This window comes from Bartonella sp. AA9NXGY (assembly GCF_042196845.1).
GTDB lineage: Bacteria > Pseudomonadota > Alphaproteobacteria > Rhizobiales > Rhizobiaceae > Bartonella.
In genome coordinates this window covers 115344-173014 of record NZ_JBHIRB010000003.1, presented here as the reverse complement: position 1 = coordinate 173014, position 57671 = coordinate 115344, and the positions used below count along the sequence as shown (strand labels likewise).

General features: G+C 36.5%; 49 protein-coding genes and 4 tRNA genes (1 of these 53 only partly in view). 27 read left to right on the top strand and 26 right to left on the bottom strand.

The annotated features are described in order from the left end of the window. The 5 genes from ACFIM6_RS02930 to ACFIM6_RS02910 all read right to left on the bottom strand — a co-directional run. Positions 1-274, bottom strand: the 5' portion of a protein-coding gene (locus ACFIM6_RS02930; protein ID WP_375607116.1) for a MerR family transcriptional regulator. 230 nt of this gene lie to the left of the window's left edge; the window shows 274 of its 504 coding nt (coding positions 1-274); it begins with the start codon at positions 272-274; the stop codon falls past the left edge of the window. 196 nt (positions 275-470) lie between these two features. Next, complete coding sequence (locus ACFIM6_RS02925) at positions 471-785, bottom strand: integration host factor subunit alpha (protein ID WP_375611576.1); 315 nt, start codon at positions 783-785, stop codon at positions 471-473. A 77-nt stretch (positions 786-862) separates the two neighbouring features. Then, on the bottom strand, positions 863-1837 hold the full coding sequence (locus ACFIM6_RS02920; protein ID WP_375611575.1) for a beta-ketoacyl-ACP synthase III: 975 nt from the start codon (positions 1835-1837) through the stop codon (positions 863-865). 49 nt (positions 1838-1886) lie between these two features. Then, positions 1887-2957 carry a phosphate acyltransferase PlsX gene (plsX, locus tag ACFIM6_RS02915; protein ID WP_375611574.1) on the bottom strand — a complete coding sequence of 357 codons (1071 nt, stop codon included), beginning with the start codon at positions 2955-2957 and terminating at the stop codon, positions 1887-1889. Between the two features lie 149 nt (positions 2958-3106). Continuing rightward, on the bottom strand, positions 3107-3664 hold the full coding sequence (locus ACFIM6_RS02910) for a DUF177 domain-containing protein (RefSeq protein WP_375611573.1): 558 nt from the start codon (positions 3662-3664) through the stop codon (positions 3107-3109). A 221-nt stretch (positions 3665-3885) separates the two neighbouring features. On the opposite strand from ACFIM6_RS02910, the gene ACFIM6_RS02905 reads away from it, so the two are divergent. After that, positions 3886-4365 carry an outer membrane protein assembly factor BamE gene (locus tag ACFIM6_RS02905; protein WP_375611591.1) on the top strand — a complete coding sequence of 160 codons (480 nt, stop codon included), beginning with the start codon at positions 3886-3888 and terminating at the stop codon, positions 4363-4365. Positions 4366-4438: 73 nt separating this feature from the next. Here ACFIM6_RS02905 and nusB read toward each other — a convergent pair whose 3' ends face one another. The 6 genes from nusB to glyA form a co-directional block, all read right to left on the bottom strand. Continuing rightward, the gene (gene nusB / locus ACFIM6_RS02900; protein WP_015856452.1) at positions 4439-4909 is read right to left on the bottom strand and encodes a transcription antitermination factor NusB; all 471 of its coding nucleotides are present in this window, start codon (positions 4907-4909) and stop codon (positions 4439-4441) included. A gap of 2 nt (positions 4910-4911) precedes the next feature. Then, on the bottom strand, positions 4912-5367 hold the full coding sequence (locus tag ACFIM6_RS02895) for a 6,7-dimethyl-8-ribityllumazine synthase (protein ID WP_375611572.1): 456 nt from the start codon (positions 5365-5367) through the stop codon (positions 4912-4914). An 81-nt stretch (positions 5368-5448) separates the two neighbouring features. Then, the gene (locus ACFIM6_RS02890; protein ID WP_375611571.1) at positions 5449-6066 is read right to left on the bottom strand and encodes a riboflavin synthase; all 618 of its coding nucleotides are present in this window, start codon (positions 6064-6066) and stop codon (positions 5449-5451) included. Next, entirely contained in the window at positions 6048-7178 is a 1131-nt protein-coding gene (gene ribD, locus ACFIM6_RS02885) for a bifunctional diaminohydroxyphosphoribosylaminopyrimidine deaminase/5-amino-6-(5-phosphoribosylamino)uracil reductase RibD (protein ID WP_375611590.1), read from the bottom strand. Before ribD ends, ACFIM6_RS02890 begins: the two co-directional genes overlap by 19 nt. After that, on the bottom strand, positions 7171-7653 hold the full coding sequence (gene nrdR / locus ACFIM6_RS02880) for a transcriptional regulator NrdR (protein ID WP_375611570.1): 483 nt from the start codon (positions 7651-7653) through the stop codon (positions 7171-7173). Before nrdR ends, ribD begins: the two co-directional genes overlap by 8 nt. Before the next feature lie 11 nt (positions 7654-7664). Continuing rightward, on the bottom strand, positions 7665-8978 hold the full coding sequence (gene glyA, locus ACFIM6_RS02875) for a serine hydroxymethyltransferase (protein ID WP_375611569.1): 1314 nt from the start codon (positions 8976-8978) through the stop codon (positions 7665-7667). Between the two features lie 322 nt (positions 8979-9300). Here glyA and argC point away from each other — a divergent pair, with 322 nt between their 5' ends. Next, positions 9301-10233, top strand: coding sequence for an N-acetyl-gamma-glutamyl-phosphate reductase (gene argC / locus ACFIM6_RS02870; protein WP_375611568.1), 933 nt, complete (start codon positions 9301-9303; stop codon positions 10231-10233). Between the two features lie 20 nt (positions 10234-10253). On the opposite strand, the gene ACFIM6_RS02865 is transcribed toward argC, so the two are convergent. The 4 genes from ACFIM6_RS02865 to hfq form a co-directional block, all read right to left on the bottom strand. Next, positions 10254-11345: a COX15/CtaA family protein gene (locus ACFIM6_RS02865; RefSeq protein ID WP_375611567.1), complete on the bottom strand. Its 1092-nt coding sequence runs from the start codon at positions 11343-11345 to the stop codon at positions 10254-10256. A gap of 132 nt (positions 11346-11477) precedes the next feature. Further along, a complete protein-coding gene (locus tag ACFIM6_RS02860) occupies positions 11478-13304 on the bottom strand; it encodes a hypothetical protein (RefSeq protein WP_375611566.1) in 1827 nt (608 codons plus the stop codon). Between the two features lie 144 nt (positions 13305-13448). Beyond that, the gene (gene hflX / locus ACFIM6_RS02855) at positions 13449-14792 is read right to left on the bottom strand and encodes a GTPase HflX (protein WP_375611565.1); all 1344 of its coding nucleotides are present in this window, start codon (positions 14790-14792) and stop codon (positions 13449-13451) included. 53 nt (positions 14793-14845) lie between these two features. After that, positions 14846-15085 carry an RNA chaperone Hfq gene (gene hfq / locus ACFIM6_RS02850; protein WP_005773461.1) on the bottom strand — a complete coding sequence of 80 codons (240 nt, stop codon included), beginning with the start codon at positions 15083-15085 and terminating at the stop codon, positions 14846-14848. Positions 15086-15740: 655 nt separating this feature from the next. Between hfq and ACFIM6_RS02845 the strand changes: the two genes are divergently transcribed. The 8 genes from ACFIM6_RS02845 to mazG all read left to right on the top strand — a co-directional run bounded on the left by ACFIM6_RS02845 (position 15741) and on the right by mazG (position 29444). Beyond that, entirely contained in the window at positions 15741-20300 is a 4560-nt protein-coding gene (locus ACFIM6_RS02845; protein ID WP_375611564.1) for a hypothetical protein, read from the top strand. Between the two features lie 1004 nt (positions 20301-21304). Next, the gene (locus tag ACFIM6_RS02840) at positions 21305-23623 is read left to right on the top strand and encodes an NADP-dependent malic enzyme (RefSeq protein ID WP_375611563.1); all 2319 of its coding nucleotides are present in this window, start codon (positions 21305-21307) and stop codon (positions 23621-23623) included. Between the two features lie 189 nt (positions 23624-23812). Further along, on the top strand, positions 23813-24097 hold the full coding sequence (locus tag ACFIM6_RS02835) for an acyl carrier protein (protein ID WP_005773457.1): 285 nt from the start codon (positions 23813-23815) through the stop codon (positions 24095-24097). A gap of 10 nt (positions 24098-24107) precedes the next feature. Continuing rightward, the gene (locus tag ACFIM6_RS02830) at positions 24108-25283 is read left to right on the top strand and encodes a beta-ketoacyl-ACP synthase (RefSeq protein WP_375611562.1); all 1176 of its coding nucleotides are present in this window, start codon (positions 24108-24110) and stop codon (positions 25281-25283) included. 15 nt (positions 25284-25298) lie between these two features. Then, positions 25299-26573, top strand: a complete 1275-nt coding sequence (locus ACFIM6_RS02825) for a beta-ketoacyl-ACP synthase (RefSeq protein ID WP_375611561.1) — start codon at positions 25299-25301, stop codon at positions 26571-26573. Between the two features lie 57 nt (positions 26574-26630). Continuing rightward, the gene (locus ACFIM6_RS02820; RefSeq protein ID WP_375611560.1) at positions 26631-27659 is read left to right on the top strand and encodes a zinc-binding dehydrogenase; all 1029 of its coding nucleotides are present in this window, start codon (positions 26631-26633) and stop codon (positions 27657-27659) included. A gap of 6 nt (positions 27660-27665) precedes the next feature. Further along, complete coding sequence (locus tag ACFIM6_RS02815; RefSeq protein WP_375611589.1) at positions 27666-28595, top strand: lipid A biosynthesis lauroyl acyltransferase; 930 nt, start codon at positions 27666-27668, stop codon at positions 28593-28595. 33 nt (positions 28596-28628) lie between these two features. Further along, positions 28629-29444, top strand: a complete 816-nt coding sequence (gene mazG / locus ACFIM6_RS02810) for a nucleoside triphosphate pyrophosphohydrolase (protein WP_375611559.1) — start codon at positions 28629-28631, stop codon at positions 29442-29444. 70 nt (positions 29445-29514) lie between these two features. Here mazG and ACFIM6_RS02805 read toward each other — a convergent pair whose 3' ends face one another. Beyond that, positions 29515-29880 (bottom strand): iron-sulfur cluster assembly accessory protein, encoded by a 366-nt coding sequence (locus tag ACFIM6_RS02805; RefSeq protein WP_273791397.1) that lies wholly within the window; start codon positions 29878-29880, stop codon positions 29515-29517. Between the two features lie 606 nt (positions 29881-30486). On the opposite strand from ACFIM6_RS02805, the gene ACFIM6_RS02800 reads away from it, so the two are divergent. After that, a tRNA-Pro gene (locus ACFIM6_RS02800) sits at positions 30487-30563 on the top strand. Positions 30564-30814: 251 nt separating this feature from the next. Here the strand turns inward: ACFIM6_RS02800 and ACFIM6_RS02795 are convergent. Further along, the gene (locus ACFIM6_RS02795; RefSeq protein ID WP_375611558.1) at positions 30815-31282 is read right to left on the bottom strand and encodes an Hsp20 family protein; all 468 of its coding nucleotides are present in this window, start codon (positions 31280-31282) and stop codon (positions 30815-30817) included. Positions 31283-31540: 258 nt separating this feature from the next. Between ACFIM6_RS02795 and ACFIM6_RS02790 the strand changes: the two genes are divergently transcribed. The 3 genes from ACFIM6_RS02790 to ACFIM6_RS02780 all read left to right on the top strand — a co-directional run bounded on the left by ACFIM6_RS02790 (position 31541) and on the right by ACFIM6_RS02780 (position 33834). Further along, the gene (locus tag ACFIM6_RS02790) at positions 31541-32458 is read left to right on the top strand and encodes a serine aminopeptidase domain-containing protein (protein WP_375611557.1); all 918 of its coding nucleotides are present in this window, start codon (positions 31541-31543) and stop codon (positions 32456-32458) included. An 841-nt stretch (positions 32459-33299) separates the two neighbouring features. After that, the gene (cpdR, locus tag ACFIM6_RS02785; RefSeq protein WP_005773448.1) at positions 33300-33662 is read left to right on the top strand and encodes a cell cycle two-component system response regulator CpdR; all 363 of its coding nucleotides are present in this window, start codon (positions 33300-33302) and stop codon (positions 33660-33662) included. Positions 33663-33759: 97 nt separating this feature from the next. Next, a tRNA-Val gene (locus ACFIM6_RS02780) sits at positions 33760-33834 on the top strand. Positions 33835-35713: 1879 nt separating this feature from the next. Here ACFIM6_RS02780 and ACFIM6_RS02775 read toward each other — a convergent pair. The 5 genes from ACFIM6_RS02775 to ACFIM6_RS02755 all read right to left on the bottom strand — a co-directional run bounded on the left by ACFIM6_RS02775 (position 35714) and on the right by ACFIM6_RS02755 (position 38910). Further along, positions 35714-35790: transfer RNA gene (locus ACFIM6_RS02775), tRNA-Arg, on the bottom strand. 39 nt (positions 35791-35829) lie between these two features. Next, entirely contained in the window at positions 35830-36135 is a 306-nt protein-coding gene (locus tag ACFIM6_RS02770) for an ETC complex I subunit (protein ID WP_375611556.1), read from the bottom strand. A gap of 89 nt (positions 36136-36224) precedes the next feature. Then, a tRNA-Pro gene (locus ACFIM6_RS02765) sits at positions 36225-36301 on the bottom strand. Positions 36302-37012: 711 nt separating this feature from the next. Beyond that, positions 37013-37702 carry a DnaA regulatory inactivator HdaA gene (gene hdaA / locus ACFIM6_RS02760; RefSeq protein ID WP_375611555.1) on the bottom strand — a complete coding sequence of 230 codons (690 nt, stop codon included), beginning with the start codon at positions 37700-37702 and terminating at the stop codon, positions 37013-37015. Continuing rightward, on the bottom strand, positions 37699-38910 hold the full coding sequence (locus ACFIM6_RS02755; RefSeq protein ID WP_375611554.1) for an AI-2E family transporter: 1212 nt from the start codon (positions 38908-38910) through the stop codon (positions 37699-37701). Before ACFIM6_RS02755 ends, hdaA begins: the two co-directional genes overlap by 4 nt. A gap of 158 nt (positions 38911-39068) precedes the next feature. Here ACFIM6_RS02755 and purM point away from each other — a divergent pair, with 158 nt between their 5' ends. Together purM and purN are read left to right on the top strand one after the other, a co-directional pair. Then, positions 39069-40160: a phosphoribosylformylglycinamidine cyclo-ligase gene (purM, locus tag ACFIM6_RS02750; protein ID WP_375611553.1), complete on the top strand. Its 1092-nt coding sequence runs from the start codon at positions 39069-39071 to the stop codon at positions 40158-40160. Beyond that, positions 40157-40768 carry a phosphoribosylglycinamide formyltransferase gene (purN, locus tag ACFIM6_RS02745; protein ID WP_375611552.1) on the top strand — a complete coding sequence of 204 codons (612 nt, stop codon included), beginning with the start codon at positions 40157-40159 and terminating at the stop codon, positions 40766-40768. Before purM ends, purN begins: the two co-directional genes overlap by 4 nt. Before the next feature lie 276 nt (positions 40769-41044). On the opposite strand, the gene ACFIM6_RS02740 is transcribed toward purN, so the two are convergent. Continuing rightward, positions 41045-43579 carry a response regulator gene (locus ACFIM6_RS02740; RefSeq protein WP_375611551.1) on the bottom strand — a complete coding sequence of 845 codons (2535 nt, stop codon included), beginning with the start codon at positions 43577-43579 and terminating at the stop codon, positions 41045-41047. 218 nt (positions 43580-43797) lie between these two features. On the opposite strand from ACFIM6_RS02740, the gene ACFIM6_RS02735 reads away from it, so the two are divergent. Then, on the top strand, positions 43798-44274 hold the full coding sequence (locus ACFIM6_RS02735) for a hypothetical protein (protein ID WP_375611550.1): 477 nt from the start codon (positions 43798-43800) through the stop codon (positions 44272-44274). Positions 44275-44326: 52 nt separating this feature from the next. On the opposite strand, the gene dksA is transcribed toward ACFIM6_RS02735, so the two are convergent. Further along, positions 44327-44743, bottom strand: coding sequence for an RNA polymerase-binding protein DksA (gene dksA / locus ACFIM6_RS02730; RefSeq protein WP_015856486.1), 417 nt, complete (start codon positions 44741-44743; stop codon positions 44327-44329). A 315-nt stretch (positions 44744-45058) separates the two neighbouring features. After that, positions 45059-45598: a flavin reductase gene (locus tag ACFIM6_RS02725; protein WP_375611549.1), complete on the bottom strand. Its 540-nt coding sequence runs from the start codon at positions 45596-45598 to the stop codon at positions 45059-45061. Between the two features lie 146 nt (positions 45599-45744). Here ACFIM6_RS02725 and rpe point away from each other — a divergent pair, with 146 nt between their 5' ends. From rpe to ACFIM6_RS02675, 10 genes are all read left to right on the top strand, one after another. Beyond that, positions 45745-46431, top strand: a complete 687-nt coding sequence (gene rpe / locus ACFIM6_RS02720; RefSeq protein ID WP_375611548.1) for a ribulose-phosphate 3-epimerase — start codon at positions 45745-45747, stop codon at positions 46429-46431. Then, positions 46431-47738: an adenylosuccinate lyase gene (purB, locus tag ACFIM6_RS02715; protein ID WP_375611588.1), complete on the top strand. Its 1308-nt coding sequence runs from the start codon at positions 46431-46433 to the stop codon at positions 47736-47738. The genes rpe and purB overlap by 1 nt, the downstream gene beginning before the upstream one ends. 68 nt (positions 47739-47806) lie before the next feature. After that, on the top strand, positions 47807-48355 hold the full coding sequence (locus ACFIM6_RS02710; RefSeq protein ID WP_375611547.1) for an RBBP9/YdeN family alpha/beta hydrolase: 549 nt from the start codon (positions 47807-47809) through the stop codon (positions 48353-48355). A 173-nt stretch (positions 48356-48528) separates the two neighbouring features. Further along, the gene (gene purC, locus ACFIM6_RS02705; RefSeq protein WP_375611587.1) at positions 48529-49293 is read left to right on the top strand and encodes a phosphoribosylaminoimidazolesuccinocarboxamide synthase; all 765 of its coding nucleotides are present in this window, start codon (positions 48529-48531) and stop codon (positions 49291-49293) included. 78 nt (positions 49294-49371) lie between these two features. Then, a complete protein-coding gene (gene purS, locus ACFIM6_RS02700) occupies positions 49372-49611 on the top strand; it encodes a phosphoribosylformylglycinamidine synthase subunit PurS (RefSeq protein ID WP_375611546.1) in 240 nt (79 codons plus the stop codon). A gap of 11 nt (positions 49612-49622) precedes the next feature. Continuing rightward, positions 49623-50294, top strand: coding sequence for a phosphoribosylformylglycinamidine synthase subunit PurQ (gene purQ, locus ACFIM6_RS02695; RefSeq protein WP_375611545.1), 672 nt, complete (start codon positions 49623-49625; stop codon positions 50292-50294). A gap of 293 nt (positions 50295-50587) precedes the next feature. Then, positions 50588-52798 carry a phosphoribosylformylglycinamidine synthase subunit PurL gene (purL, locus tag ACFIM6_RS02690; RefSeq protein ID WP_375611544.1) on the top strand — a complete coding sequence of 737 codons (2211 nt, stop codon included), beginning with the start codon at positions 50588-50590 and terminating at the stop codon, positions 52796-52798. Between the two features lie 58 nt (positions 52799-52856). Then, positions 52857-53090 carry a BolA/IbaG family iron-sulfur metabolism protein gene (locus tag ACFIM6_RS02685; protein WP_375611543.1) on the top strand — a complete coding sequence of 78 codons (234 nt, stop codon included), beginning with the start codon at positions 52857-52859 and terminating at the stop codon, positions 53088-53090. Between the two features lie 98 nt (positions 53091-53188). Beyond that, positions 53189-53521, top strand: a complete 333-nt coding sequence (gene grxD, locus ACFIM6_RS02680) for a Grx4 family monothiol glutaredoxin (protein WP_375606638.1) — start codon at positions 53189-53191, stop codon at positions 53519-53521. Positions 53522-53592: 71 nt separating this feature from the next. Next, complete coding sequence (locus tag ACFIM6_RS02675; protein WP_375611542.1) at positions 53593-54849, top strand: multidrug effflux MFS transporter; 1257 nt, start codon at positions 53593-53595, stop codon at positions 54847-54849. 466 nt (positions 54850-55315) lie between these two features. Here ACFIM6_RS02675 and parC read toward each other — a convergent pair whose 3' ends face one another. Continuing rightward, complete coding sequence (parC, locus tag ACFIM6_RS02670) at positions 55316-57565, bottom strand: DNA topoisomerase IV subunit A (protein WP_375611541.1); 2250 nt, start codon at positions 57563-57565, stop codon at positions 55316-55318. Positions 57566-57671 lie beyond the last annotated feature (106 nt).

Below are 57671 nucleotides of genomic sequence, written 5' to 3'. Positions count from 1 at the left end.
GATCACCATTACCCAATGCAGTCACAAAAGCAACACCATTTTCTTTCAAAAGGCGTTGCACACCTTTTATCGTATAACCCTGATCATATAGTAACTGCTTAATACCATTGAGCAAATCAACATCGACCGGACGATAATAGCGCCTTCCTCCCCCACGTTTCATTGGTTTAATCTGCCTAAAACGTGTTTCCCAAAATCTTAAGACATGCTGCGGAAGCTCCAATAACTCCGCTACTTCGCTAATTGTGCGAAAAGCATCAGAGCTTTTATCCATTTTGTAACACCTTATTTAAAACAAAATAAATTACTTCACAATGACTCATTCTGTCTCAATTTCTCAACAAGATTAGTCAAAAATAAGACCATCATTGATACCTTACTCACCAGTCTTTTTCTAAAAAATAAAGACCCTTATTTTATACATTTCTTTAACAAATACCAAACATACCATGGCATTTATTTATGAGATATCATTTTTTCTGTTTTGCACGATGCGAATCTAAAATTCTCTGTTTAAGGACATTGGCAGCCTTAAACGTCACAACACGTCGCGGCGGAATCGGTGCTTCAACACCTGTTTTTGGATTGCGTCCAACACGTTCATTTTTACTGCGAACCTGAAAAGTTGCAAAAGAAGATAATTTAACCGCTTCACCTCTTATAAGTGAGTTGCAAATCTCATCCAAAACCAATTCGACTAAAGCTGCTGATTCAGTATGTGACAAGCCCACTCTTTTACAAACTACGCTCGCTAAATCTGCACGCGTTACTGTCTTACTTGTCATTATAACCACCTATTAAAATATTAAAAATTACAAAATGACTTATACGTTTTCTTGAAATATGGTCAAGTAGCCATAATTTACCAACGAATAAGAATTGCTCCCCATGTAAATCCACCTCCCATGGCTTCTAACATGATAAGATCTCCTTCTTTTATTTTTCCATCGCAAACAGCTGTTGTTAAAGCCAACGGAACTGATGCAGCAGACGTATTACCATGTTGATCAACGGTAATCACAACTTTATCTAGTGAAATTCCCAGCTTTTTAGCAGATGCTTCAATAATGCGCTTATTAGCCTGATGAGGTACAAACCAATCTAGTTGTGAAGAATCCATACCTGCAGCTGCAAAACAATCATCAACCACATCCGTTATCATACCAACAGCATATTTAAAAACTTCTCGTCCTTCCATACGCAAATAGCCTGTCGTTTGTGTTGTTGAAGGTCCACCATCAACATATAGCTTATCTATATAAGCACCATTAGAACGCAATTTCGCAGACAATATACCACGCTCAAAAGCAATACCCCCCTCAGTTTCTAGTGCTTCCAAAATAACAGCACCAGCACCATCACCAAACAATACACATGTCGTACGATCTTCCCAATCTAAAATTCGAGAAAATGTATCGGATCCAATAACTAAAATTCTTTTAGCTCCCCCACACCGTAAATAAGAATCTCCTGTTGTTAAAGCAAAAATAAAACCAGAGCAAACAGCTTGAATATCAAAAGCAAATCCATGGCTCATTCCCAAAGCATGCTGAATTTCAACAGCAGAAGCAGGAAAAGTACGATTCGGGGTGGACGTTGCTAAAATAATACAATCGATGTCTTTTATTGTTAAACCAGCATTTGTAAGTGCTGCTTGCGCAGCCTCAACTCCTAAAGAAACAGTTGTTTCATTTTCACTGGCAATATAACGTTGGCGTATTCCTGTACGCTGAACAATCCATGAATCTGACGTTTCAACAAACTTTGCAATCTCTTCATTTGATAAACTTCTTTTCGGCAAAGCACTTCCTACACCACGTATAATTGACCGAATCATTCAGCTCTTACCTTTTCTTCAAATTTTTCATTTCTATTATAAGAGCTTATCATAAGGACTCTCCATTCATCACCACTTCATCTTCTTGGTCAAAAAGTGTTTCTTTATTTTCATGAAATCGCCGTAAATCAGCCGTTATTTTTTGTAAAAGTCCGTTATTAACCATTTTATAACCAACGCGGATAGCAGAAGCAAAGCCATTAGCGTTAGCACTGCCATGACTTTTTATAACAACACCATTCAAACCTAAAAGCACTCCTCCATTCACCCTATCAGGATCCATTTTATGTTTCAGTATACGAAAAGCACCCCGTGATAAAAAATAACCAAGAGATGTTAAAAAAGAACTGCGCATTGCAGAGTTTAAAATCTCTCCTATCTGTCGCGCGGTTCCTTCTGCGGTTTTTAAAGCAATATTACCAGAAAACCCCTCTGTCACAACAACATCGACTGTTCCTTTTCCAATGTCATTGCCTTCAACAAATCCTTTATATTCCAATCCTTCTAATTGCACTTCACGCAATATCATTCCTGCTTTTTTTATTTCATAAAGTCCTTTAACCTCTTCCACCCCCACATTTAAAAGCCCAACACTTGGTCTTTCAGTGTGATATAAAGCGCGAAACATACCTGCTCCCATAACCGCCAAATCAACCAACTGACTAGCAGAGGCACCAATTGTTGCTCCAATATCTAAAACAATACTCTCACTGCGCAGTGTTGGCCAGATACCCGCAATACCAGGACGTTCAGCCTCTGCAAGCATTTTCAAACAAAAATAAGACATGGCCATGAGTGCACCCGTATTACCAGCAGAAATGCAAGCATCAGCTTCACCATTTTTTACCGCTTCAATGGCGTACCACATTGATGATTTACCACGTCCATTACGAAGTGCTTGGCTTGGCTTTTCATCCATGCGTGTATAACTTTCTGTAGGGCAAAAGCGCGATACAGAATCCAAACAGGGATATTTTTTTAAAACCGGACGAACAGCCTCCTCTACTCCATAAAATAGAAAATAAATATTTGATAAATATTTTTGTACAATTGCTGCTCCTGCAATAGCTGCTTCTGGACCGTAATCACCGCCCATGACATCCACAGAAATTCTAATCACGCTTGCATATCCCACATCTTTTCATTTACATCTTTAAATACATATTATGATTTTTAGCTCCTGAATACTCACACAGCACATCTTGCGAAAATCGCTCCGCAGAAAATACCGTTTAGCATACAATAGATATTTTTTGTATGTTTCTGCAATCACTTCCAATTTTTCAAAACAGAAAATGGAGAGAATTTTCGCTCTGCTTCTTCTAAATTTTCAACCATATTCATCTTTATCCCTTCTTTACGTGGATAATGATTAATAGACAACTCAAAAAACTCTTCCATGATTGCGCCAATATCAATTTTATCATCATAAAACACTTCAGGAGTATCAAGCCCCTCCACATCTAAAAACAATTCCCCTGTATCCTCTGATATTTGGGGCTTCATCAAATTTGAATCTTCAGGAACAAAAACAACCTCAATATTTTCACAAAGGATATTTTCTAATGGTTCTAATGTAACAACACATAACTGTAGTATACGCGCTTGCAACAGACCTTTTATACGCACTCCGCGTTTTTTCCACGGGAAAATATGGAATTTTCCCTCACAAGATTTTACTTCAATTAAATCATGGTTCTGGGCTAAATGTGTACATTCTTTTTTGTTTGCACAAAAATGAACCCTTATACCTTTAGCAGGGAGAGAACGTACAGATATTGGATAAGCCAAAGCAAATGTCATTTGAGGAACATTTTGAACATTCATTGACAACTCCCAAACATAAAAACGCGTAAAGCAATATGTTTTTATTTATCTCAAGTATTTATGCATTTTTTTCTTTTCTAAAGAAATTCTATATGGCATAATTTGCTTTATAACAGGGAAACTCAGTGTAAGCTACGGTAGATTAAGTTAAAATTAGAAAAAACTTGAGGTTGCCTTCTTGTCCTACATCTCAGTATAAAAAGGAGATACCATTGTTTCAAATGCCTCACATAATAGCCTTAATCAAACGTAAATTATTGATTGGTCTATCAATAGCAAGCATAGGAATGCTTGCTGGGTGTAGCCTTCTTGATTCTTCAGGTTCGAGCCAAATTTATAGAGAAGGCTATGTTCTTGATAAAAATGCTCTAAGTTCTATCTCTATTGGCTCAAGTCAAGAGCAAGTTCTTTTAACTTTAGGGACCCCTTCATTAAAAACAAAATATGATAATGAAGTTTTTTATTACATCTCACAGACACGTTATCGTGGGATGCAGTTTATGAAAACAAAGATTATTGATCGCAAAGTTTTAGCCATTTACTTCAATAAAAATAATCAGGTTGCAAAAGTTGCAAATTACGGATTACAAGACGGTCAAGTGTTTGATTTTATTACACAAACAACGCCAACTGTAACGAAAGAACATCCTTTCTTAATTCAAATTATAAAAGGCCCTGTGAATTTGCCACCCCATAACTAAATTATATAGTCTGCATACCGTTTCAATATTATAGGTCTGATAATATCAGATCTATAATAGGGATTTGTACCTCTTAGAGGCGGACTTTTTTTGCCATACTGTCGAGAACTGCATTAACAAGTTTTGGCTCATCACCTTCAAAAAACGCCTTTGCTATGTCAACATATTCATTCATGACAACTGCAACGGGAACATCTTTACGGTTGATCAACTCCCATAAACCTGCTCGTAAAATTGCTCGCAATATAGAATCAAGACGTGAAAGAGACCACTCTGCAGAAAGCTGTTGATGAAGCAGCGGATCAAGCTGCTTTTGATCTTTTACAACACCCGTTATAATAGCCAAAAACCATTGAAAATCAGCTTCAAGATATTGGTCTCCATCAATATCTTTTCCCAAACGATAAGCCTCATACTCAGCTGCCGTTTCCATCACCCCCGAACCCACGATATCCATTTGATAGAGTGCTTGAACTGCAGCGAGTCTTGCTGCTCCACGTTTATTGGCTGAACGCGGAAAATGTCTGCTTTTTATATCAGCCATATTTAACGATTATCTCCAAATCTCTTTTTTAGAGCGATCATACATAAAGCAGCTTCAGCCGCAAAACCACCTTTATTTTTGTCATCTAGTTTTGCACGCACCCATGCTTGTTCTTCGTTTTCAACAGTCAAAATACCATTTCCAATAGCCAAGTGCTGATGAACAGTTAAATCCATCAATGCACGACAAGAATCATTAGCAACAATTTCAAAGTGATATGTTTCACCCCGAATAACACAACCAAGAGCAACATAACCATCATACGATATCTTGTTTTGTTCAGCAAAAGCTATTGCACTTGGTATTTCTAATGCTCCAGGAACCGTTACAACATCATAACTTGCTTCAGCTTTTTGCAAAGTATTCACTGCACCTCTCAAAAGTGCATCAGAAATCCCCTCATAAAAACGTGCCTCAACAATCAATACGTGAGGCTTTTTACCTATCTCTTTCATCATAATGGAATTCCACAAAAAACGAATCAAAAAAATCAAAGTTATAAAGCATAAAATTCTGAAAACGATCAATAGAGTGTTGGCTTATTCATCTTCTCTTTTTAAAGTAAAAAGTTTTGCAGCATAACGAGCAAGTTGATCAATTTCCAAATTGACCCGATCTCCAATTTTAGCTTGTCCCCACGTTGTCATTTCAAGTGTATGGCGAATAATAAGAACATCAAAAACACAATCCTCAACACCATTAACAGTCAAAGATGTCCCATTAAGTGCAATAGATCCCTTATTAACAATGAAAGGCATAAATTGTCTTGAAACTTTTAAATAAAAGCGAATTGCATCCCCTTCATTTTTTTGATCAATGATTTCAGCCAAACCATCAATATGACCAGAAACTAAATGTCCTCCCATTTCATCACCCAATCGAAGCGAACGTTCCAAATTAACAAAAGTTCCTTTTATCCATTGTGCAAGATTCGTTAAACGTAATGTTTCTTCCCACGCCTCGACAACAAACCAATTGGAATCTTCTTGCTTTAATCCTCGCTCTACAATTGTCAGACAAATTCCTGAACAAGCAATTGACGCCCCAATTGCTAAGCTTTCTATAGCATAGCGGGTAGAAATCTTTAAACGCATCCCCTGCTTTAAAGGTTGAACATCTTCAACACAACCAATATCCGTTATAATTCCTGTGAACATAATGTCTTACGTCTCCACTTATAAAAACGGTCATTTCCAAACATTCTTGTCTCAATCTCATGAAACTGCGAGAGATAATTTCCAAAATGAGGGGCTTCAATACGATTTTTGCCTAAAACAATGGGGGTATGAAAACATATCAAATGATCAACACAACCAGCATTCAAAAATTTTTCCCCTGTCTTGACACCCCCTTCCAATAAAACACTATTAATCCCATGTTTATAAAGCATCTGTAAAAGAGCAAAGGGTTCTACACAACCATTGTTCATCTCGACCGAATAAACAGACACACCATATTGCTCCAATGCATTTTTTTTGCTTTTCTTTGAAATATCCACATCACAAATAACCCATGTAGGAATTTTTATGGCTGTTTGGACAACTTTTGCATCAAGGGGGATAGATAAATCTGCATCCAAAATAATACGAATTGGTGAGCGCATCTCCATCCCTGGCAAGCGGCAATTGAGTTGTGGATCATCTGCTAATATAGTACCAATACCAACGAGGATAGCATTATTTTGAGCACGTAGAATATGCGTATGGGCATGAGAAAGTGTTCCACTAATTTTTACGCTGCCCTTCTCTCTTTTTCCAACACCATTATCGGCAGAAATTGCCATTTTAAAAGTGACCGCACAGCGTTGTATCTTCCTTATGCACCAATGCGTCCATAAGGATTCAAAAGCCTCTTCAGCTAAAATGCCCTCAACCACTTCAATACCCGCCGCTCGCAAAAGAGCAATACCATGACCATCAACACGCTTGTCACAATCAGTCAGCGCAATAACAACTCGAGAAACACCTGAATCAATAAGCGCATTCACACACGGCGAAGTTTTTCCATAATGCGCACAAGGTTCTAAAGTAACATAAGCAGTCGCTCCTTGAGCCAAAGAACCTGCCATGTGTAAAGCTTGCACTTCCGCATGAGGACTCCCATGAATAGCTGTTACGCCATAGCCAACAATAAAAGCCCCCACAGCACCATTATCGTTTCGCACAATTAACGTACCAACGGAAGGATTCTCACCTGTAAGACCGACATGACGTTCTGCTAAACGAATAGCTGCAGCCATAAACCGTTCATCTTGCACTTTTTTATTCATCAAAACGAGATTCTGTATCCGCGATACCCTTTGACAATTCATCTATAACATCGTGAAAATCGCTTGCATTACGAAAATCTCGATACACAGAAGCAAAACGAATATAAGCAATATCATCAATTCTTTTCAATGCTTCCATCACAAGATGCCCAATTTTTTCTGAAGAAATCTCTGGTTCTCCCAAACTTTCAAGCTGGCGTACAATGCCAGAAATTGCTCGTTCAATATGATCAGGATCAATATTGCGCTTACGTACAGCCACATCAACTGATCGCATTAACTTATCACGATCGAAGGGTTCACATCGTCCACTTTTTTTAGCAACCAAGAGCTCACGCAACTGAACACGTTCAAAAGTTGTAAAACGACCACCACAAACGGAACACACACGGCGGCGGCGAATCACTGCCCCCTCTTCTGCTGGACGAGAGTCTTTGACCTGTGTATCCTCATATTGGCAGTAAGGACAGCGCATCCTTTGTATCCTTAACGAGTGGTAAGATAAGAGTAAAGAGGAAATTGATTCGTTATATCTTTTACCTTTTTCTCAACAGCCATTTCAACGGCATGATTATCTTCATCACTTTTTGCACTCCGAAGACCATCAAGAACTTCTGAAATCAGATGACCAACTTGAATAAACTCTTTTTCTAAAAAACCACGCGTCGTGGCAGCAGGTGATCCCAAACGAATTCCCGATGTTATAGATGGCGTTTCAGAATCAAAAGGAATGCCATTTTTATTGCAGGTAATATGAGCGCGTCCCAAAGCCAATTCAGCACGTTTACCTGTTAGATTTTTAGAACGTAAATCAACCAACAACAAATGATTATCTGTACCACCAGAAACAATATTAAAACCATTACCCTGTAATGTTTTTGCTAAAGTTTTCGCATTAGCGACAACATTGGCACTGTAACTCTTGAAAGAGGGACGCAAAGCCTCCTCAAACGCAACAGCCTTTGCGGCAATCACATGCATTAAAGGACCACCTTGAAGACCAGGAAAAATTGCAGAATTAATTTTTCTGGATAAAGCCTCATCATTTGTCAATATTAAACCACCCCGGGGACCTCGAAGCGATTTATGTGTTGTTGTTGTTACAATATGCGCATGTGGAACAGGTGAAGGATGCACGCCACCAGCAACAAGACCAGCAATATGAGACATATCAACGAGTAAATGAGCACCGATTTCATCTGCAATTTCACGGAATCTTTCCCAATCCCATAGCCGTGGATAAGATGAGCCCCCTGCTATAATAAGTTTTGGCTTACGTTCTTTTGCAAGCTGCTCAACCTCATCCATATCAATAATCTGATCTTCTTGACGCACACCATAGGAAACAACATCAAACCATTTTCCTGACATATTAACAGGTGAACCATGCGTAAGGTGACCTCCAGCATTTAAATCCAACCCCATAAATGTGTCACCAGGCTGAAGTAAAGCTAAAAAGACAGCTTGATTCATTTGGCTACCAGAATTAGGCTGTACATTCGCAAACGCAGCACCGAAAAGCTGTTTTGCCCTTTCAATAGCTAAATCTTCAACGACATCAACAAATTGACACCCACCATAGTAGCGCTTTCTTGGATAACCTTCTGCATACTTATTGGTTAAAACAGACCCTTGCGCTTCAAGGACCGCTCTTGAAACAATATTCTCTGAAGCAATCAGCTCAATTTCATGTTGTTGACGCTCAAACTCCCCTCTAATTGCGTCAAAAATTGCACCATCAACAGTTTGTAAATTATCATTAAAAAAGCGCTTTTGTGCGTCATTTTCTTGCTGAGTCATAAAACACATTCCTAACATAAAAAAATAAAGTCAAAGAACGATAACACAGCAAACCATGCAAACCAAACATTTTAAACTACTTACACTCAAAAATAATGAGGCAAATATTTATCTTATTCTTTGTTATAAAAACAGCGAAAAACTTTCCTCTCGAGAATAGTAAAAAATGAGATTACATTTCTTTTTTTACACTCTTATTTGTTTACACCTTTTACAAAAAATATCTATAATCTAAAGAAATTCAATAATTTAATGATTAAAAATAATTTATAATGTGAAAAGCTGAATATAATAGGCAAAGTTAATACGAAGGCAAATAAGAATGCTAACCAAAGTTTTTATTGATGGTGAACATGGCACAACCGGACTACAAATACAAAAACGCTTAGAAAGACGTACAGATTTAAAACTACTCTCTCTTGCTCATAAAGATCGCCATAATGTTCATCTGCGACAAGACTATCTTAATCAAGCCGATATTGCTATTTTGTGTCTTCCAGATGATGCTGCACGCGAAACGGTTCATTGGCTTCAAAAAAATAAAAACATTAGGATTATTGATAGCTCGACAGCCCACCGTGTTGCACCAGACTGGGTTTACGGTTTTCCTGAAATGACAGCAGGACAAAGAAAGCGCATCCAAGCAGCACATTATATAACCAATCCCGGATGCTATCCTACCGGTGCCATTAGTTTGATTCGCCCACTCCGTGAAGCAGGACTGCTAGACGCCGATTATCCTATCTCGATTAATGCAATCTCCGGCTATACCGGTGGTGGAAAACAGTTGATTTTACAAATGGAAAATCAATCTCAACAAAATATTCAGGGCAATTATTTTATCTATGGTCTTAATCTTGAACACAAACATGTGCCAGAAATTAAAATCTATGGACAAATCAATCAAACCCCAGTTTTTATACCAAGTGTGGGTCGTTTTCCCCAAGGAATGATTGTGAATCTTCCTCTGCATCGCCATTTATTCACAAAATCAGCAAACTGTTCTGATTTGCGCGAAATTCTCGCAAACCATTACGATGGACAAAATACCATTTTAGTTGCATCACAAGAAGAAACTGCTTCACTTCAAAGACTTAATCCAGAATGTTTAGCCAATAAAGATGGTATGAAACTGTTCGTATTTGGAAATGATCATGAAGGTATTTTTAATCTCAGCGCCATATTCGATAATTTAGGAAAAGGCGCATCAGCTGCAGCTATCCAGAACCTCGATTTAATACTTGCAAGCGACTAAACCTCCCTACCCACAAGCTTTTATTCAACAGCACAATATGCCCCTTTTGTTGCTCGCCAATGCGCAACAACAAAACACAACACGACTAATGCCATACTTTGATGAATGAGCCCCAAACTTATCGGAACCTCATGTAATAGTGTCAAAATACCTAAAAGTGCTTGGATAATAATCATAACACAGATAAGAAATGCACGACGAGAGTGGGTTGAACGGGGAACATTTTTTTGTACATAGAAAGCATGAATAGCCGAGGCAATCAATAAAAAATAAGCAAAAAATCTATGAATAAACTGAACCGTTAAGGGATTTTCGAATAAATTGAGCCAAACAGGACGATGCTGTAACAATCCATCAGGAATAATCTGACCATCCATAAGGGGCCATGTATTATAGACTTTTCCAGCATGAAGCCCTGCAACCAAAGCACCCCAATAAATCTCTATCAAGACGAGAATAACGAGCCATGCCGCAAAATATTGCACCTTTTTATTTGCTGGTTTTTCTGAATATTCTGCAAGCCCTCGAGATAAATAAGTAACAAAAATAATCACAAAACATGCCGTTATAAGATGAAATGCCAAACGATATTGGCTCACACTTGTTAAATTACTTTGTCCAATCCCTGAAGCAACCATCCACCAACCAATAAAGCCTTGAAAGGCGATAAGAATAGGCACAACAATAATCGGGAGTAAGATATTTTTTTCAACACGTTTAGTTGCCCAAAACCAAATGAGCCCTAATAAAGCGACAAGACCAACAAGACGCCCAAGAACACGATGCGCCCACTCCCACCAAAAAATGACCTTAAAAGCACTTAAAGTCATATCAGGATTAAGCAGCTTATACTGTGCTATCTGTTGATATTTTAAAAATTCCTCTTGCCATTGATCCACACCAATCGGTGGAATAACGCCATGTATTGGCTTCCATTCCGTTATCGATAATCCTGATCCCGTCAAACGAGTAGCGCCTCCCACTAAGACAATTGCTAAACAAAGCAATAAAATAGAGTAAAGCCACATCTGTATTTGTTTTCTATTTTTCTTTTGCACAGGCGTTAAAATGCTATTGTTTAATTCCTTTACTGCCATCTCTGATTGCCCCACGCTTCTCTCCAACTAAAATGCATTTTAAAATTTAAACATTAACTCTGTTATCTATTTTAGTATGTACTACAACTTTAGCAAAAAACAAGCGTACCACTATAACATGCGATACATATTTCTTTTTTACGAAGCTTATGATGCTACAACGCGATAAACAGTCTTTGGAAAGCTGTCTACCATACGCATCATCCATTCTTGTTCATTAAGAACAGTATTACAAATATAATAGTCTGTTAGCTCTGCAAATTGCTCAACCCCATATTTTGGTTCGCTTGCCATCTCTAGGATGATAAAATCATATTCTTTTTTAAATTCTTGTAATATATGAAAAATATCATTTGAAAAATCTTGTGCTGAAATAGCACTTGTTAACCCCTGAGGAAGAATATCAACCCCCGTATCATAATCACGGTAAATAACATCATGCAACTTGGCATTGCCCGTTAAAATATCACTCAGTCCGCGATGTGGGCCAATGACTTTCTCTATTTGTTGACCAGAAATATCGACCAACAAAATTGTTTTGTTCTCTTTTGTGAGATGAAGTGAAAGCTTTGCCGCTGTCCGTGCAGCTTCTGGTCCAATGATTGAAATAATGGTTGAAGCACGCCATTTCAAAACATCAGATAATCCCTCTATCGTAATAAAAGCTTCAAAATTTTTCATTTCTTGAGAGACTAAAATACTCTCATTCTTCTTAAGACCATTTTCTTTTGATCTCAAATCCTCTTCTGAGATTTGGTCTTTTTTCCTTTTAAAGCACGGATAGAATAACAATATTCCTAGCAAAAGAGTAAGGAAACTGGCCAATGCACTCACAAGAATATTTTTTCCATAAAGAGCCATAAAAGAAATTGGTGCTAACGTTGTTGGCACGACCACGTGGATATTTGTATTTTGTAAGAGAAAAGGATCATCACTCAATCTCCGATATGAATCAATAATTTTTTCTCTTCGTTGAGCAGACTTGCTCATCGCTTCATTTTGGGCATCGACTGCTGCTTTTATTTTATTTTCAAACTCGTTAAATATTTCATTCAAAGATTGGGATTGATCTTTTACAAAAAAACTCACCCTTTTTTGAAGCTGTTTTTCTAATTCCGTTGCAATAACCTCATCTGAATGAACTTGATAAACGATTTGTAAAATTTTATTTTTTAATTGATGAGAAACTGTCTCTAATTCTGCAGTCATCGCTTTAATTTGAGGATGTGTCCACCCTAATTGTGCAGCCATATGTGCTCTTTGTGTTTCCAAGAGATCACGTTTAGATTCCAGAGCAGCAATTGCTGAATTGCCTGCAATAAACGATAAAGACAGTAAAGACTGCCCATTTTCACGCATCATGTTAATCGTTGAATTCAAACTTGTTAAATGAATACGTTTTAAAGTTGCTTGCGTTAATTGCATCGAAAGATCATAAAGCTCTGTTTGTTTTACACCACGCTGAATAAAAGAATCAATAGATTTACGAAATTCCTGCACGATATTAAGGATTGCAATATTATCATATTGTTTGTCTTCTAATTTATCATTTAACAAGAATTGTTTCTGTTTTATGATTGCTTGTGAAAATGCGGAAAACCAAGTTTCCAACCCACGTTGAGCTGCTTCAAGTGTCTCGGCTTCAAAAGTAAGATCGATAAAATCACCATGACGCGATAAACGGATATTTTCATGATTTTTTTTCTTATAAGAAGCACTTAAAGAAAAATTCGAATCATTGAAGAACATAGGCTGTGAAAACAAAAAGGCGATAACATTGTCTTGCTTTTTAATTGGTAATGGCTTTCCTACAGAATCAGATAATGAAAATGTTAAAGTTGCTTGGTAACCACGGGGCTGGACAAAATAATACAACCAAATCAAAGATACACATAGCATTTGTAATAGCAAAACAATCAAAATGCTTCGCCATACGGTACGTACGAATAGTCTTTTATTACATGTAAGACTCATCTTTATTTTAACCAGCAAAATACTTCTTCATATTGTTTTATTAAGAGAAAGTAGTAACTATCCTCTTAACTTGCTGTCATATTATTTTGAGATAATAAAAATATAAAATTTAAGCACAAATGTTCAACAATAGCTTTAAAGAACTTAATTCATATTTTTTTTGAGGCTCTCTAGTTGTTTTTTTGCTTCAGAAGTAACAACCGCTCTAATGGTAATAGACCCATCATCATGCCCTTCTTGCACTATTTCCGCAGAGTTTTCATAAAACCAATCAATAAGCGACATTTCATGAGGTTGTAAAAGATATTCAATGCTTTGCACCTCTCCAAAAATTCGCTTTTCAATGGCTCTTAATAATTGATCGAGTCCATCCCCCTTAAGTGCTGATACCATGAGAGCAGGATTTAATCGCGTCTTTGCGCTTGTTTGTAAAACATTCAATGCTTGCTCATCTAACATATCAATCTTATTCCAAACTTCTATGATATGCTCCATATCATCAATATCGATATCAAGACTTGAAAGCACTTCTAAAACATCTTGGGCATGTGCTCGATGATCAAGATCTGACATATCTCTTACATGAAGAATGAGATCTGCTTCAACCACTTCTTCAAGGGTTGCTCTAAAAGCTGCAATCAAATTCGTTGGCAAGTTAGAAATAAACCCTACAGTATCAGACAAAAGAACAGTTTTTCCATGGGGAAGCACAACTTTGCGCAAAGTCGGATCAAGCGTTGCAAATAACATATTCTTTGCTAAAACATCTGCACCGCTTAAACGGTTAAAAAGAGTTGACTTTCCTGTATTCGTATATCCTACCATTGCTACAACAGGATAAGATGTTTTTTTCCTTTTTGCTCTATGAAGTGCACGTGTTTTAATAACCGTTTGCAATTCGCGGCGAATACGAATAATTTTCTCTTGTAAAAGACGCCTATCTGCTTCAATTTGCGTCTCACCAGGTCCACCTAGGAAGCCACGCCCCCCGCGTTGCCTTTCCAAGTGCGTCCAACTCCGCACAAGCCTCCCTTTTTGATAGGACAAACGCGCTAACTCTACTTGCAAAACTCCTTCTTTTGTTCGTGCACGATCCCCAAAAATTTCAAGAATCAAAGCCGTTCTATCGATAACTTTGCAATTCCATAATTTTTCTAAATTACGCTGCTGTACTGGCGTTAAAAAGTGATCTACAATCGCAAGCTCAATAGAATATTCATCTATATAACAGGTTAACGCATCTACTTTACCTTTTCCAAAGAGAGTCGCAGAGCGAGGCGTTGCAATATTAATCGTTTCATAATTAACAACTTCTAACCTTATAGCACGCGCTAACCCCAATGATTCTTTAACACGAGAAGATATAGAACACTCTCTCAAAGAGCTTTCACTTCTATTTTCTTGAAAAATCGGTATCAGAACAAGTGCGCGCACCTGTTCTGTATTCTGCGAAAATACCCCTCCTAATCTCTCATTTTCATTTATCATAGCAATCTAAGTACTTTTAAATGGGATAAGAGGTCTATCTTAAAATGATATGTTTACTCAGGACTTTCACCCTCAAACATCTGTACAGGCTGTCCAGGCATAATCGTAGAAATAGCATGCTTATAAACCAATTGCGCGTGTCCATCTCGGCGCAAAAGAACACAAAAATTATCAAATGAAGTTACAATACCCGTGAGTTTAACGCCATTGACAAGAAAAATTGTAAGGGAAATTTTTTGCTTACGCACCGTATTTAAAAACACATCTTGCAGGTGTTGTGATCGCTCTGCCATTATTCTTACACCTTTATCTAGATTGCATAAAAATATTCGTGCATGCATATCGACTGAAAAATATCCAATTGTCAACGTAGAAGCTTAAAAATTCAGCAACAAACAACTGAAATTAGAGAAAAAACGGCTCTTTAAGACAATAATAAAGTACAACTTACGAAAAGCTATATTAAATTAAAAATTTTTCCACGTTTACTTTTTTATGAGCTTACAATTCAAAGGCATACTTTTATACATCCTAAGCTATTACGGACTATATGTGATGATGAATCTGCTTCGTTTAGAATCAATAAAAGTAAGCGGACAACAACATTTATTAACGATTATCGATATTAAAGAAAGGCATTCGCACCTTACTGTATATATAACCGCTATTAAATTGTCCTTATTTCAAAGACTACCGGCTTATAAAGCTTTCTATAAACACAAGTTGTAAACAGTATTTTTGTTTTAGTTAGATTTAAATAATAAATTGTTTTTACTATATTTTATAACATTTTTAAACAGGGTACAAGAAACCGCGTTAACTTTATCTTGATAAGTTTTTAAAATTTTTCCCTAAGCATATTCCTTTCTAAATAATTAACAGCTAGTATGTAGAAATTATGTGGAAGAGGACGTATCCCTTTTCCGGCTGTAAGAGTACGAGGCGAGTATGGCACGCAGAACAAAATTGCAAACATTTGAAGTTGAAGTTGAAGAAGCCCTCACAAAAGCTATGAACTTTGATTTCGATGACACAGGATTTGAAACGATATCATCCAATAATTCTGAAAATGTTGTTAATGTCGATGATCTGATTCAAAAAATTGCAATGGCAGAAGAAGAATTTTTTGCTGAAAACGGTACGTCAACTTTTGTTTCTAATATTCATGATGAAGCTGTTATTGATAAATCCGTTGTTGAACAGCTTTTTGCTCCAAAACCTTCACCTGATATTTCAGGTGGAACTGTTCATAATACATTATTGCCTACAAAACTTCTTCCCGCAAATGATGATATAACAACCCCTGTAAATTTTGGACCATTCAAGCAGCGTTCTTCCTCTCGAGTCTACTGGTATACAACAGCGCTTAGTGCTTTATGGGCAACGGGAGGAGCTTTTATTGCGCACAAGCTCGCACCTACCGGACTCAGCTCCTTATCCAATATCAGCACTTTTGTTACCTCCCCAACAGGACTTGCTTTAGCAGCCGGAACAGCAATTCCTATCCTTATATCTTGGGGCGTTGCTCAATTAACAAAACGTTCAAACGACTTGCATAATATTGCGCTTCTTATGACCAATGCTGCACAGCGCCTTAGTGAACCACAACATCTATCTGAAAAACAAGCTATCGCTATAGGGCAAACCATTCGTGAAGAAGTAGCGGCAATGAACGAAGGTATTGAACGTACTCTCGGACGTGCTGTTGAACTTGAAGCAATCATACAAGGTGAAGTTCACAATCTAGAACAAGCCTATGCTGAGAATGAATCACGCATTCACACATTAATCAAAGAATTGAGTAACGAACGCATAGCCATTTTGAATCATGCAGATCGCGTACAATCAACAATTAAAGGAACCCAAGAACAACTGAGTGATGAATTTGGTTTGGTTACCTCTAACATTGTAACCAATGTTGAAAAGCTTGCACAAACCCTTTCTCAAACTTTACAAAAACAAGGCGAAGACCTCGTTGAAAAACTTTCCTATGCCGGTGATGGCGTAACAAATCAGCTTGTTGAAAAATTTAACAAAACAACAACACAAATTCAGCAGAAAAACACGGAATTTTTTCATGAATTAGGAAAAAACTTCGATGGCTTTGCAAAACGATTTGATCATAATGAAAAACAAATAGAAAAAACTTTTAATGAAACAGCTGAAAAAGCAGAAGTACATGTTGCTAAAATTGCAACACATATACAAGCAGTAACAGATCAAACTTTGCACGCTGTTGATGAAAAGTTTAAAGCCTTGGATAAAGCTCTTATTGATCGTAATAATCAATCTCTACAGAATTTTGATGAGAAGATCTTAAAGCTCGACGACCAAGCACATAAACTCTCTTCTAAATTTGATAACGTAACCTCGCAAGCAATTGGAGCCTTTGAACAACGTTTAGCAACTGTTGATCTTTCTCTTAAAGAACATAGTGATTCCATCATTGATTCCTTTATAGAACGCAGTCAGGCTTTAGAGGATAATGCTGAAAAACTTGGTAACTTCTTGGAAGCTCATGTCTTGAAAATAAATGAGAACCTCCAAGAAAAAACAGCAGACATTACCCATGCATTTACAAATGGACGTGAAGCTATTCTTTCTGCAATTGATAAAAGTAAGGAAAGTCTGAGAGAAGAAATTCAATATGTCGACAATGCCATTGTTGATATCATACAAGAACGTTCACAAGATTTTAAAGTACAACTTTCTGATCAACGAGCTCTTATGGCAGACATGCTCGATAACGAGAAAAATAAAATTGCGGATACATTAAGAAATCAAATTGATGTTTTGTCCCAAAATACTTCTCATATTGAAAAAGTTTTGGCTGATAATGTTCAAGTCGTTGATAAACAAGCTGAAAATCATATTACAAACATCATTCAATGCACTGAAAAGTTACAAGATGTCATTGTACAAAGTTGTAATACAACCCAAGATGCTTTAGAAGCACAAGCGAGAAATATTGATATCCGTGCCGATGCTCTGCGCGATTCTTTAGCGATTAATAGTTTTTCTCTCAATGAAGTTCTTGCCGATCAAGCACGCACACTTGAACAACGCATGGAAACAATCCATAATCTCATTGCAAAAAGTGATATACGTGTCGATGTTGCATTGAAACAACAAATAGATTTAGTTGAGAGTGCAATTGTCGCCAATAATAAAAACATTACTGAAACGGTTCAAGATCATATCAAAAACCTTGAAAGCCATGCCGAAATTTTAAAGAATACTCTCTCTCAATCGAGTGGTGTTTTCTTTGAAACCCTTGAAACACGTATGGAATCATTCGATACAGATCTAGAAGATCGTGCACACAAAATTTTTGAACGGACAACAACGCTAGAGGAAACATTATCTGAAAAATTTAGCCAAATCTGTGAAGCCATTGATATGCAAACATCTGTTATTGAGGAACGTTCTGACACATTAAAAACGTCTCTCATGATTAATAATGAGCAAAGTCAGATAATTCAACAAGCGCTGGAAAGCAGTGTTGACAATATGCGTGTAACCTTAGAAGACTCTGTTAATACAGTGACAGATAACCTGCATAATAAGATTATAAAAGCTTCTGATATTCTTTCTTCTACGAGTGAACAAATTCTTTCATCTGTTACAAATATTACTGCACAAGCAGAAAATATTCTCTCAGAATCAGGCAATCGCATTGTATCAAATGTCAAAAAAACTGTTTATGATACCAGTGAAAAAGTTCTGTCAGTTCTGTCTGAACAAACAGCGCATACTGTCGAAGCTTTCGCAACAGCCAGCCATAATGCACAAGCATTATTGAATGAAACTATTCACACATCAACAACAGCAATAGAACAAGTTCTTAATGAACGCTGTGATGTTCTTCATCACTCTATGCAAAATCTTAAAAATAATTTAGGATATCAGCTCTCTGATGTAACGAGCCGTCTGGAAGATGCTGGAAATCAAACAACAACACAAATTTCACAACATGTTGGAAAAATAACAGAGCTTACAAATCACTTAAATCAAGCAGCGCAAAATACGACAGAATCAATTGATTCTTTAACACAGCATATCGGTGAACAACTCTCTCTTTCCACACAAGATGCTGAACAAAGAATTTATGCACATAATGAATCTTTAGTGAATAGCTTAACCAAAGCTAACTCTGAAACACTTCAAACAATAACGATTATGAAGGAAGAGCTTGTTAATAATGTCTCATCCATCTTAACACAGTTGAATCAATCAATTTACAATTTTCACGAAAATAGTAATGTTTTATTATCGGTTGTTCAAAATATTGATGGGCAGTTTAATGAGAGTACGAATAATTTTTTCCGCAACACGGACCAAGTAGCAGAGCGTTTGTCAGCTTCAAATCAAGCGCTCAATACTAATGTTGAAATTCTGCAAGGACTTTCAAAGAGTACCTTTGAACAAATTAATCATATAACGAGCAGTTTTGGTGAACATGCAAAGACACTTTCCCAAACTATTCATGTTCTTGAACAGTCTGAAAATTCACTTAGTGCAACACTTGAAGAAAAACATAATACGCTTTCTGTATTAAGCGATGCTCTTGTTTCAAAGTCTCATGAAATTAATCAAATGATTGGGCATTATGAAAAAATCTTCAACTTAGCACTTGAACGCTCTGATAAGAATGCGCGTAACTCCACAAATTCATTCCAACAATCACTTAATAAGCTTGTTAGTGAAGCATCAACGCGTTTTTCAGAAGCAGCAGAAGATATACGTCGCTCCGCTGATGAAGTTCGTTTAGAGCTTTCAAAGATTAATAATGATATCAATGAAAATGTAAAAAAACTTCCAGAAAAAACAAAAGAAACAACGCAAACAATTCGCACAGCTTTGAATGAACAGATTACAGCGTTACAAGATTTAGTCAGTGTTATACAAAATGATCAAAAGAGCGCACAAAAACAGCTAATGTCAGCATTTCCTACATCATCAATGTTTAATCAAAAAAGTGACAGTTCCACTGAGTCTGTTAAAAAGATTGTGCCACCTAAGCCTATTTTGCAACAAGATCAAAGCAAAAAAAGACCAAATAAATGGGTATCAAATCTCTTAGAAAGAGCTTCACGTGAAGAAACATTTTATGATGCTCCCCCTAGTGATGATGTTTTAACATCAGTGCAAACAAAACCATCTCCTGCAAACTGCTCTCTTAATTCATTAGCTTCTGGTATAGTGCAAGCTATTAATCACAATGCCATTGTTGAGCTATGGGATCATTATCAACGTGGACAAAAAAACATCGTAACAGAACGCCTTTATACCTTAAATGGACAAAAAATATTTGAAATGATTAAGAAAAAATATATGAGCGATTTTGGGTTTAAACGTTCAGTGAATCAATATGTTACAGATTTCGAAAAGCTCTTACGTGATATATCGCGCAGTTCTGGCTCTTCCAACTCAGTTCGCAAGTACTTGATATCAGATACCGGAAAAGTTTATACTATGCTTGCTCATGCAAGTGGTCGAATCCAATAACAAATAAGAAAGTGGAAAAAGATATTTTTTCCACTTTCTCTCTCCAGTTGTTTTAATGGCTCATCATAGAATGCTTTTTTTTCAACTGTAGCTTTGTACTTCAAAGGTTGGGATAATTGGGCATGCGGTTTTCTTTGATATCCTAAGCAATAACCCTAAAGAAGCGTAATGGCTTATCAAACAACGTATCATTCTAAGAATGATAAAGCATGTTTTCTATTTCCTTATCTTTTTCTTAACTCCTTTATTTTTCATAGTTTCATAAAGGTACAAAATCGGTAATAATTATTTTTATTAATTGTGAAAAAAATTCATGCTTTTGTATTAAAATAGCTCATAGAAACACTTCTATTTATTTTTTTTAATGTTTTTTATCCACATATTACTCTCGTTTGAATTATGTAAGTAAATATTTTTTATTATATTAGATGAGTTTGAGCTAAAAGAATCTTATTGTATTCAAATTTCTCATTCAACATACGAGATGATTCATTATAAATTATAAAGTTTGCATTATTAAGAGTTCAATTGAATAATAAACAAAACAACTCCCATTTTTAAAGTTCCAATTTCCTTTTAAATAGCTGCAAAAATAATTTATAAATTGCAAATTGTTATTTAAAATTTCTTCTACCTCCCTATAGAAATTTAAATAAAGAAGATGAAGTTAATAGAAAACACTCTTCTTTTCTTTCCTTAAGTTGTAAGCATTGCAAAAAAAATAATGGCTTGGTAATGTAATTATTAGTAATATTTTATTCGTTTGTAGACTAATCAATTTTTACGCGTTTTATTAAGGAAAGAAAAAACTAATCGTGCTTCTATCAATGAAATTATTCATGCACACAAACAAAAAGAATCATCAAACTGGTTTTACGATCCAGAAGAGTTTTCTCATACTCATGCATTTTGATATTCAGAGAAATGAGGATCTATTAGTGGACAAAACCTTATCGTAGATGGAACATCTCATATACACATACGCTAACTTGGATATCATAAAAATGTCTAGAGAACGAAATAGTGATTTCAGTTCACCAAAAGCTGAACTTGACAGTGCCGCACTTTTTTATCACCAGTACCCTAAACCTGGAAAATTGGAAATACAAGCAACAAAACCTCTTGATAACCAACGTGATTTAGCTCTTGCTTATTCTCCAGGTGTTGCTGCACCATGTCTTGCAATTCATGAAGATCCTAATCTTGCTGCTCAATATACCTCCCGTTCTAATTTAGTCGCTGTTATATCCAATGGAACTGCTGTTCTTGGTTTAGGAAATATTGGCCCTCTTGCTTCAAAGCCAGTTATGGAAGGTAAAGCCGTTTTATTCAAAAAATTTGCGAATATTGATGTCTTTGATATTGAAATTGATGCATCCGATATAGAACAAATGGTACAAACGGTATCGACTTTAGAACCTACATTTGGTGGTATTAATCTTGAAGACATTAAGGCTCCTGAATGTTTTGACATCGAAGAAAAGCTTCGTGCTAAAATGAAAATTCCAGTTTTTCATGATGACCAACATGGAACTGCCATTATTGTTTCTGCAGCTGTATTAAATGCCTTAAATCTTTCAGGAAAAAAAATTGAAAATGCAAAAATAGTTACCTCAGGTGCAGGTGCTGCTGCCCTCGCTTGCCTTAATCTTTTGGTTCGTCTTGGGGCAAAAGTTGAAAATATTTGGCTTAGTGACTTAGAGGGAGTTGTTTATGAAGGTCGCAAGACCCTTATGGATCGTTGGAAAATCAATTACGCACAAAAAACGGACGCACGAACTTTATCTGATATTATTGATGATGCGGATATTTTTCTAGGCCTATCTGCAGGTGGTGTTTTAAAGCCTGAATATCTTAAAAGAATGGCTCAAAATCCACTCATTTTAGCACTGGCTAATCCAGTACCAGAAATTATGCCTGAAGAAGCACGCTCTATACGACCAGATGCAATGATCTGCACAGGACGCTCTGATTATCCCAATCAAGTTAATAATGTCCTTTGTTTTCCCTATATCTTCCGTGGTGCATTAGACGTAGGTGCTAGTGCAATTAATGAAGAAATGAAAATGGCCGCTGTTCATGCGATTGCTGCCCTTGCACGTGAAGAAACTTCAGATGTTGTAGCACGTGCATACTCAAAAGAACCACCCAATTTTGGACCAGACTATCTAATCCCCTCTCCTTTTGATCCGCGTTTAATACTGCGTATTGCCCCCGCTGTTGCTAAAGCAGCAATGACAACTGGTGTTGCCATTCGTCCCATTGAAGATATGGAGGCCTACTATGATATCCTCAATCGATTTGTCTTTCTTTCTGGTTTAACAATGAAACCTGTTTTTGCTGCAGCAAAAACAGCAAAACGTAAACGCGTCATCTATGCCAATGGTGAAGATGAACGCGTCCTTCGTGCGGCACAAGTTGTCATTGAAGAACAAACAGCAACGCCCCTCCTTATCGGCCGTCCACATGTCGTAGAAGCAAGATTAAAACGCTTTGGTTTAAGAATTCGTCCCGGTATAGATTTTGAATTAACAAACCCTGAAGATGATCCACGTTTTCGTGATTATGTTAATTTATTTTTTCATTATACAGGGAGGCGTGGTGTTACGCCTGAAATGGCAAAAACAGTAGTGAGAACATCAACAACGGCTATTGCTGCCCTTGCCGTTATGCGTGAAGAAGCAGATGCAATGATTTGCGGCTTAGAAGGACGCTTTGAACGTCAACTTGAATTGATTGAACAAATTATCGGTCTTGATCCTCATGTTCACCGTTTTTCTGCTATGAGTTTGCTTATCTCTCAACAACGTACTCTTTTCCTCACAGATACTTACGTCAATGAAAATCCTTCTGCAGAAGAAATCGCTGAAATGACTGTGTTGGCAGCTCAAGAAGTTGAAGCATTTGGAATAACACCAAAAGCAGCCTTATTATCACACTCAAACTTTGGTTCTAAAAACACAGAAAGTGCGCGTAAAATGCGACGTGCAACAGAAATTCTTGCCAAATTACACCCTGATTTAGAAGCAGATGGTGAAATGCATGCTGATGCTGCCCTTTCCAAAGTTTTTCGTGATCGTGTTTTTCCTAATTCTCGTCTTAAAAGTGAAGCTAATTTGCTTGTCTTTCCAACACTTGATTCAGCCAATATCACGCTCAACACTGTTAAAAGCCTCACAAATGCACTCCATGTTGGTCCTATTCTAATCGGGGCAGCACGTCCCGCCCATATCTTAACACCTTCAGTAACTTCTCGGGGAGTTGTTAATATAACAGCCCTTGCTGTCCTTGCTGCCAATAGAAAAAATAGTCTCGTAAAATAAATGCGCAATAAAATTTCAAAGTTTTTTAAATATTGAGATATAGTATTTCATGTACTGTAAACCTCTTTTCTCTATAGATAAAGACAGCTATATTCTGGATTAAGTCTTTTTTTTAAAGAGAAAAAAGGCTAGAAGAATAATATTAAATGTATTTTGAATTTACTAACTCTATAATAAGGAATCCGTACATTGCCTTCCACGTTTGATAAAGTTGCTGATATCATTGCAGAAATCAGTGAAATTGATCGCAATACAATTACACCTGAGAGTCATACAATTGACGATTTAGGAATCGACAGTCTTGATTTTCTTGATATTGTTTTCGCTATTGATAAAGCTTTTGGAATAAAAGTCCCTCTAGAACAATGGACACAAGAAGTCAACGAAGGTACCGTTGCAACAGAAGAATACTTTGTTCTTAAAAACCTTTGTGCAAAAATTGATGATCTCGTTGCCTTAAAACAGGCGGAGTAGTTTTTTCGCCATGCATGATCAATCTGTATTCATCACTGGTATAGGTCTCATAAGCTCTCTGGGGGAAGGAACTGATCAACATTGGAATCTCTTAAATGATCCAATCCGTACACCAAACCTAGATTATACAACTTTTTCACCTTACACGGTTCATAAATTGCCCGAAATTGATTGGAGTTTACAAATTCCTAAAAAAAGTGATCAACGGCAAATGGGAACATGGCAGCGTCTTGGTACCTATGCGGCTGGTCTTGCTCTTGATGATGCCGGCATGAAAAATAATGAACAACTCACTTCAACAATGGATATGATCGTAGCGGCAAGTGGGGGAGAACGTGATATTACTGTTGATACACAGATTCTTTCTAAAGCGCGCGCTGTTGCCGATCATGCTTCTATGTTAAATGTTGCTCTTTCAACTGAACTTCGTCCAACATTATTTTTGGCACAACTTTCAAACCTTTTGGCAGGAAACATTTCAATTGTTCATAAAGTCACTGGATCATCTCGTACATTTATGGGAGAAGAAGGCAGTGGTCTTTCTGCACTTCAAATTGCTGTAGCTCGTATTAAATCAGGTCAAAGTACCCATGCTCTTGTAGGAAGTTCCTATAATGCACAAAGTTATGATATGTTGTTGGCGCATGAGCTTGGTGGTCTTTTAACCCATAATGGATGGAGCCCCGTGTGGGATCGTGGAATCTATCCAGGCGGCGGTGTCATAGCAGGTTCTGGTGGGATCTTCCTAGTTATTGAAAGTGGAGAACATGCCAAAAAACGCAACGCACGTGCTTATGCTGAAATTAGCCAAATTATTACAGACCAAACAGATAGAACCAAAATTCCACTTAGAGATTCAATTGCAACAATGTTAAAAACTGCGGGCGCTAAATCTGCCTTAGCCATTTCAGCAGCCTCAGGAGCTCACGAAGCAACAAAAGCAGAACAAAATGCTCTTGATAATGCTGATCTATCTTACCGTGGCATTACAACATTATTTGGTTATATGCGGGAAGCACAATTTCCTCTAGCTCTAGCTCTTGCAGCACTTTCAATTGAAAAAAAACATTGTTTTCCAGCGTTAAGTCCTCATGAAAAACCTTTTTCTAAAGAAGTACGTGAAATATTTGTTACAACTATTGGTATAAAAAGAGCTGAAGGTATTGTGCGTCTTACAGCTGTTTGAAGGGGAATTTCTATAGTGAAATATCATGATCATTTTGGGCGTCCACTTGTAGCAATAACTGGTGCAGGCATTGTCACATCACTGGGACAAGGGAAACATGAAAATTGGCAAAAATTAACAAGTGGTGTAAGTGGTATCCACAAAATAACACGTTTTCCCGTTGAGGGATTAAATACATATATTGCTGGAACAATTGATTTTCTTAAAGAAAGTACACTTGGTGCTTCAGCTCTCTCTGAGAAGCTTGCATATCTTTCTGCTGAAGAAGCTTTAGAACAAGCTGCTATTGATAAAAAAAAATTTAATGGACCACTCTTTCTAGCTGCTCCTCCTGTTGAACTTGAATGGAAAGCACGTTTTAGTCTTGATCAAGAGGAGGAATTCAATAATGAGCCTTCTTATGCACATCTTCTTAAAGTCTGTAAGGATAAACTCCATGAGACGCTTTTTGAAGCCACACAATTTGGTGCAATTGCAGAAAAACTTCAAAAAACATTTGGCACAAAAGGACTTCCTGTTACACTTTCCACTGCCTGTGCATCTGGTGCAACAGCAATTCAATTAGGTGTTGAGTCTATTAGACGGGGAGAAACAAATCGAGCTCTCATAATTGCGACAGATGGATCAGTTTCAGCAGAATCTCTCATCCGTTTTTCGTTACTATCTGCTCTTTCAACTCAGAATGAGCCTCCAGAAAAAGCAGCAAAACCCTTTAGCCGTGATCGAGATGGTTTTGTTATGGCAGAAGGCTCAGGCGCTCTTGTTCTTGAATCTCTTCAAAGCGCATTAAACCGTAATGCTACAGTTTTAGGAATTTTAGCTGGCTGTGGAGAAACCGCCGATGACTTTCACCGTACACGTTCAAAACCCGATGCATCACCAGCAATTGAATCCGTTCGCAAAGCTTTAAACGATGCAAAAATAACCATCAATGAAATTGACTATATTAATGCCCACGGAACTTCAACACCTGAAAATGAGAAAATGGAATATCTTGCATTATCAACAGTATTCGGTGATCTTTTAGAGCATATTCCTGTCTCTTCTAATAAATCAATGATTGGGCATACATTAACTGCTGCTGGTGCAATAGAAGCGGTTTTTTCGCTTTTAACCATTCAATCGGGAATACTCCCACCAACAATAAATTATGATAATCCTGACCCTACTATCCCCTTAGATGTTGTTCCTCATCATAGCCGTAAGTCCTGTGTCAATGCGGTTTTGTCAAACTCATTTGGATTTGGTGGTCAAAATATGAGTCTTGTTATCACTGCATATAAAGGATAATCCTGTAATAATAAAATTTTATAACGCTAACCAATAATATATTTAAGGGGGATGATAATGCGTGCACTGCAACTCTTCGATGATCGTCGGCTTGAAATCACCAATATTTCCCCGCCATCTTCACCTAGTACAGGTGAAGTAACTGTGCGGATAAAAGCCGTTGCTCTTAATCATATTGATGTATGGGGATGGCGCGGCATGGCTTTTGCGAAAAGAAAAATGCCACTCATCATTGGTGCAGAAGCCTCTGGTGAGGTTATACAAATAGGAGATGGCGTTGAACATCTCCAACTTGGACAGATTGTCTCAATTTATGGTGCACAAACCTGCGGAGTATGCCAAGCTTGTCATGAAGGACGGGATAATCTTTGCAGTAATGTAAAGGGAGTCTATGGTTTTCACCTTGATGGATTTGCGTGTGAGCTTGTCAATTTGCCAGCACGTTTATTAGTTCCATCACCTCCCCAATGTGATGAATTGCAAGCAGCAGTTGCTCCAATTACTTTTGGTACCGTAGAACATATGCTTTTCGATAACGCAAAACTACAAGCAGGAGAAACAATCCTAGTACAGGCTGGTGGCTCAGGTATTGGTTCTGCAGCCATTCAACTTGCAAAACACATGGGCTGTACAGTTATCACAACTGTAGGTTCAGATGAAAAAATTGCAAAAGCGCACTCTCTTGGGGCAGATCATGTGATTAATTATCGTAAAGATCGTTTTGAAGGTGTAGTGCGTAAATTAACCCAAAAAAAAGGTGTTGACGTTGTTTTTGAGCATGTTGGTGTCGATACATGGAACGGTTCTCTGTTATGTATGAAAAAAGGAGCACGCTTAGTGATTTGCGGTTCTACCTCTGGTGTTTCAGCACCAATAAATCTCATGCAATTATTCCAGCAACAGCTTAAGATATTCGGTTCATTTGGCTGCCGTATGGAAAATATGAAAAATGCCATGCAAAAAATGGCACAAAAAGCCGTACACCCTGTCATTGATACAATTGTTGGGCTGGATGAAATTGATACAGCTCTAAAACGAATGGAGAGCCGAGATGTTTTTGGTAAAATTATCCTTAAAATCGATTAAATCATGATGAAGCTTTCTCTTAAAAATCTCATATATCGTATTAAAATTATAGCTAAAAAAATATCCTACTTGTTATGGGCATATCTACTCTTTGGTTCTTTATTTATTCTAAAATGTTTTCCAGCCAAAATGGGAATTTCTTTTTTTGCTTGGTTAGCAAAAAAAATTGGTCCCCTTGTACATCGTCATCAAATCACACTCGCAAACCTTAGGAGTGCATATCCAGAAAAAACAGAGCAAGAACTCCGTGCGATTGCAATAGAAATGTGGGAAAATATAGGACGTTTCCTAGCCGAATATATTTTTCTTGATAAAATTTTTGATTTTGATCCTCATGCAGACGAGCCAGGTTTCATTGAGGTTAAAGGCACTGAAATATTTGAGCGATTAAAAAATGAAAAAAAACCACATATTTTTTTCACCGCACATACTGGAAATTTTGAACTTCTGCCTATTTGTGCACAAAGTTTTGATCTTAATGTTACGGTATTATTTAGACCACCCAATAATCCCTATGTTGCCAAACGAATCCTTAAAGCACGACAAACTTCTATGGGACACCTTGTTCCCTCCAAGGCCGGAGCAGCATGGGCATTAGCAGCCAAATTAGAAGAAGGTGAAAATGTTGGTATGCTCGTTGATCAAAAATTTCGCCGCGGTATCATGGGAACATTTTTTAACAGACCTCTTAAAACAAACCCCTTAATTATAAAACTTGCTCGACAATATGACTGTGATATTTATCCAGCACGTTGTATTCGTTTGCCTAGTGGACGTCATCGTTTAGAGTTATATGAACATGTAGAACTTCCACGTGATGAAAAAAATGATATCGATATAGCTGCTTCTACGCAAAAATTAAATGATATTGTTGAATCTTGGGTCCGTGAATATCCTGGACAATGGATGTGGTTACATAGACGTTGGGACATCTAACATAAGCTCTATTGCTTACAAAGGAAGTGCAAAATGTTAGCCTCAAAAGATATCAAAGATCTCACTGCAATTATCACTGCATTACGAAACTCTGATAATGGTTGTATCTGGCATAAAAAACAAACTTTTGAATCCCTCATACCCTATATGCTCGAAGAAGTTTACGAAGTCATCGATGCCATTGAACGAAAGAATCGAAAGGATCTCTGTGAAGAACTTGGGGATCTTCTTTTACAAGTTGTCTATCATGCTACCATAGCACAAGAAGAAGGCAGCTTTACTTTTGAAGATGTTGTTTATGCAATCACAGAAAAAATGATTCGACGCCATCCTCATGTTTTTGGAAATACCGAGCAAAAAAAACGAGGATTTATAAAAGAGGAGTGGGAATATATAAAAAAAAGAGAACAGGTTGAACAAAAAAGAATGTGCGAAGAAAAAAACAACAATTCCTCCACAAGCATACTCGCAAAAGTAAAACAAATCCAGCCAGCAAACCAAGAGGCACTTGCTTTACAAGAAGCAGCAGCTAAAGTAGGTTTTGATTGGCAAAAAAGTGATAAAGTTTTTGAAAAAATAGAAGAAGAACTCGAAGAGCTCAAAGAAGCCATCAAAAATAAACAAAACTCAGAGATAGAAGCAGAGTTTGGAGATCTCTACTTTATACTCCTTAACCTCGCGCGCCACTTAGCGATTGATTCACAAAAAGCATTAAAAAAAACGAATATAAAATTTCGAAATCGTTTCGCCTATATTGAAGAAAAGCTATCCACTCAATCTAAAACACTCACTGACGCATCCTTGAATGAAATGGAAGCACTTTGGAAGCAAGCTAAAAATGAACAATAAAAAATAGTAGATTTCTTCTACCTAAAAGAATAAGCCCCTCTAAAATTACTAAATTATAATTTAGCTCAGCTCAATTTGTTTTATATTGATCCTGCGTAGCAGGACGAAGTTCCACCGATTCTCCACACCCGCATGCTGAAACTTGATTAGGATTTTTAAAGATAAAACCAGACCGCAGCGTTGTCACTTCATAATCCATCTGCGTCCCTAATAAAAATAATACCGCATCATGTGCTACAAAAACACGGGCACCATTCACTTCAACAACATCCGCATCTATCCCCTTTTCTTTGACAAGAGTAATTGTATACTCCATCCCTGCACAACCACCTTTTTTGATACCAACAAGAATACCCTGTGCATCTTTTGCATCCATAATCGCTTTAACACGATCCACTGCTGCTTGCGTCAAATTTATTACCGAAAAACGGCTCATAGTTTACTCTTTTCTTAGTTCAATAGACACTTTGAAAGTTTTTCCTCTATAATATTTTATCTGATATTTTAGAAAAAAAACAACAAAACATAAATTAAAGCATTCTGATCTTGTTTATTTGGATAAAAATACATACCCGTAAAATGAGATTTGTGATTATACAATCCAGAACTTACAATTTTTTATCCATATAAAATGAAAATACCTCGTCTATAAAACTCTAAAAAACGAAAACTTTTCAAAACCATATATTCACTCCTCTTCTTTTGAAAATCTTTATCTTTTTAGAAAAGTAACGATTAGGTAAGAAAAAAATATACCTTCAGCACTCATTTGCTCCAATTCATACCTTCTACACCAATCTTACCCCCCTCCTCACAATCTCAAAAGTAATTAAATGCATACATCTATTAACTATAGAGCTAAAAATTTAATGATCACAAAGAATTTTACAAATTCGTTATTTATCTTGAATTAACAACAAAATATTGATGTCCAAAATTTTTACTTTCAAAAGCTCTAAGTGCAAGAGCATTTTAGATTTTATTCTGTTTATTTTTTCTCTTGCCTTTAAAGAAACAGTCATTTAATCGTTTTACACGAACTCGGAGCGTAGCGCAGCTTGGTAGCGCACTTGACTGGGGGTCAAGGGGTCGTGGGTTCAAATCCCGCCGCTCCGACCATTTTTAAAATGCTATAAATAAGCTTACTTAAAAAGTGAATCATTATGCATTTCAATTGCACACACATGAACTTTTTCTTCAACGTAGAATAATGTGCAATGATATTTTATCATAAATTCGAGATAAGCTTTTTTATTAAAATGCGCTTCGTTCTTAGGAAAACACATACGAAACGCGAGACCTTTTGCCTCGCGTTTTTTATTTTTCAGAAAAATTTATAATTATCCGATCTCATATTTTCTAAATTTTCTTTACACGATAACGTCGCTGTTATCATTTTTTGTAATGGATGGTGACATCTGTACGGTTATCTTTTTGGGTTTTAATTCAGCTGGCATTTCCCTTTTAAGCTGAATATGAAGAAGCCCATCTCCAAGTTCTGCCCCAATAACCTTAACATGATCAGCCAAATGAAACCGCCGTTCAAAAGCACGCGAAGCAATACCTCGATAAAGGAATTCTCGCTCTTCATCATCATTTTTAGACTTTCTGTCTCCCTTAACGATCAGCTGGTTACAATGCGTTTCAATATCAATTTCATCTTGAGAAAAACCAGCAACAGCCATAGAAATTCTATAAGAATCTTCAGTTAAACGCTCGATATTATAAGGGGGATAAGAAGAAACTTCCTCTGGTTGTGTTCTAGAATCAAACCAGTTAAAAAGATGATCAAAACCTACTGTGGAACGATAAAATGGTGAAAAATCTACTTGACGCATAATATTGCCCTCCTCTAGAGCGACTATAATTTATAACTAATTCACAAAGTTCCCATATGGCAAACTTACTTGTGAACCTGCGGCCCCATTATGGCAACCGCACTATATTATCTAGTAATCGTTTTTCTTTATTTCAACTCTTTGGGACCTAAATTGATAAAAACTATCTAAAAAGCAATATACCCCTTTTTTAATCCTCTTTCTTCATTACATAAATGTCAAAGTACTAAGTGGCAAATACACTGTAAAGGATTTCAATTGAAAACACCTCTTTATCCCATAGATTGGGGTTCCACTTCTCTTAATATCCATCATGATACTCTTAAAATAGCAATAGATCACGAAATTCGTTTTGCTATAACATATCCTGAGGTGGAAAAATCTAAGGGAACAATTGTTATTCTCAAAAGCTACGCAAATACTTTAGAAAAATATTTTTTATTAATAAATGAAATTTCTAAACGCGGTTTTCATACAGCAATATTTGACTGCTTTGATCAAGAAAAAACATCCTTCAAGATAAGAAAACAAAGCCGACATCATTGTTTTGATATAAATAATGATATTAATGACTTATATAAATTTCTTAAAAATATTGTTTATCCTAATTGTCCGCCACCTTACTCTATGCTCGCCTATGGCATAGGTGGATTGATAGCACTTAGCGGATTAGATCTCATTAATCATCAGTTTAATAGATTGCTCTGTGTTTCTCCCCTTTTTGCTCCATTCGGCAATAAAACGAATAGTTTTCAACATAAATTAACACAATTTCTTTCTGATATGGGTCTTGGCTTTATACCAGCGAAAGATAGTAAAAAATTAAACAAGACAAAACAAAAAAATATACAATTGGGACACATACATAAAGTGCCGCTCCCTTCCATTAAGCCCCCAACATCCCAATGGATGGCTTCAGTATTTAATGCGATTGATTCTATGAAGAGAAATGTACTTCATGGAGATTTACGAATCCCAACACTCTTTATTCTTGCCAATCAAAACAATATTGCAAACAACATTGAAGTGCGGCAATTATGCCAACACACACGTCTAACAGAAAGTATTACTATTACAGGCGCTGAACTGGATACAATTATGATTAACGAAGATTATAAAAAACAATTTTGGGCTGCATTTGATGCCTTTATTCCCGATAATGTATCTGTAAAATAACATTAAACCTTAATTTTCGCTCCGCCCCATCAAAAAAGAAAGTTTCTACGAGCATTGGATCTACAAACACTTTTAAATATAATAGATTTTTCTTTCCAACCACTCATATGATTTGTTTTCTAGCCTTTACAGGCAAGCCATAACCTAAATATTCACCACGCATTCTACTAAAAAACTAATATACAAAGTATATCATTACATTAAACAATATTATTTTACATCATAAAAAATAAATTAATAAAAAAACTATTTATATAAATAAAAATAATAAATCTATCTTAATATAACATGATACATATTTACAAATAAAGCATCAAAATACTATTTTTGATCTGTTATTAAGTGATAATTTAATATTATTCTAGGAAAATAATAGTTTTCATCTATTTAAGGAAAAAACTGGAAATAAAGCGCATTTATAATATTTATTACAAATCTCTATAAAAACAAATAACTATAAAATTTCTATTTCTTAGGAGAACTTTTTAAAAACAATAAATTAACATAATATTCTTCTAATTTCTCGATATATGAAAACCCTACAATAACGGTTTTCATAAGTTTTTTAATGGAATTCTGATAATAATCAGTAACTTTAAAAGAAAAGATAGTAAAGAATCATCTTAGTAGTTTTAGAGAACCCCTTCTTTTTTCAAAATCACATATATTTCGAATTTAACCAACTCACAACGAATATGCTGTATTTTGAATCAGAATATAAGAATTAACCATTTTGCCATTCATTTCAATTATGAGCATTTTACCATCTTTTTTATAAATACTCTATATTGTATAATTGATGCGGCAAAACTCTGACAAATGGAGCCATTGGAATATAATCATGAAACGAATCCTGCTCGCAGAAGATGATAACGATATGCGTCGCTTTCTCGTAAAAGCCCTAGAACGTGCAGGCTACGAAGTCGCCGACTTCGATAATGGTATTAGCGCATATGAACGTTTACAAGAAGAACCATTTTCCCTTCTCCTGACTGATATTGTGATGCCAGAGATGGACGGAATCGAACTCGCACGACGTGCTACTGAGATTGACCCTGATTTACGAGTAATGTTCATTACAGGTTTTGCAGCGGTAGCACTCAATTCAAATAGTGATGCCCCTCCTGATGCAAAGGTTCTCTCTAAACCATTTCACTTACGTGAACTCGTCAATGAAGTTGAAAAGATCCTTATCGCTGCTTAAAAAGTATTTTTTAAAGTTATTTGCATCTGTTGAAAGAGAAAATTAAATTAGGCATTGACGTTTGGCATTCTATATGGTGTATGCAACATCAATGAATGGGCGTGTAGCTCAGCGGGAGAGCACTACGTTGACATCGTAGGGGTCACAGGTTCAATCCCTGTCACGCCCACCATTCAACTTTATAGTATAAATAAATTATCGAATTATCGTATTCTTCCAAGGTACGGGATGCGTAAATAAAGATTCGGAAATAAGATTTTGCAACATGCCTCTACAAAGGGCATACTTTACGGAGTGTTTCTAATATTTTTTACGTTCTGATAGTGCCTCTTAGGGGAAGCCATCTAAAAGTATCACAAACGTAATAACAGCCTCATTTTGCAACAGATTAGAAGTTTGATTTTAAAATTCTTTCCACAAGCATAGGCTTCCGTTCTAAAAAATATTGTTTGTTTCCTGATCTATCCCCTGTTTTTCTTAATTCTTTCATGTCTATTGGTATACAACTTGTTGTCCAAACAGTTAGATATAACCACAGTCACTTCGATAGATATAAAACACTTAACCTTAGAGCTGTATTTTGAGTTTACCAATTACAGATTATAATAAAATATTAAAAAGAGTAAAAAACACGATAAAAGCAATTTTTTTCATTCTAAAAATACATTTGATTTATAATCATGTTTTATTGTTTGCCATGTTGAATGAGAAATCCGAATATCGTAATGTTTTCTCATTTCAAACCTATTTATATTGAATTAAACAAAACCGTCTCTCTTACACGTCATAAGAGGAATTAATATTAAGTAAAAATTGTATAAAAAAGCACAAAAATGCCGATAAATGCCTCAAGTGCTGAGATCTATTGCAACATCGGAGGCTGACAAATAGGCAAAGTGTATGATAATGTCAGCTTATTTCTTCATAAGTGTAAAGATGATGGAGCTCAATGGATTTATCATTGTACCATTCACGAGCGCCAGCGCGAAGTGAGCTTTAAGAGATATCTCTTAAAACAAAGCCTGTAAAATGGCATTCTCTTCACACTGTATTCCTATTGATATAATGATCACCTTGAACCGTGTGAGTTTAGATCTTCAGAGCTCATCTGCATAACATTTTAATGTGATTGTTATCCAAAATATTAAAATACTTCTCACATGATGTACAAGCTATAAAGAAATAAGAAAAAACATTTGAAAATGTAAATATGAAATCTAAAAATTTAACTCTAAGATACAACCTATCTTCATTCATATAAATATACAGTGTATATTCTTAAACCTATAAGACTAAGAAAACCTAAACATTGATGAAACCTACAACCCTACCTGAGAAACAGTGACAATCATGTTAAATCAAATTGTCCGCAAGTGTCTCTCACTGAAAAAAACAATATCTTATCTGGACGGCAGATATAACATCTTTTTATACGAAAAAACTATAAAGAAGTAATTTGTTATGAATCACAGCTTCCAAGACAAGAAGATATTTTCCACCTCTTGTGCCATCTATAAATTCTCATCATAAACAGATATCGTTTTTATTCTTCAATGTTTCATAAACTGTTCTAAATCGAATCCATCATGCCTTGTATCTAATCAAAATCAATCTTACCAAAGATCATGCTAAAAAACGTAATAATATTATTCATAAAAAATAAAAAAAATCACAATAGATGTTTTTTGGCAATTTCACCAGCATTAGCAGCAATGCTTAAATCTAATCTAAGAAATAAAATATTCATTTTCAGAAAGATGAAAAGAAGCTCTTAAAAAATAATTTTTACAATCTGTTTCCTAAAGCATGTAATGTAGTAGCAACACGCGGCACGAAAATGCAATGTGCTATAAGTTTCAATAATCAAAAACAATTATTACTGAAAAAAGATAAAACAGCATTATTTTATACTAAAACAGTCAACAGAAAACGTGTAGCAACAAAATAAACCAAAAAACATCAAAAAGATTCAGGATTATACAGAAAAATAAGCTAATAGAATAAAAGGAAAACCCTCTAACTTTTTATAGCCTATAAATATCATTTAAACATGGTGATCCCGACAGGATTCGAACCTGTGACCCACGGCTTAGAAGGCCGTTGCTCTATCCAGCTGAGCTACGGGACCCAACTGATTATTTTCTCAATTCAAAATAGCATCTTCAATTCAATGTGTCCAAGAATGCTGCCGATCACTGCGAAAATTATCAGAATAAGAAATAGCACGTCGAATCGATGTATGTTTCTTTTCTACACGGTAAGAGATAGCATTCTTACGTGCAAAAGCAATCGCTTCTTCCTTCCTATTAAATCGAATCTTTACCTGATTATTCATATCAGACGTTGCCGTGTAGCCCATAAGAGGTTCAAGCATTTTTGCTTTCATTGGCTCATACTCTAGAATCCAAAAACCTGTATTCCCCTTACCTGACTGCATAGCTGTCTTAGCAGGACTATAAATACGTGCGATCATGCCTTTTTCCTTCAGATTACACAACGCTTGAATGATAGTTTCTCACCACACGTACCCAATTGGGTCATTCTCACACACTCAATCAAATATGGTCGGAGCGATAGGATTCGAACCTACGACCCCCTGATCCCAAATCAGGTGCGCTACCAGGCTGCGCTACGCTCCGCCATTTACATTTACTTGATGCACATTTCCTAAAATTTTCACAACAGAAGTGCAAGAGAAAAACACACTTTTTTTAAATTTTGTTGCATTTCTTTACAAAAAAGCACATTTTTTAATTTTTTCCCCTACTCAATAACAAATTTATTGACAAATAGTAGAAAATAACCTCCGTAAAAAATCCAATCTATATTAAAAAAGAATGAATTTCTCTATAAGGACTTCATAATTTTTATCCTGTTTTAAGCAAGCTCTCACTGTATCAAAACGCATTTCACAGATACAGTTTTAGAAAAAAACGACTTAAATATCATAGAAAAATTTTCCCAAAGAGAACATAAGCCAAAGAATTCAGCTGTATTAAGCTTTTTTCTCCTCTTTTTCTATCTTCCCAAGGACTCTTTTATTAAAAACTCTAGAATCTGCGACAATTCATATTCATAAACAACAAACATTTTTTCAAAGCACAAGGTTTCATTATAAATAAAATAAAGCGCTCTTTTTAGAAAAATTTTCAAATGCGAAGCTGAAAAGAATTCAACATCATACAATAAAATCTCAAAGTTATTTAAAATAAACACATGACAAAAGTCAAAAAATACTATTTTTCTCTCTTATATAGATATCCAAAAAAGAAAAAATTTAAATGACTTGTCTTTTCACATATTGAAACGATAATAAAAGGACAGAATAAGTAAGCCATGATAAGGAGTATTTACGGATTTCTTCTATTTAAAACTTCAGCAATAACAGCACGTGTTATTTTTCTTTTTCTTTGTAATGCCAACTGATCAACAGAATCAATAACACGCTTCAATGAAAATAAAGAACGTTCACAACGGCTTACAAGATAATAAACCGTATCTGGATGTACAATAAGTTGCCTATCGGAAAAAAGCTTAAAAGCAACAGCTGTTAACAATGCATCATCAGGCTGATTAATTTCAACGAACATCACCGAATTAAGACGACTTTTTAGATCATTTAACGTTAAATTCCAAGCGGAAGGAAGTGTTCGTGCCGTCATCAATAAAGTAGCTTGTCGTGCATCAAGATTTGTTTGCTTAATACTGTTAATTAAATGAAAAAGTTCTGTCTCATTGATTTCACCTGTATCAATATCCTCTATTAAAAATGATCTTCCTAAAGAAGCCATAGTAACAGCCTGACCAAGTTCATTGTACTGAATCCTGAAAGCATCTGCTTTTTGGAGCCATATATTAGAAAAGTGCGTTTTTCCAGATCCTTCTTTACCAACCAAAACTGCAATAGGTAAGCTCCAATTGGGCCAGTGATCAATAAGCTGAAAAGCCATACGATTACTTTCCGTTACCACTAAATCCTCAAATTGAAAAATCGGATCATAAGGAAAATTTAAAGATAATTGCGTTTCACGCCCATTCATTTTAGCGGCTCCGAATTTCCGCTTCGCGAATACATCTGAGAATTCAGATAAGTATGAAGAGCAAAACGAACTAAAACGCCAACAGCCGCTGCCGCAGGAACAGCAACAAGCATACCAGTAAAACCAAAGAGTGAAGAAAAAGCAAAAAGTGAAAACATCAACCATACGGGATGTAATCCCACTGATGAACCTACAAGCTTGGGTTGAAGAATATAACCTTCAATAAATTGACCAATTAAAAAAAGTGCCATCACAACAATGATTCCCCCCCAATTATTGGGATAAAACTGGACCCATGCAATACCAACAGAAAGGACCAAACCACTCATTGTGCCGATATAAGGAACAAAGCTAATAAGACCAATAAACATACCAATCAAAAGACTAAAATTGAGTCCTGCAATCGTTAAACCAATAGCATAATAGCCTCCCAATATGAGACAAACTGTTCCTTGTCCACGAACAAAGCCTGCAATAGCTCTATCCATTTCATGAAAAATACTACGGACGGTTTCAAGATGATCACGCGGTATTAACGAATCGATTGCTGTTACCATACGTGGCCAATCTAATAACATATAAAATGCCACCACAGGTGCCACAACAAATAGGCTAACGATATTAACGATAGATTTTCCTGACTTTAAAAGTGAATTCAAAAGAGACGTAATAAAATCCGAACCTTCGCCCAAAAATCCTTTAATATTATTCCGTAATTCATTTGGATCACTTCCAAAATAGCGCCTTAACCAATCAAAATCATGCTCAACAAAAAAGGTTTGAATACGATTAATATAAACAGGTAAACCATCACTCATAAATTGCTGTATTTGCCAACTAATAACAGGAATCAAAATAACTAAAGCAGCAACAAAGGTAATAACAATAAATAAGGTAATAAGGACAGTCCCAAACACACGACGAATACCAAATTTTTCAAGTAATTGAACAATGGGATTGAGAAAATAAGCCAACACAATCCCTGCCACAAAAGGAAGCAAAATCGATCCAAAAACAAACATAAAAAGAATGAAAAAAATCAGCGTACCAAGCCAAAAAAAGATTTGTCTTTTCATATTATTCGGCAACGGTAATTGAGTATACGCTGGCACATAAGTCTTATAACGATCACGAGATGTATTCTCACTCACTTTCTTTCTCATAAGTTGCCAAGAAGACTGTCCGTGATTATCTGATATCTTGCTCATAAAATATCCTAAAAAAATCTTCACAAAAAATTATAAACAACTTCAAAATAAGCTACAAGAAAAGTTGCTTATTTTCTTATCAATATCTCTTGCAGAGAGAACTCTATCATGGCATTGCATAATATCAAAACCTGATTTTCCATTAAAGGAAGGCTCCAATGAGCAATCAAGATCTTATAAAGAATAAATCCAAAGTCGGCCTTACCTACGCAAAAGCCGGTGTAAACATCGATATGGGTAATGCCATGGTAGAAAAAATCAAACCCTTTATACGCGCTACAAAACGAGCCGGAGCAGATGCAGAAATTGGTGGGTTTGGTGGCCTTTTTGATTTAAAAGCCGCTGGCTTTACAGATCCTATCCTCGTAGCAGCCAATGATGGTGTGGGAACAAAATTAAAAATTGCTATCGAAGTAGGTCACCATAATACTGTAGGTATTGATCTCGTTGCTATGTGTGTCAATGATTTACTTGTACAAGGAGCTGAACCGCTCTTTTTTCTGGATTATTTTGCAACTGGAAAGCTCGACCCTGAACAAGGGGCTGCGATTGTTTCTGGTATTGCAGAAGGATGTAAACAAGCCGGTGCTGCTCTTATTGGAGGAGAAACTGCAGAAATGCCAGGAATGTATGCAGAGGGAGATTATGATCTAGCCGGTTTTGCTGTAGGAGCATGCGAACGTAGCAAGCTACTCCCTTCAAAAGATTTGATAGAAGGTGATGTTATATTAGGTCTAAGCTCCTCTGGAATTCATTCCAATGGCTTTTCGCTTGTTCGACGAATCATCCAGCAAAATTATCTCAAATGGAATGACCCTGCCCCTTTTTCCCCTGAAAACAGCCTTGGTATAGCGCTTCTTACACCAACACGCATTTATGTAAAATCGCTTCTTCCCATCATGCGAAAATATGAAGGGATTAAAGCTCTTGCTCATATTACGGGTGGAGGTTTTCCTGAAAATATTCCACGTGTCCTTCCATCCTCTCTCTGCGCTGAAATTAATCTTTCTAGCATCAATGTTCCAGCAGTATTTTCATGGATTGCCAAACAAGGTAAAATAGAAGAAACAGAAATGTTAAGAACATTTAATTGTGGTATTGGCATGATCATTATCGTAGCACAGCATGCAGCTGAAACAATTACACAAGCTCTTGAAAGAAAAGGAGAGACTGTAACTCCCCTTGGCATTTTAACAAAATGCCAAGATCAAAATAAAGGAATACTTTATAAAGGGGTACTGCATTTATGAAAAAACAAATCGTCGTTTTCATTTCTGGTAATGGATCCAATATGGTCGCCCTTGCTCAAGCTAGCCAACAAACGGCATATCCTGCTGAAATCGTCGCGGTTATTTGCGATAATCCGCGTGCCAACGGTATTGAAAAAGCGCAAAACCATAACTTACCTATTCATATTGTTGATCGTAAAATTTACAAAACAAAAGAAGAGCATGAAGAAAATATTTTTACGATTTTAGATCAATATAAGCCCGATTTTCTTTGCTTTGCAGGGTATATGCGCCTTATCTCATCGCGTTTCGTAAAACTTTACGAAGGACGGATTTTAAACATTCATCCTTCTCTTTTGCCTTCATTTAAAGGCTTAAACACACATGAAAAAGTTTTACAAGCAGGTGTAAAAATCACGGGTTGCACTGTTCACCTTGTTACAGAAGACATGGATGCAGGAAAAATCCTCGCCCAAGCAGCCGTCCCCGTCTGTATCCATGATACCGTTGAGTGTTTAGCACAGAGAGTTCTTAAAGTAGAACATAAACTCTACCCCGAAGCTTTAAAAGCATTTATTGAAGGAAAGAGCAAAATGGTAGATACACAACAACAGCTCTTATCCTTTTGAGTGTATCAACAATCTATTAATCAGCATTTTTCAACGGTGTACACGCTGTTTGTCTTCAACTCTTATAAATGAACTCTATGAAAAGTTGACATGATAAAACTTATCTTTTCATAAATTTGTGTAGAATGTGCGAATTTTTTTGAATTTTAGTGCAATGTCTAAATTGTTCTTCTTTATCCAGTTTTTATTATCATGAACTCTCTTGATCAAAATACTCTCGTATTTCGCCTAAAAAATCTTAAAATACGCACTTTTTCTATTACATAAATTTTTCTATCATGACAAAAGGGTTTCTTTAACTGTTAGAGCTAACTGTTTGAGTGTAAAAGGTTTAGATAAAAAACCAAAAACAGCATCTTGTGGAAGATTTTTAGCAAAAGCATCTTTTGCATATCCAGAAACGAAAAGAAATTTGATATCAGGATAGTTTTTACGGACTTCCTTCAATAAAGTGGGCCCATCCATTTCTGGCATCACCACATCGGAAACAATAATATCAACATCTCCTTTTTGTTCCTCAAGAATAGAGAGTGCTTCCACCCCACTTGCAGCCTCTAAAACCGTATATCCTCTCATTTGAAGAGCTCTTACCCCCCCCATTCTAACCGCATCTTCATCTTCAACCAATAAAACAGTCGCAGATCCTGTTAAGTCTATATTTTTATCTTTCTCTTCATCTTTTTCAATCTTTTGAGAAATTTCTCCTTTTATATTGGGGATATAACGGGGAAGAAAAATATGAAATGTTGCTCCTTCACCTTCTTTACTTTCACAATAAATATACGCACCGCTCTGCTTGATAATTCCATAAACCATTGATAAACCAAGTCCTGTTCCTTTTCCAACTTCTTTTGTTGTAAAAAATGGCTCAAACATTTTTTCTTGTATAGCAGCAGATATACCAGCCCCTGTATCTGAAATAGTCAATTGCACATACTCGCCAATTGCTAATCCAAGATGATTAAATTCAGCACTTTGTTGCTTTGTAATATTATTTGTTGCAATCGTAACAACACCTCCATCTAACATGGCATCACGCGCATTAATAACCAAATTCATAATAACACGCTGAAAAGATGCTTGATCAACTTCAACGCTCCACAAATCTCTTCCATGGATAATTTTTAACTGAATATTATTCCCCAAAAGTGGTAAAATAAGATTGCGGATATCTGATAAAAATTCAGTAAAATCGACTTCTTCAGGTCGAAGTGTTTGCTTTCTAGAAAAAGCTAATAATTGCTGGACAAGAGCAGCTGCACGATTAGCATTGTTTTTAATATTGATCAGATCAGCATGAGCAGGATCAGAACTACGATGCGTATTTAAAAGAAGATCACACGACATTAAAATTGCTGTTAAAACATTATTAAAATCATGAGCAATGCCGCCAGCCAATTGTCCTACAGCTTGCATCTTCTGACTTTGCATCATTTTATCTTCAATAGTTTTTTGTTCGGTTGTTTCAATGACAGAGATAATAAGCAAATTTTGCAATGCATCACCGTGATAGGGCGGTACAGACATAATATGGAGCCGTAAATGGCATTCTTCATTTTTTTCTAAAACAGTTTCTAGAGAAACAAAATAATTTTTATTTGTCGCAATTCTCTGAAAAGAACGCTCTAACTGCACACAATCACGACGAGAAATAACATCATAAAAATTGACAGCTTTGTCCATACATCCCGTGAGTGATGAAAAAGCTTTATTCATATGAACCAATTGCCCTGCATGATCCACCACGGCTATTGCAAAAGGACTCGCATCAAAATATTCTCCTAATATACTGGGTAATTTTAATTGATCATCTTCTTCTTTTTGTATTTGTTGTGGAATGATCACAACACGATAAATGGCTTCCTCTTCTAAGAGAGAAGAAACAGATATAAGACAATGGAATATTTTCTCACAAGTCGTGTGTGAATTTAAACATAACGAAAACCTATAAGGTAAAGAGTAACCTGAACTTTGATATCTGTTGGTTTGTAAACAGATATCACTCCATGAGCTCTTAGCGCCAACGCTATCAAATAACGAATCAAAATTATATTGACCAATTGAGAAATTCGCTAAATCAATTGAAAACCATTCGGCAAAAGTCGCATTGGCATAAAGAATAGTTCCTTGTCTATTAACGGATACAAAACCAATAGAAGCTTGATCCAAGTGATTGATAGCCTCTTGAAGGTTCGAGAAAAAAACTTCTCGCGTTTGTTGTAAGTGCGAAATATCAGTAATACGCCAAAATAAAAGCTTTTTTTTCTGTTTTGTGATAGGTTGAACGGAAATATTATACCAAACAGATTTTTTTGGTGTAGAATCGGTAAAAATTGGTTGTTCTACTCTCAATTCCTCTTGCGCTGCAAGATTATTACAGGCTGCAACCTTTAAGCGGTACGAGAGTGCACCAGCTCCTGGCAGATCTGCAATAACCCTATAACAAGACACTTCAGGCTTATAGGTCAGAATTTTTCGATAGTTTTGATTAGAATAATAAACAAAACCAGAAAGATCAGAGATTACAATTGCATCATCGCTCCTATTAAAGATGCTAAAATCAAAATCTTCATGCGACCACACATGATATCTTAAAATTCCCATTCCACACAAAACGAGTGTTGCAACACCGATCATTGCTAGAATCAAAAAAGATATTGATATCGCCTGTTGCAAATAGTTTTGTGGATAAAAAAAACCTAAAATACCCACAATGAAAAGAAAACCTAATACAAAAACAACACCAAAAATCACAACTCTCCGATGAAACGAAGACGCTGATCTTTCATTATTCTCAAAATCTTTATCCATCTCTCTTTGCCTTAGCTTATAGCTATTTCTTATGTCACAAAACTTCCTTTATATTCGTTGTTATGTTGTTATAAAGTATATACTATGATATTATCTAAGATAAGCTCGCTTAATATTCAAAAGTTTATTTCTTACATTATAAGTGAACCTTTTGAGGGTATGTTTATAAATTTATCTCAATAAAAAATAATATTTCCATCCAAAATGGGAGAAAATCTATGTATATCTGGTTATCAGAGCAGATAGGTGTATCTGCTGCAAACATAACGATAAGCTTTTTGCTTTTTATAATAACAATCGCAGCTATTACCGTAATTATCGTGTTTTTACGTCGCTTAAGTACAGGAAGATACAGCATTAATAGAAAAAAAAGTCTATCACGATTAGCATTATGTGAAGTAATTTCTATAGATCGAGCACGCCGCCTTGTTTTAGTCCGTTGCGATAATAAAGAACATTTGCTCCTTATTGGCGGATTAACAGATGTGGTTGTAGAATCCGATATTACTGGTACATCAAAAATACAAAAAAGAGAAACACACACACATCTAAATTCCGCCCCTCCAGAAAGAAACGATGTATCGGATAAAAGTCCCTCTCCTTTTACGAATCAAGCGGTAAAAGATTCAGCCATCACCGCCGAAATTGAGGGGCGGCAAGAACCATCTTTATTCATTCCTACCCCTCAAAAATAAAAATATACAATTTCATCACCACGAATTTCGTTTGTTTATCATCTCAATAACCTTAATCATCGCGATAAACTCTTTCACGTCGTTCGTGACGTTCTTGCGCTTCCAATGACAAAACGGCTATCGGCCGAGCCTCAAGACGCTTGATACTAATGGGTTCGCCGGTTTCTTCACAAAAACCGTATGTCCCATTATCAATGCGCTCTAAAGCAGCATCTATTTTTGAAATAAGTTTCCTCTGACGATCACGAGCACGTAATTCGATTGTACGATCAGTTTCACAAGAAGCCCGATCAGTCAAATCGGGCTGACCAACATTCTCTTCCTGCAAATTTTCCAAAGTCTCACGAGCTTCTTTTAATATATCATTCTTCCAAGAAACCAATTTAGCACGAAAATACGCCTTTTGCCGCTCATTCATAAAAGGCTCATCTTCACTAGGGCGATATTGACCATCAATCTCTTCGCTCATGCAATAAAAAACCTCCACATATGCTATGTGCGGTCTATATATTGTGCAATACCCATCAACACAAGAGTAAAATGTTTTTTCATAACAATCGACGAATATATCTAAATGCACTGTTTAGGTTTGATCGCTTTTTTATGTAGATTGAATTCTTGATCAAATCTCATCCAGAATCATTTTTTTCGCTTATTGAAAAACTTTAAAAAGAAGGAAATCTAATATCAGATATCAGAGCCATCCCTCCCCTACTCTCTACATTGTTTAAAATCTAAATGAAGCAACAATAAATCATTTCATCAATGCAAAAAAATAAAATCTTTATAAAGGCAAAGTGTGATATTCACGTTTCAAATACATCAAAGCATCTTTTTCTTTATTACAGTTGATTGCAACAACCTCACCAATCAAAACACAATGGGTTGCGTGTTCGTGCCAACAAATCAAACGACAATCAAACGACGCTAGAGCGTCTGAAAGACTAGGCGCCCCCGTTTGCAAAGCTCCCCATTGAGCAACATCAAAACGCTCATTTTGTGTAGAATTGCAACGCCTCGAAAAAACATCCGCTAATGAGCGATGTTTTCCTGCCAAGCTATTAACACAAAAATTTCCATTCTCCATAAACACCTGATTCTTTAAATTATGGCGCATGAGACAAACAAGAAGGGTTGGAGGATCATCAGATAAAGAACAACACGCCGAAACAGTCACCCCACGTCTTCCCTTAATACCATTTGTTGTCACAATATGCACAGCTCCTGCAAAAAGACTCATGGCATCTCGATATTCTTGAGAAGAAACCGCAATAGTATGTTTATGTTGAAGTTCAGGCATCAAATATGTTTTATGATTCGACATATCTTTCACTTATAAAGCTTTAAAATTTCAAGCAATCTTTCCATAAAAAGACCTATAATACATATTTTTTCTTTTCCGTCATAACACAAAAAATATTTGTGTATACACAGCGATATGATAAAAACTGCCAATCTAAGGAGATTTTAATGCCCCATTCTCATCTCATTTCGCCTTCTCTCTTGGCTTCTGATTTTTCTAAACTTGGACAAGAAATGTTAGATGTTGTTGATGCTGGTGCAGATTGGCTTCATCTTGATATTATGGATGGGCACTTTGTTCCTAACATCACCTTTGGTCCTGAAATCGTCAAAGCTCTGCGCCCATTAACAAAAGCAATATTTGATGTCCACCTGATGATCGCACCAGTAGGCCCTTATTTAGAAGCTTTTGCAAAAGCAGGTTCAGATATTATAACTATTCATGCTGAAGCAGGTCCACATCTTCATCGTTCATTACAAACAATCAAAAAAATGGGGAAAAAAGCAGGAATCGCACTCAATCCAAGCACCCCTGAACATGTACTGGAATATTTGCTTGATCAATTAGATCTCATTCTCATCATGACGGTCAATCCCGGTTTTGGTGGACAAAGTTTTATTCCAGAAATAAAAAATAAAATTAAGCGCGTTAAAAACATGATTGCAAACCGCCCTATTGATCTTGAAGTTGATGGTGGTATCACCGTTGATACAATTGGGATAGCTGCAAAAGCTGGTGCAAATGTATTTGTCGCAGGCTCTGCAATTTATAAAGATGGCAATAAAGAGCTTTACAAAACACGTATTAGTGCATTGCGCCAAGCCGCAATCCTCTCACAACAAGGAAAAAAATGATGATCGCACGTTATTCCCGCCCTGCAATGGTAACAATTTGGTCTCCCGAAACAAAATATCGTATTTGGTTTGAAATTGAAGCCCATGCCTGTGATGCCCTTGCTCACTTAGGGATTATTCCGAAAGAAGCCACCAAAGTCATTTGGGAAAAAGGGGCAGCAGCTAAATTTGATGTCAATCGCATTGATGAAATTGAAGCAATTACCAAACATGATGTTATCGCATTTCTAACCCACCTAGCTGAATTCATTGGGCCAGAGGCACGTTTTATCCACCAAGGCATGACATCATCTGATGTTCTCGATACAACGCTGAACATTCAATTGATGCGTGCGAGTGATATTTTGCTAGAGGATATAGATCAACTTCTTGAAGCATTAAAAAGACGTGCTTTTGAGCATAAAGAGACAATCACCATTGGGCGGAGTCATGGCATTCATGCTGAACCGACAACATTTGGAATCAAGTTTGCTCTTGCATACGCTGAATTTTCCCGTTGTCGCAAACGTCTTCTTGCTGCACGAGAAGAAGTTTCTACTTGCGCGATTTCAGGAGCTGTAGGAACTTTTGCTAATATCGATCCACGCGTTGAAGAACATGTAGCAAAAGCCTTGAAGATGCGTACTGAACCGGTTTCCACCCAAGTAATACCAAGAGATCGTCATGCTATGTTTTTTGCAACACTTGGTGTTATTGCTTCCTCTATTGAAAGGCTAGCAATAGAAATACGCCACTTACAACGAACAGAAGTTCTTGAAGCAGAGGAACATTTCTCACCTGGGCAAAAAGGTTCATCGGCAATGCCTCACAAACGTAATCCAGTTTTAACAGAAAATTTAACTGGATTAGCCCGTATGGTACGTGCATTTGCACTCCCAGCCATGGAAAATGTAGCTCTTTGGCATGAACGTGATATTTCCCATTCATCTGTTGAGCGTTATATTGCTCCAGATGCGACTATTACACTTGATTTTGCTCTTTCTCGCCTCACATCTGTCATTGAAAATCTCATTGTCTATCCAGAAAATATGCAAAAAAATCTCAATAAATTCCGCGGTCTTGTTCACTCACAACGGGTTCTTTTAGCACTCACACAAGCAGGGATTAGTCGTGAAGATTCTTATCGGATTGTACAACGAAATGCGATGAAAGTTTGGGAACAAGGAAAAGATTTTTTAGAAGAACTCCTCAACGACAAAGATGTTACCAAAGCTTTAAGTGAAGAAGAACTTCGCGAAAAATTTGATCTTTCTTACCACACCAAACATATCAATACGATTTTTAAACGTGTTTTTGAAGAACAATAAAGCGACATAGAAAACCAAAATCCATTCAACCTATGATCAAAAATCTGTTGTAACAAAGAAAACAATTCATGAAAGCAAATCAACTGGATATTCTTATTGTTCCTGGCTACAAAGGATCTGGTCCAGATCATTGGCAAACACGCTGGGAAAAAAAATTGTCGACAGCCAGCCGCATTGAACAACTCCATTGGTCAAAGCCTGTTTGTGAAGAGTGGGTTAACAAAGTTAAAACCGCCATCGCAAAAGCTCAAAGGCCTGTTATGCTTATTGCTCATTCATTAGGAGTTCCCAGTGTTATTCATGCAACTGTACAAAATACAGAAAAAATTTGTGGCGCTTTCTTTGTTGCACCTCCAGATGTCGCCAATGAAAAAATACGTCCCAAACATTTAATGACATTTGGCCCCTATCATCGCCAAAAGCTTCCTTTTCCTTCTATTGTCATAGCCAGTCGCAACGATGAGTTTTGTCAATTTTCAGTAGCAGAAAAAATTGCCAATGATTGGGGATCACTCTTTGTTGATGCTGGGTATTCTGGCCATATTAACGCAGAATCCGGACACGGACCTTGGCCTGAAGGGCTTATGGTCCTCTCTCACTTTCTTGCAAAAATTTGATCCAAAAGAGGTGATCTTCTTTCTCATCGCTTATGTATCTTCACCTTTGGGTAAACGTGTAATGATAAAAATTATAAAAGTATCATAGCAATATCATTGAGAAATTCTATCAATTAGGATAGTATCATTTATTAATGTTATTAAAAACCTCTCAAGATAAATAGAGAATCATGATGAATCGTCGCCACCGTATTTATGAAGGCAAGGCTAAAATTTTATATGAAGGACCTGAACCAGGAACTTATATTCAATTTTTTAAAGATGATGCAACTGCCTTTAATGCAAAAAAACATGAAATTATCGACGGAAAGGGCGTTTTAAACAACCGAATTTCGGAACATATTTTTAGCCATCTTGGACGTTTGGGCATCCCAACACATTTTATCAAACGTATAAACATGCGCGAACAGCTTATTAAAGCAGTGGAAATCATTCCGTTGGAAGTTGTTGTTCGCAATGTTGCTGCCGGCTCTCTTGCTAAGCGTTTAGGACTGGAAGAAGGAACCCCGCTTTCGCAATCCATCATTGAATTCTACTATAAAAATGATTCTCTCGATGATCCTATGGTAACGGAAGAACATATCACAGCTTTTGGGTGGGCTGTCCCACAAGAGATAGAAGATATCATGCAACTTTCAATTCGTATTAATGATTTTCTTTCTGGGCTTTTTGCCGGTGTTAACATCCAATTAATTGATTTTAAAATGGAATTTGGTCGCCTGTGGGAAGATGAAACAATGCGCATTGTTCTTGCTGATGAAATCTCTCCTGATTCTGCACGACTATGGGATATGCACACACAAGAAAAAATGGATAAAGACCGTTTTCGTCGTGATATGGGAGGGCTTATTAATGCCTATCAAGAAGTTGCTAAACGTCTTGGTATTATGAATGAAAACGAACCAACACGACCAAGTGGTCCCGTTCTCGTAAAGTAAAAACAAGGTAAAAAACATCACCTTATACAAACACCCCTCTTCAAAGGAGAGGTTCTTTTAAAAAGCAGGAAGCAAAAAATGAAAGCACGCATTACAGTTACTTTAAGAGAAAGCGTTCTTGATCCACAAGGAGAAGCAATTGTCGGTGCTTTAAAAAGTTTGGCTTTCGAAGGCATTCAATCTATTCGTCAAGGAAAGGTTTTTGATATTGTTCTTGATGATTTACCTTCTGAAACTGCAAAGAAAAAACTTGAACAAATGTGTGAAGAGTTACTCGCAAATACTGTCATTGAAAATTATACAATCGAACTTCTGTAAGTGAAACGCTCATGAAAACTGCCATCATTCAACTTCCTGGATTAAATCGTGATCGAGATATGGTTGCAGCATTACATCATATAACGGGAGTTGAGCCACTAAAAATTTGGCAAACAGAAACAACAATTCCAGATGTAGATGTTATTATTATTCCTGGTGGTTTTTCTTATGGCGACTACTTAAGATGTGGTGCGATTGGAGCGCGAACTCCCATCTTAAAAGCCATTCGTGAAAAAGCACAAGAAGGTACGACAATTATAGGTATCTGTAATGGATTTCAAATTTTGTTGGAAGCAGGATTATTACCCGGTACTTTAATGCGTAACGCTTCTTTAAAATTTGTTTGTCGTGAAATCAAGCTTGAAGTCGTCAACGCCAAGACAAAATTTTCTCGATATTATTCTAAAGGACAAATTATTCGTTGTCCTGTTGCCCATCATGACGGAAATTATTTTGTTGATAGTGAAACATTGAAACAAATGGAAGACAATGAACAAATTGTTTTTCGCTATGCAGAAAATACAAACCCGAACGGCTCAATGAAAGATATTGCTGGTATTGTTAATAAAGCTGGTAATATTCTTGGTATGATGCCCCATCCTGAAAACTTTATTGAACCCGCCCACGGAGGTACTGACGGTCGTTTACTTTTTCAAAGTGCTTTAGAGTTAGTAAATGGATAATGCTGCAAAAATACTCGCGCTCCATAATTTAAAAAAATAAGGATTTATACCATTTCTTGCTTCATAAAGCTATAAACAAAGCTCTTCACAAACAACAATGGATATTATTTTCTAAACACATAATTATTTAAGACCATTTTTAGTCTTAAATCCCACCAAACAAACGGACAAAATCTTCAGCTTACTGTCTATAAATATTTTTATTATTAAACAACATTATTGTTTATAATATAAGCTGCTAGGTTTAAAAAATAAAAATACTAAATTTCGATTAATTTGACGGATAAATACTCATGAAGCCTTGCAATAACATCACTATTACATCAGAACTCATTGCACAACACGGGCTAAAAGAAGATGAATATCAACGTATCCTAACGTTAATTGGTAGAGAACCAACATTTACTGAACTAGGAATTTTTTCTGCAATGTGGAACGAACATTGTTCCTATAAATCATCTAAAAAATGGCTAAAAACTCTTCCGACAGAAGGAAAATGTGTCATCCAAGGACCTGGTGAAAATGCTGGTGTTGTCGATATTGGCGAAGGACAATGTGTTGTTTTCAAAATGGAAAGCCATAACCACCCTTCTTATATTGAACCTTATCAAGGTGCAGCGACAGGTGTTGGTGGTATTTTACGTGATGTCTTTACAATGGGAGCCCGTCCTGTTGCTGCTATGAATGCATTGCGATTTGGTGCTCCTGACCACCCACGAACACGCCATCTTGTTTCTGGTGTTGTTTCTGGAATAGGTGGTTACAGCAATTCTTTTGGTGTTCCAACGGTTGGTGGAGAAGTAAATTTTGATGAGCGTTATAATGGCAATATCCTTGTTAACGCTTTTGTCGCCGGTATTGCAAAGACAGACGCCCTTTTTTATTCTAAAGCACAAGGTATTGGACTCCCTGTTGTTTATCTGGGTGCAAAAACAGGACGTGATGGTGTCGGTGGAGCAACAATGGCTTCTGCTGAATTTGATTCTTCAATCAGTGAAAAACGCCCAACTGTTCAAGTCGGTGATCCTTTTACAGAAAAATGTCTCCTTGAAGCATGTTTAGAGCTCATGGAACTTGGAGCCGTGGTTGCTATTCAAGATATGGGGGCAGCAGGACTCACCTCTTCTGCCGTTGAAATGGGAGCAAAAGGAAATCTGGGGATACAGCTTAATCTTGATACAGTTCCTGTTCGAGAAGAAAACATGACAGCCTATGAAATGATGCTTTCTGAAAGTCAAGAGCGTATGCTCATGGTCCTTAAACCAGAACTAGAAAAGCAAGCAGAAGCAATTTTTCATAAGTGGGGACTACATTTTTCTATCATTGGAAAAACAACCGATGATTTACGTTTTCGTGTATTTCATCAAGGGGAAGAAGTTGTCAATCTTCCCATCAAAGAGCTTGGTGATGAAGCGCCTGTTTATGATCGTCCTTGGAGTGAGCCGGCAAAAAAAACACCCTTGAAAGCAGAAGACGTCAAAAAAGTTGAAAATCTTGGTGATGCGCTTCTGAGCTTATTGAATTCTGCTGATCAAAGTTCTCGGCGATGGGTTTATGAACAATATGATACCCTTATCCAAGGAAATAGCCTTGTTTGTCCAGGAGGTGATGCAGGCGTTATCCGTGTAGGAAACAACAGCAAACGTGCTCTTGCTTTTTCTTCTGATGTAACACCTCGCTATTGTGAAGCAGACCCTTATGAAGGGGGGAAACAAGCTGTCGCAGAATGCTGGCGAAACATTAGTACGACAGGTGCAACACCACTGGCTGCTACAGATAATCTCAATTTTGGTAACCCTGAAAAACCTGAAATTATGGGACAGCTGGTTTTTGCTATTAAAGGTATAGGAGAAGCTTGTAGAATCCTTGATTTTCCTATCGTTTCAGGCAATGTTTCTCTTTACAACGAAACAAATGGAGAAGCCATTCTTCCAACCCCCACAATTGCTGGGGTAGGCCTTCTTAATGATTGGTCTAAAATGGTAACAATAAGTGGTATGCAAAATGGAGATATTCTTGTTTTAGTAGGAAATTGCGGCTCCCATTTAGGACAATCAATCTATGCACGTAACATTTTAAATATTGATGCAGGCCCCCCCCCCCCTGTAGATTTACAACTTGAAAAAAAGCATGGTCAATTTGTTCGAGATGTCATACATCGTGGTTTTATTCACGCCGCCCATGACCTTTCTGACGGAGGATTAGCGATAGCACTTGCTGAAATGGTCATTAAAGCAGGTAAAGGAATCAAAGTAAAATTAAGCAATAAATCACCCCATCATGCAGAACTTTTTGGAGAAGACCAAGGACGTTATCTTTTAGCCGTCAAACCTCACTCTCTTAATAGTCTTAAAGAGCGTGCACAAATCAATACAGTTTCTTTAACAGAGCTAGGTCAAGTCGAGGGTACTTCTCTTAATATAGATGGGATATTAACACTTTCAGTAGACAAACTCACAAAAGCCTATGAAAACTGGTTTCCACAATTTATGGGTGAAGAATAAAAATTGTTTTTTCTCTTAAACAGCCTTTATAAAAAATGAACAACATAGGAGAATAATGATGGCAATGAGTGCCCATGCAATTGAAACGCTTATTCGTGAAGGCATTCCTGATGCTACTGTAAGAATTCGTGATCTTGCTGGAGATGGGGAACATTATGCTGCAGAAGTTATTTCTGAAAGTTTTCGTGGTAAAACCCGTGTTCAACAACATAAAATGGTCTATGATGCCCTTAAAGGCAATATGGGAAATGACCTTCACGCCTTAATGTTGCAAACAAATGTCCCAAAATAATCTAAAATTTCTTCTTGCATTCACACATTTAATACGATTAAAAGCAGTATGAATATAAATTACACACTGATAAAAATCTGAAATATCGAGGGATAAAAATGACCACTGTTCATGATTTTATTGACAACGAAATTAAAACAAACGACGTCATTTTATTCATGAAAGGAACACCTGACGCTCCGCAATGCGGGTTTTCAGGACAAGTTGTTCAAATTCTTGATTATTTAGGATTGAATTATAAAGGGATTAATATCTTAACTTCTAACGAATTGCGTCAAGGGATTAAAGATTACTCAAATTGGCCAACAATTCCACAGCTTTATATCAAAGGTGAATTTATCGGAGGCTGTGATATTGTTAAAGAGATGTTTCAAAACAATGAGTTACAGGAACTTTTGAAAGAAAAAAATATTCCATGTAATCAATCATAGGTATCTTTCATTTTATTCAGACTCTTAAAAAGAGCTGTTTTCAGACGAAATTTTTATTTCAAGGATGCCATATGTCATATTCAGTCGATGAACAAACGCATAGAGATGCGATTAGAAACAAAATTGGCTATAAAGAATTTGTTATTCTTATTGCTTCGCTCATGGCTATTAACGCTATAGCTGTTGATATTATGCTGCCAGCTATGCCCGATATTTTAGACGGCTTAAATGTTCTCAATGAAAATGATCAACATTATATCATTTCGAGTTATCTTATTAGCTATGGTATTGCTCAAATATTTTTCGGTCCAATAAGCGATAGGTATGGACGACGTAAACTTATTCTTCTCGGGCTTGCTTTTTATTCATTTACGGCGATTGGCTGTGCCTTTGTAACTGATTTTTCTCTCTTACTTATTTTACGTATCTTGCAAGGAATTGGAGGGGCTGCTATGCGAGTTCTTACAGTTTCCGTCGTACGTGATCTTTACAGTGGTCGAAAAATGGCAGAAGTTATGTCTATTGTTATGATGGTTTTTCTTGTTGCACCAATGGTTGGTCCCGCAACAGGACAGATCATTTTACTTCTTGGACATTGGCAATATATTTTTATTTTCATGGCAATGATTGGTTTAGGACTGATGATTTGGATTCAACTGCGCTTGCCTGAAACTCTTTATGCGCAACGCTCTCTTTCCTTTTCTTCAGTTAAACACAACTTATGGATTGTAATAACCAATCGTACAACACTTTGCTATACACTTGCAACTTCCATTATTTTAGGCTGTATCTTTACCGCCGTTAATACATCACAACAAACATATGAAGGGATCTATAATCTAGGACTTTGGTTCCCTATTGCTTTTGCAGTTGGTGCTGCATTTCAAGCTCTATCATCATTCTTTAACTCTCAACTCGTTGGACGCCTTGGAATGCGGCGTATTGCTCATACTATGCTTTTGCTCTTTTGTGCCACTTCATGCATTTGGTTTATTGGGTCCATCTTAGCAGGTGGTGTTATCCCTTTTCCTTTTTATATGACGTTATATTGTATATTAATGTTTACCTGCGGTGGTATTATGGCTAATTTCAATACACTCGCTCTTGAACCTGTAGGAGAAATAGCTGGAACAGCTTCTTCTGTATCCGGCTTTCTTCAAACATCTATCGGTGCAGGACTTAGCTTTTTTATTGCCCAACAATTTGATGAAACAACCATCCCAAACTCAGCAGGATTTTTCTTTCTGAGTCTCACTGCCATACTTCTCGTCTTATGGGCTGAACGTGGTCATCTTTTTAGGCAATATCATAGTAATCCTAACGAATAAATATTACTACGAAAGATTAATAACATCTCTCTTGAACAATAAGAAAATAAACCTATCAGACAAAATAAAACATCTCCAAATAGAACACTCTTGTGTTAAACATTCACATTGTTTGTTTAAAGGTACAGCTCTCGAAATATCAAATCATTTCACGACAGCACCCATAAATGGTATAATGTAAAAAAACAAACATACTATTGTTGCAACAACTCTTGTCTGTGAAACGGTTTATTAAAAAATATTTTTATTCTTTTCTTCAATAGTTTTTATGAAGACGGGCTGGTCTCTCATCTCATGATAGGAAAACAAACAGTTTTGATTGATTTAACCTGAACAAGATCGAAATAAGAGAAAAACTTACGCTTTAGGTCTTTCGTTCAATATAAAAAATAATAAATTATCTTTATAAATTAATATCTTACATAATCATAAAACCATAGGGAATTTTCCCATTTATAAAATACATTTAATTGATAAATTTTCCTGATTTTGGAAATCCTCTTGGAACCAAACGCCCGACGCCCGCACGCATTCCCATCCATTCAATGAGATCATCAGCTTGACGGTTAAAGATTCGTTCAGCTGTATCTTGCCAACTTAAGCCTTCTGATAAATTAAAAGTCTTGGCATCAACAACACCACCTTCTTTATAACGCTGTAAACGAACACCTTTACCGCGATTCATTTCTGGTATTTGTTCAATAGAAAAAATAAGCATTTTACGGTTTTCACCGACTACAGCAACATGATCACCATTTACCGGAACACAAAGCTTTACCTTATCAGGAGCTTTCACATTCATCACTTGCTTTCCTTTTCGTGTATTGGCGATCACTTCTGCAGAAGAAACAATAAAACCATTACCGTGAGATGAAACCAAGAGAAATTTTTCCTCGGCGTGATGCACAAAAGCTGTGAGAACATCGTGCTCATCATCCATATCAACTAAGAGACGAATAGGTTCACCATGTCCCCGCCCTCCAGGTAAATTATTTGCACCAATAGCAAAAAACTTCCCCCCCGTACTGATCAGCACAATCTTGTCGGTCGTAAATGCTGGAAAGGCTAACTTTAAACTGTCTCCTTCTTTAAAAGAAAGTGCTTTATAATCGTTCAAGTGTCCCTTCAAAGCACGCATCCACCCCTTTTCAGAAATAACAATAGTAATCGGTTCTTTTTCGATCATTGCTTGTTGAATATCATCAAGATCATGTCTTGGTGCTTCTTCAAACGTCGTACGTCTTTTCCCCAAAAGTGTTTCAGGACCAAAAGTGTTTCGAACTTTTTTGATTTCTTCTGAAATTATTTTCCACTGTTTTATAGGAGAAGCTAATAAATTCTGTAGTTTTTCTTTTTCAGCTTTCAAACTTTCAAATTCTTTACGAATTTCAAATTCCTCAAGTTTACGCAAAGAACGCAAGCGCATATTAAGAATAGCTTCAGCTTGATTTTCTGTTAATTCAAACCGATTAATCAGCTTCTTTTTCGGTTCATCCTCTTCACGAATAATCTGAATGACCTCATCGAGATTTAAATAGGCAATAAGATATCCATGAAGAATTTCCAATCGGCTATCAATTTGATCAAGCCGATAATAAGAGCGACGAATAAGCACTTCTTGACGATGTTCAAGCCATTGCTGCAAACTTTCTCGCAAAGAAAGAACATTGGGTATTTTTCCCAAAGACAAAACATTCAGATTAAGGGGAAATCTTACTTCAAAGTCAGTCAATTTAAAAAGAGACTCCATAAGGAGCTCCGGATCAACCGACCGATTTTTAGGAACAAGCACGATTCTGATATCTTCTGCTGATTCATCTTGGATATCCTCAAGCATTGGCAATCGGCGTGCAAGCAACAATTCCGCAGTTTTTTCAATAAGACGTGACTTTTGAATCTGATAGGGAATTTCAGTCACAACAATCACATAAGAACCACGGCTACCAGGTTCCTGATGCCAACGTGAACGCAAGCGAAAGAATCCACGCCCAACACGATAGGATTCCTCAATACTTTTTTTAGGTTCAACTAAAATTCCCCCCGTCGGAAAATCAGGACCAAGAACGAATTGATTTAATTCCTCATCATTTACATCGGGATGCGCAATCAAATGGAGTGCTGCATCACAAAGCTCAGCAACATTATGGGGTGGAATAGATGTTGCCATACCAACAGCAATACCAGAAGAACCATTTGCTAAAAGATTAGGGAAAGCTCCTGGTAAAACAACCGGCTCTTCATCTTCCTCATTATAGGTTAAACGAAAATCAATAGCATTCTCATTAATTCCTTCAAGTAACAATGCAGCCACTTCAGTCATACGTGCTTCCGTATAACGCATGGCAGCAGCATTATCACCATCAATATTACCAAAATTGCCTTGCCCATCAACCAACGGATAACGAACAGCAAAACTTTGAGCCAAGCGCACCAAGGCATCATAAATAGACGCATCCCCATGAGGATGAAATTTTCCCATGACATCACCAACAATCCGCGCACATTTCGCATAAGACTGTCCAGGATTTAGTTTGAGAAGACGCATCGCATGAACAATCCGCCGGTGGACCGGCTTCAATCCATCACGTACATCAGGCAATGCACGGTGTGTAATCGTAGAAAGTGCATAAGCCAAATAACGTTCCTGTAAAGCAGAACGTAATTCTATTGGTTCAATATGTTCTTTATCAAAAGGTAAATTCATTTTATCAGACATAGTATTAAAACAACAATTCCCACAATAATAAGAAATTATTTTATAGGATTTATTTAATGAAATCTTCTATGAGTCGACTTTTTTATTAAAAGTCAATTACATAAAA

Coding starts and splice junctions, on each gene's coding strand:
- ACFIM6_RS02815 (WP_375611589.1), top strand. CDS start 27,666: ATGAAGCTTTCTCTTAAAAATCTCATATATCGTATTAAAATTATAGCT.
- parC (WP_375611541.1), bottom strand. CDS start 57,565: ATGTCTGATAAAATGAATTTACCTTTTGATAAAGAACATATTGAACCA.
- ACFIM6_RS02830 (WP_375611562.1), top strand. CDS start 24,108: ATGCATGATCAATCTGTATTCATCACTGGTATAGGTCTCATAAGCTCT.
- ACFIM6_RS02840 (WP_375611563.1), top strand. CDS start 21,305: ATGTCTAGAGAACGAAATAGTGATTTCAGTTCACCAAAAGCTGAACTT.
- cpdR (WP_005773448.1), top strand. CDS start 33,300: ATGAAACGAATCCTGCTCGCAGAAGATGATAACGATATGCGTCGCTTT.
- mazG (WP_375611559.1), top strand. CDS start 28,629: ATGTTAGCCTCAAAAGATATCAAAGATCTCACTGCAATTATCACTGCA.
- hflX (WP_375611565.1), bottom strand. CDS start 14,792: ATGATAAATGAAAATGAGAGATTAGGAGGGGTATTTTCGCAGAATACA.
- glyA (WP_375611569.1), bottom strand. CDS start 8,978: ATGACTCAGCAAGAAAATGACGCACAAAAGCGCTTTTTTAATGATAAT.
- ACFIM6_RS02890 (WP_375611571.1), bottom strand. CDS start 6,066: ATGTTCACAGGAATTATAACGGATATTGGTTGTGTTGAAGATGTTCAA.
- purC (WP_375611587.1), top strand. CDS start 48,529: ATGAATCGTCGCCACCGTATTTATGAAGGCAAGGCTAAAATTTTATAT.
- purL (WP_375611544.1), top strand. CDS start 50,588: ATGAAGCCTTGCAATAACATCACTATTACATCAGAACTCATTGCACAA.
- dksA (WP_015856486.1), bottom strand. CDS start 44,743: ATGAGCGAAGAGATTGATGGTCAATATCGCCCTAGTGAAGATGAGCCT.
- hfq (WP_005773461.1), bottom strand. CDS start 15,085: ATGGCAGAGCGATCACAACACCTGCAAGATGTGTTTTTAAATACGGTG.
- ACFIM6_RS02725 (WP_375611549.1), bottom strand. CDS start 45,598: ATGTCGAATCATAAAACATATTTGATGCCTGAACTTCAACATAAACAT.
- ACFIM6_RS02910 (WP_375611573.1), bottom strand. CDS start 3,664: ATGAATGTTCAAAATGTTCCTCAAATGACATTTGCTTTGGCTTATCCA.
- grxD (WP_375606638.1), top strand. CDS start 53,189: ATGACCACTGTTCATGATTTTATTGACAACGAAATTAAAACAAACGAC.
- ACFIM6_RS02845 (WP_375611564.1), top strand. CDS start 15,741: ATGGCACGCAGAACAAAATTGCAAACATTTGAAGTTGAAGTTGAAGAA.
- ACFIM6_RS02925 (WP_375611576.1), bottom strand. CDS start 785: ATGACAAGTAAGACAGTAACGCGTGCAGATTTAGCGAGCGTAGTTTGT.
- ACFIM6_RS02685 (WP_375611543.1), top strand. CDS start 52,857: ATGGCAATGAGTGCCCATGCAATTGAAACGCTTATTCGTGAAGGCATT.
- ACFIM6_RS02675 (WP_375611542.1), top strand. CDS start 53,593: ATGTCATATTCAGTCGATGAACAAACGCATAGAGATGCGATTAGAAAC.
- ACFIM6_RS02740 (WP_375611551.1), bottom strand. CDS start 43,579: ATGGATAAAGATTTTGAGAATAATGAAAGATCAGCGTCTTCGTTTCAT.
- ACFIM6_RS02735 (WP_375611550.1), top strand. CDS start 43,798: ATGTATATCTGGTTATCAGAGCAGATAGGTGTATCTGCTGCAAACATA.
- ACFIM6_RS02920 (WP_375611575.1), bottom strand. CDS start 1,837: ATGATTCGGTCAATTATACGTGGTGTAGGAAGTGCTTTGCCGAAAAGA.
- ACFIM6_RS02820 (WP_375611560.1), top strand. CDS start 26,631: ATGCGTGCACTGCAACTCTTCGATGATCGTCGGCTTGAAATCACCAAT.
- nrdR (WP_375611570.1), bottom strand. CDS start 7,653: ATGCGCTGTCCTTACTGCCAATATGAGGATACACAGGTCAAAGACTCT.
- purB (WP_375611588.1), top strand. CDS start 46,431: ATGATCGCACGTTATTCCCGCCCTGCAATGGTAACAATTTGGTCTCCC.
- ACFIM6_RS02860 (WP_375611566.1), bottom strand. CDS start 13,304: ATGAGTCTTACATGTAATAAAAGACTATTCGTACGTACCGTATGGCGA.
- ACFIM6_RS02805 (WP_273791397.1), bottom strand. CDS start 29,880: ATGAGCCGTTTTTCGGTAATAAATTTGACGCAAGCAGCAGTGGATCGT.
- ACFIM6_RS02905 (WP_375611591.1), top strand. CDS start 3,886: ATGCCTCACATAATAGCCTTAATCAAACGTAAATTATTGATTGGTCTA.
- purM (WP_375611553.1), top strand. CDS start 39,069: ATGAGCAATCAAGATCTTATAAAGAATAAATCCAAAGTCGGCCTTACC.
- ACFIM6_RS02755 (WP_375611554.1), bottom strand. CDS start 38,910: ATGAGCAAGATATCAGATAATCACGGACAGTCTTCTTGGCAACTTATG.
- hdaA (WP_375611555.1), bottom strand. CDS start 37,702: ATGAATGGGCGTGAAACGCAATTATCTTTAAATTTTCCTTATGATCCG.
- ACFIM6_RS02795 (WP_375611558.1), bottom strand. CDS start 31,282: ATGCGTCAAGTAGATTTTTCACCATTTTATCGTTCCACAGTAGGTTTT.
- purN (WP_375611552.1), top strand. CDS start 40,157: ATGAAAAAACAAATCGTCGTTTTCATTTCTGGTAATGGATCCAATATG.
- ribD (WP_375611590.1), bottom strand. CDS start 7,178: ATGAATAAAAAAGTGCAAGATGAACGGTTTATGGCTGCAGCTATTCGT.
- nusB (WP_015856452.1), bottom strand. CDS start 4,909: ATGGCTGATATAAAAAGCAGACATTTTCCGCGTTCAGCCAATAAACGT.
- ACFIM6_RS02770 (WP_375611556.1), bottom strand. CDS start 36,135: ATGATCGCACGTATTTATAGTCCTGCTAAGACAGCTATGCAGTCAGGT.
- rpe (WP_375611548.1), top strand. CDS start 45,745: ATGCCCCATTCTCATCTCATTTCGCCTTCTCTCTTGGCTTCTGATTTT.
- purS (WP_375611546.1), top strand. CDS start 49,372: ATGAAAGCACGCATTACAGTTACTTTAAGAGAAAGCGTTCTTGATCCA.
- ACFIM6_RS02895 (WP_375611572.1), bottom strand. CDS start 5,367: ATGATGAAAGAGATAGGTAAAAAGCCTCACGTATTGATTGTTGAGGCA.
- argC (WP_375611568.1), top strand. CDS start 9,301: ATGCTAACCAAAGTTTTTATTGATGGTGAACATGGCACAACCGGACTA.
- ACFIM6_RS02710 (WP_375611547.1), top strand. CDS start 47,807: ATGAAAGCAAATCAACTGGATATTCTTATTGTTCCTGGCTACAAAGGA.
- purQ (WP_375611545.1), top strand. CDS start 49,623: ATGAAAACTGCCATCATTCAACTTCCTGGATTAAATCGTGATCGAGAT.